Source organism: Collinsella aerofaciens (genome assembly GCF_005844325.1).
Taxonomy (GTDB): Bacteria; Actinomycetota; Coriobacteriia; order Coriobacteriales; family Coriobacteriaceae; genus Collinsella; species Collinsella aerofaciens_G.
In genome coordinates, this window is sequence record NZ_SPFY01000015.1 from 1 (window position 1) to 52862 (window position 52862).

Genomic DNA, 52862 nt, shown 5'->3' on the forward strand with positions numbered 1-52862 from the left:
CGCGATTGGCGAAAATGCGTTGGTGGAAATGGTGAAAATTATATTGACGCTAACACGAGGTCCCTGAGCCCCTCGATCTCGGGGGACGGCACCCATACCGGGGAGATATCGTGCGACAGTATCGCCTTGGCCATCCTGGCCGCGTCGTTGCGGTCGTTCTTGGACGAGAGGTCTGCCGCCGACCTCGGGACCCTGGAGACGGCCGCGACGACGCAGTCGACGCCGAGCCCGGAGAGCTCCCTCTGCGGGGCGAAGCCGAGGTAGCCGCTCTCGTAGGCGGCGAGCGACGGGCCGGGGAAGCCCGACATCCACTCCGCGACCTCGCCCCAGGGGTTGCCGCGGAACCTCCTCGTCACGGCCTCGCCCGTCTCCGCGTCGAGCGCGCAGACGGTGGTGGACCTGAGGTGTACGTCCATTCCGAAGGCGGTAGAATATCTAGGCACGGGAGCCTCCCAACCTCGTTGCGGCGCGGCTGCGCCTCTGGCACTTCAACAACATTGTCGCAGCCCCGACCCGCGGTCACGAGCGGGGGCTCCTGTCGTTTCCGTGCCCCTGGATTGGGTCATAGTGTCTGACTCTGCCATAACATCGGCATTTCTTTGGTTGTCGATGTGGTCGTTGGGGACGTTCTTGTTCGACTGGTCGTTTAAGAACGTCCTCAATGACTACCTTGCATCAATCTAATAAGTTGCGGTGAGATAGTTCTTGAATTGGCCTTTTTTGAGGCTAAACAGGAACTATCTCACCGCAACTGCGTTGAGTGTTTTTTGGCAGCTGGTTTACTTGCTCGCGAACAGCCAGATCAGGACGATCACGAGGATTACGGCGACAATGCAGGCGATGGCTCCGGTGAATTTGACGCGTGAGTCGCGGGTTCGCTTGCGTACGTCGTCTTCGGCGGCCTCGAGTTGGGCAACTTCGCGCTCGGTCTCGGTATACTCGGCCTTGTCGCGTGCCAAGGACCCGGCGAGCGATTCGGTGATCTCGGGATGGTCGTGCACCTCGGTCGCCTGCTCGATAATCGACTGCGCATGCGCGGCATCTGCCCGGGCGTTTGCGATGGCCTGCTCTTGCTCGCGGCGTGCCTTGTCCTGTGTGGCGATCTTTTCGCGCAGCTCGCGCTGGCGCGTCGCGGCGGCAGTTTTTGCGGACTGCAACTCGTCGCGCGCGGCATCTGCCTCAGCCGTTACGGCCTGGTGCGCTCGTTTAGCGTCAGCGATGGGGGCCTGTGCCTGCTCGACGGCCTGCTCGGCGGCGGCGAGTGAATGCTCAAGATCGGCGGTCACGCGCGGAATATCTTCCTCGGCCTTGCGGAGGGTGTCGGCAGCGTCGGAGATTTGCATAGACAACTCGCTGGTGCGCACGGTGTAATTGGCGGGATTTGCCGAAGGGTTGCGCTGCAGCTCGGCATACTCGCGACGCAAGGTCTCGAGCTGCGCGCGCGTAGCATCGGCAGTTTGTCGTGCGGCGGCGACACCGGCATCGCGCTCAGCCTTCACTTTGTCGCGGATGCGCTTGGAATCCTCAAGGCGACGAACGAGGCGGTTGCCGGTCTCGCGCGAGCTCGCCTCGCGGGCTTCCACGGCGTCGAGTGCAGCCTTCAGGCGGAGCTCGGTCGCATCATCTTCTGCCTTCATTTGCTCGAGCTGGCCCTTGAGCTCAGTCGCTTTGGCGGCACGGGCATCACGGTTAATTTCAGCTGCCGCAGCGGTCTTTTGTGCCGCGGCAATCGCCTGGCGTTGATCGGCGATGATCTGATCGTAGCGGTCTGCGATGTCCTGGCGCGTCTCGAGCTCCTCTGCCTGGTCGGCGATGCGCTGCTCAAGCTCGGCTAAATGGGCGCGGGCATCGGCGAGTGCCTTCTTGGCGGCGTTCATCTCGCGCATGGCCGACGCGCCCTGGGCGATAAAAGTGCCCACGGCGTTAGCGGTGTTTGAGACGGCGCTCCCCAGGTCGCGGCTCGTGGCGGGAGCATGCGAGGTGGTTGGGTGTGCGGCCTTGGCGGCATTCGCATCGGCAGTCTGCGGCGCGGCGATATTGCCGGTGCCGCCTTCGATCACGGAAAAGCCCGCTGCGTGCGGGTCGACCGCGTCGGCGCCGATCGTGGGGTGCTCGAGTTGCAGGAACGAGGGCATGGTGCTGCCCTGGTCGGCAACCGGGGTCTCGCCGGGCACAAACGTCGAGGCGGCCTCGGCTGCTTCCTCTTCCTCGGCGTCGATATCGGCATCGGCGACAGCGTCCTTCATCGCTTTGACGGCATCCATCATGGAGTCCATGACGGCGTCGAGCTCTTCTTCCGAAGACACCTCGATGGGGCCTGCTACTTGCGGAGCGTTCTCGGCCTTGGGCTCAGTATCGCTCGGGTTCGGCTGCTCTAGCTGCTCTTCTTTGTCTTGCTCTGCGGCGACATTTGCGTCTGCGGCCTCGCCTGCGGCGGCAGGAGCCTCCTCGACGGCGGCATCAATGCTGCCATCGCTGCTGGTAGAAGTATCGCAGTCGTCAATGGTGTCTGCGGAATCATCAATATGCTGTTGAGTCTGGGGGTCCAGCTCGTCTGTCATAGGCATGTGCTCCTCATCGTTGTTTGTCACCCTATGATAAAGTCTCGCGCCGACATCCCGCGCCCCGCAGCAAAGTTTCAAAACGTGTTCGATGACTCGTCGCGTTAACAAAAACTCGGCCGCTCTATCCAATTTTTACTTGACATTCCCTTCGCCGAAAGACGTTGCGCCGTTCGCCCGCCATGGGCTTTATTTTTCACTTGAAGAAGCTAAAGTTGCATTTCAGCTTTTGGCGCGTTTATTTTGGATGCGCGCAGTCGGCGGGCGTGCCCGTCGCGATTTTGAAAGGACTTCGTATGGGACTTTTCACTGGTAAGACCGTGATCGTCACCGGCGGCGGCAAGGCCACGCTCAAGGACGGCTCCGCTGGCTCCATCGGCTACGGCATCGATATCGCTTTTGCCAAGGAGGGCGCGAACCTCGTCATCACCGGCCGCAACGTCGCCAAGCTCGAGGCCGCCAAGGAGTCTCTCGAGGCTGAGTACGGCGTCAAGGTTCTGCCTGTTCAGGCCGATGTTTCTGCCGGTCAGGACAACGAGGCCGTCGTACAGAACGTTATCGACAAGGCGATTGAGGAGTTCGGCCGCATCGACGCCGTCGTCAACAACGCCCAGGCCAGCGCCTCGGGCGTGACCATCGCCGACCACACTATGGACCAGTTTAACCTGGCCATTTACTCTGGCCTGTATGCCACCTACCTGTACATGCAGAAGGCCTATCCGCACCTGAAGGAGACCAAGGGCTCCGTGGTCAACTTTGCTTCGGGCGCCGGCCTGTTTGGCAACTACGGCCAGTGCAGCTACGCCGCCGCCAAGGAAGGCATCCGCGGCTTGACCCGCGTCGCCGCCAACGAGTGGGGCAAGGACGGCATCAACGTCAACATCGTGTGCCCGCTTGCCTGGACTGCTGCGCTCGAGAACTTCCAGGATGCCTATCCCGAGGCGTTCAAGGCCAACGTTCACATGCCGCCGGCGGGCCACTACGGCGACGTCGAGAAGGAGATCGGCCGCGTGGTCGTTCAGCTTTGCGGCCCCGACTTTAAGTATATGAACGGCGAGACCGTCACCCTCGAGGGTGGCATGGGCCAGCGTCCGTAGGGGTTACGCGGTTTTACCAAACCGCGTAACGGCTCGACGCTGCGCGGTCACCAGAGCGACAACTTGTCATTCAAAGAGGGCGGCATGACCAGAAGGTCTATGCCGCCCTCTTTTCATGCCAATTTGTTCGCTCTGGCGACCGCTCGCTGACGTTGCCAGGGCATCGGCGTTTGCGTTGCTGACGAAAAGTAGTCGTTGGGGACGTTCTTAAATGACTAGTCGAAGGGGACAGTCTTGTCGGCACTTGGGGACGGTCCCTAAGTGCCGGCAGATTGGGACACTCCTTTGCAAGATGGCGCTGAAGGCTGTCCCCAACAACTAGTCGTTTAAGAACGTCCCCAACGGCTAGTTGTTTAATGCGCCAGTTTCTGTCGAGTCGGTGCTCCTTGCGGGTTGCCCGTATAATGGTTTGCGTATGAGCCGCAACCAAGGAGTTCCAGTTTATGGACCAGAACCTTTTTAAATTCGACCTGATCGCCGAGGACCCGACGACGCACGCGCGTGCCGGCGTGCTGCACACCCCGCATGGCGACATCGAGACGCCGATCTTTATGCCCGTGGGCACCAAGGCAAACGTCAAGGGCATCCCCACCGAGACCGTCAAGCAGCTCGGTGCGCAGATCGTGCTCGCCAACACCTACCACCTGTCCATGCGTCCCGGCGAGGACACCATCGCTGAGCTGGGCGGACTGCACAAATTTATGAACTGGCATGGCCCCATTCTTACCGACTCGGGCGGCTTCCAGGTGTTCAGCCACAACGACGCCGTCAAGCTCACCGACGAGGGCGTACGCTTTATCGTCAACGACTACGACGGTCGCCACGTGTTCTGGACGCCCGAGGACAACATGGAAATCGCCATGAAGCTCGGCTCCGACATCTGCATGCAGCTGGACCAGTGCCCGGGCTATCCCGCCACGCGCGCCTACGTTGAGCGCGCCGTTGAGCTGTCGAGTATGTGGGCCGAGCGCTGCTACAAGGCTCACACCCGCGATGACCAGGCACTTTTCGGCATCGTTCAGGGTGGCATGCATCTGGACTTGCGCCTGCGCTCGCTGCGCCATCTGGAGGAGTGCGGTGACTTCCCCGGCTACGGCATCGGCGGCTACTCGGTGGGCGAGGACCACGAGACCATGTTCGAGACCCTGGCGCCGCTGGCTTCCGAGTACATGCCCAAGCACAAGCCGCGCTACCTGATGGGCGTCGGCAACCCCACCACCCTCGTGCGCGGTGTGGGCGTGGGCATCGACATGTTCGACTGCGTGCTGCCGACGCGCACCGGCCGCATGGGCACGGCGTTCTCCAGCGAGGGTCGCCTTAACTTCCGCAACGCGCGTTTTGCGCACGACGACGGTCCCATCGATCCCACCTGCACCTGCCCGGTGTGCACGGGCGGCTACAGCCGCGCGCTCATCCGTCACATGGTCACGCAGAAGGAGATGCTCGGCGGTATTCTGCTGTCGATGCACAACATCTACTACCTGCTCAACCTTATGCAGCGTGCCCGTCAGGCCATTATCGAGGGCCGCTACGGTGCGTTCGTGAGCGACTGGATGAACAGCCCCGCGGCGGTGGATTACTAAGGACGGCGCGGACGCTTGCGGAGCGCGGGCAACGGCAAAGGCCAAGCGGCGATCGGTCGTCGCGTTCGCTAACATGGTCTGCAAGACCGCTGACCGATGTCTTGCAAGCGCTTGATGCATCGTGGGTACCATACCGAATGGTTGATGTTCGGGCGGGTGTTTGACGCATGGCGTCGACCCCGCCCGTTTCTGTTTTCGATAGGAGTACCCATGATTAAGAATGGGAACGTCGAGGGCGAGCCCGCCTACGACGAGACGTACCGCCGCGGCCCCGTGGTCATGCGCGGCCCCATGATTCCTAAGGACAACACCTACGCCAATCTGCTGGCGCCCGAGGACTCGACCGACTGGCTGCATGCCGATCCCTGGCGCGTGCTGCGCATTCAGGCCGAGTTTGTCGATGGCTTCGGCGCGCTTGCCGAGCTCGGGCCCGCGGTGACCATCTTCGGTAGTGCCCGCACGCCCAAGACCGATCCGCTCTACAAGGCGGCGCGCACGGTCGGCCGCAAAATCGCCCAGCGCGGCGTCGCGGTTATCACCGGCGGCGGCCCTGGCATCATGGAGGCGGCCAACAGGGGAGCGGCGAGCGCCAACGGCAAGTCGGTCGGTTTGGGTATCGAACTACCGCACGAGCAGGGGCTCAACAAATACGTGAACCTGGGTATGGACTTCCGCTACTTCTTTGTGCGCAAGACCATGTTCGTCAAATACAGCTCGGGCGCCATCGTGTTTCCCGGAGGTTTTGGTACGCTCGACGAGATGTTCGAGGTGCTCACGCTGGTGCAGACGCACAAGGTCAAGCGCATGCCGCTCGTGCTGGTAGGCAGCGAGTACTGGCAGGGCCTGTTCGACTGGCTCAACGGCCCGGTGATGGATGCCGGTATGATCAGCCCGCTCGATCCCGAGCTCGTACACATCACCGACGACCTCAACGAAGCCGTCGACATTGCCCTGAGTGGGCTGATGTAGGGCAATCGTGCCCACCGCGATATGAATATATATAGCAATCTGATGCTATCTAACGTCAGTTTGCCATTTATATTGGGTATACTGATGCAAAAGACGAGGGCGAGGAGGTCGCGTATGTCTACTGCAACGGTTAAGCCTACGACGGTTCGCATCGAAGAGGGGCTCAAGGAGCAGGCGACTGAGTTCTTGGATTCGGTCGGCCTCAGCCTCAATTCCTATCTGAATCTTGCCGTTCGGCAGCTTGTAAATCAGCGAAAGATTCCTTTTGAGATCGTAGGAAGGGCGGAAGTGCCCAACGAAGCGACGAGGCGTGCCATGGTAATCGCCGAGGCTCATGAGTTGGGGATTTTGCCGGACGATAGCCCGTCATTCAACGACGCTGATGAGCTTATGTCGTTCCTCGATGAGGACTAGCGATGTTTGAGATTAAAGTCGAGGCTCAGTTTAAGGCGGATTACAAACGGACGATGCGCATCCATCCGCAGCTAAAGAGTGAGTTTAAAGCGGCGGTTGCAGAGCTTGTGGCCCATGGGTCGCTTCCAGCGGAGTACGGCGCCCACGAGCTCTCAAACCCGGGCGGAAACTACAACGGCCACATCGATTTCCACCTATCCGATGGCTTGGTCGATGTGGTCGTTCTTTATCTTCCCCATAAGACTAACCCAGTGATTAGGCTGGTGAGAATGGGCACTCATCAGGAGCTGTTTCAGGGCCCGCTGGGCTGATCGCCGATTTCTAGGTTGCGGTGGAATAGGGATTGATTTGCGGCTGATAAGCCAAAAATAGTCCCTATTCCACCGCAAGCGGTAAAGGTGCCCCTAGTGGATGGGCTGGTAGCGGGGGCAGTAGCTGATGGCGATGGCGTCGACGCCTACATGGGTGGCGATGGTGCAGCCGATGGGGCCGGTGCCGGCGTCTACATAGTCTTGGCCTGCGAGCGCTTGGCTGACGAGCTCCTGCTCCTCGGCGGCGCCGGTCGTGAGCACGCGCACGCTGGAGCCCGGATGCTCAGCCAAAAATGCGAGGCAATCGGCCATGGTGTTGGTAACGATGCGCTTGGCACCGCGGCCCTTTTTTATGGCCTTGATCTCGCCCGATTTCCACTCCGGCGAAACGGCCAGGCGAATGTTGAGCATTTGCGTGAGCTGGCCGGCGAGCTTGGGCGCACGGCCGTTCTTGACCAGGTTCTCGAGTGTGCGCGGAATCAGCAGCAGGTGGGCGTCGGGCAGCGTCGCGCGGATCTGAGCCTCGGCCTCGTCCAGGCTGCGGCCGTCCTCGCGCATGGCGAGCGCGTACTCCACCAGCAGGCCCTCGGCGCCCGAGCCGGTGCGCGAATCGATGCAGCGCACGTCGAGCTCGTGGGTATCGGCCACCTGGCACGCGTTGGCGTAGCAGGCGGACCACTCGCTGCACAGCGAGATAAAGATGGCGCTGTCGTGGCCGTCGGCGCGCACGCGGTCAAAGAGTGCCTTGAACTCGCCGGCGCTCGGCTGCGAGGTGTGCGGCAGCTGCTCGGAGCCAGCCATGCGCGCGACGTACTCCTGGGCGGTAATCTGCACCTGGTCGAGCAGGTCCTCGCCCTCGATAATCACATGCAGCGGAATCACGTAAATGCCGAGCTCTTGAGCACGGGCGGGGGAGATGTCCGACGTGGAGTCGGTTATGATGGCAAAAGACATAATTGCACCTTTCGTTGGGGCGCGACGGCGCCGCCTTCTGAGAGCAAAGTGCGACAAGTATAGTGGAGTCGTTCCACATTTCTAGGTTCAATTGTTGAATAGTCAACAGTTTGAAGTGTCGGTGTGGAAATCGTCAACTGGGGAAGAGGGATGCCGATGGAGGCACTGGAGATATGCAGGCGGCCGGTCGTGCTGTTTGATTTCGATGGCACGGTGGCCGATACGGGTCGGGCGGTGATGACCTCGACGCGCAAGACGCTGGCTACGCGCGGGTTTTCGGAGGCGCAGATGGGTGATCTGCGCCGCATGATCGGGCCGCCCCTGTGGAAGAGCTTTCACGACTTTTACGGCTTTTCCCGCGAGGAGTCGCTTGTGGTGGCCGATGAGTATCGCGTCTTTTTTGATGAGCTGGGACCGGAGGAGTATCCCGTGTTTGACGGGATCCCCGAGCTGCTGGATGGGTTAGCCGCCCGGGGCAAGCGTATGGCCGTGGCGACGTCGCGCATGGAGGCAAAGTGCATCGACATGGTGCGTGAGCTCGGGCTTTCTCAGTTTGAGGCGGTGGTTGGCATGAATCCGCCGCAGGGTCGCGAGACCAAGGCCGATTCGGTCCGCGATGCTCTGGCGGCGCTCGGCGCGACGGCCGACGTTGCCGTGATGATCGGCGATCGCTTTAACGATGTGGAGGGCGCGCACGCGATGGGCGTGCCGTGCATTGGCATCTATTCGGGCGCGGCGGCGCCGGGCGAGCACGAGGCGGCGGGTGCCGATGCAGTGGTGCACTCGGTGGCCGAGCTTGCTAAACTTTTCGCTATATAAGTACTTGATGTGAGGGGCGGGCGTACCCGTCGCTCATTGGTAAGGAGGCAGTCCATGAATCAGGTGGAGCAGAGCGTCGCTGAGTATGTCGACGAGGTCTGGGAAGATGTCGTCGCCGATATCGAACAACTGGTGAGCTATCCGTCCGTGGCCGTTGCTGCCGATGCGGAGCCTAGCGCGCCGTTTGGCCGCCCGGTTCGTGATGCGCTCGATTGCGCGCTCGGCATTGCGCAAAAGCTCGGCTACCAGACGAGCGACGACGAGGGCTATGTGGGCATTGCCGATATCCCGGGTCGCGGCGACAAGCAGCTCGCGACCATCTGCCACGTGGACGTGGTGCCCGCCGGCCCCGGCTGGAACACCGACCCGTTTGCGATGGAGCGTCGCGAGGGATGGCTGCTCGGCCGTGGCGTGATTGATGACAAGGGTCCGGCGGTGTTGTCGCTCTACGCCGGTGCCTACCTGCTCAAGCACGGCATTGTGCCGCGCTATACCTTCCGCGCGCTGCTGGGCTGCGATGAGGAAGTGGGCATGTCCGACGTTCACCATTATCTGGAGAACCACGCAGACCCCGACTTTTTGTTTACGCCCGATGCCGAGTTCCCGGTCTGCAATGCCGAGAAGGGCCAGTTTGGGGCGACGTTTGTGAGCCCCAAGATCGATGGAGGGCGCATCGTATCGTGGAGCGGTGCCGAGGCGAGCAACGCCATTCCGTCGCAGTCTATCTGCGAGCTTGCGATTGCCGCCGATGAACTGCCGGCGCCCATTGAGAACGCCGACCGCCTGGAGATCACGGCGCTCGAGAACGGCCATGCCCAGATTTTCGCGCACGGTATCGGTGGCCATGCTTCGATGCCCGAGGGGACGATCAACGCCGTCGGCCTGATCGTGACGTACCTGCGCGAGGCCGAGGACGCGTTTGGTGCCCGTGACGAGCGCCTGCTGACGCCTGCCGAGCACGAGTTCGTCAAGTTCCTGGCCTTTGTACATGCAGACGCCTATGGCCGCGGCTTGGGTATCGATGCGACGAGCTCGGCGTTTGGCCCGCTTACCTGCAACGCTGGCGTCATCCGCGTGGCGGATGGCCATATTGAGCAGGTCATCGACGTGCGCTTCCCCGACAGCACGAGTGCCGATACCATCCGCGAGCAGCTCGACCCGCTCGTGGGCCGTTTTGGCGTGACGTGCCAGCTGGGTCGCGCGAAGGTGCCGTTCTCGGTCTCTGCCGACGATCCGGCCGTGAAAGCGCTGATTGATACCTATAACGAGTTTACGGGTAAGCATGCCGAGCCCTTTGCCATGGGCGGCGGCACGTACGCGCGCAACTTTGCCCGCGCCGTGTCATTTGGCCCCGAGGAGACCGGCCTGGAGTTGCCCGCATGGGGCGGCCAGATGCATGGCCCCAACGAGTGCGCCAACGAGGAACAGCTCAAGCAAGCGCTCAAGATCTATATTGTTGCGATCTTAAGGCTCAACGAGCTCGAGCTTTAAGGTTGCGGCGTTTTGCCAATCTAAGTTGCGGTGGAATAGTTCCTAGAATCGGCTGCCTAACAGCCAAACAGGAACTATTTCACCGCAACTTTGCTTTTATTGGTGTAAAAGGTGCGCCATATTTGGCGCTGGATTGTTATTCGTTTGTAAAGCCCTGCCGCGCTTGCGGTAAGGGTTTATCAAATGCCCGTAAGAAACCGCAGTTGGCGCGGGTGCTGCCCGGTCGGGGTCGTATCTTTCCAAACAGCAAAGCGGGCAGGGTGCCCGCGATTCGCATGTACGAAAGGAAGATCATGCTCGATCAGGCTTATTCTCGTCGTCAGTTCCTCGGCCTCGCTGGTGGTCTTGCCAGCATCGTCGGTCTCGGTCTCGTTGGCTGCGGCGGCGCAGGCGCATCCGACGCCGCCGACAAGGGTAGCGCCGCTGCTGCCGAGTCCGTCTCCGGCGAGGTGACCTACGACGGTGCCTCCTCGTTCCAGGCTCTCGTCGAGGCCGCTGCCGAGAAGTTCATGGATGCCAACCCCGACGTCTCCGTCTCCGGCTCGGGCAACGGTTCGGGCAAAGGTCTGACCGCTGTTGCCGCCGGCACCGTCACCATCGGTAACTCCGACGTCTTCGCCGAGACCAAGCTCGAGGCCGACCAGGTCAAGAACCTCGTCGACCACGAGGTCGCCGTCGTGGGCATGGGTCCCGTCGTCTCTAAGAACGTGAAGGTCGACGACCTGTCCCTCGAGCAGCTCAAGGGCATCTTCTCCGGCCAGATCACCAACTGGAAGGAGGTCGGCGGCGACGACGCCAAGATCGTCGTTCTCAACCGCAAGGCCGGTTCCGGTACCCGCGCCACCTTCGAGGCTGCCGTCTTTGGCGACGAGGCAGTCGACTTTAAGGGCGACGCCGAGCTCGACAAGTCCGGCGACGTCCAGACTCAGATGGGCAGTACCGACAACGCCATCTCCTACCTCGACTTCTCGCACTTCGATGACTCCAAGTTCAACGCCATCAAGGTCGAGGGCGTCGAGCCCAAGAGCGCAAACGTCACCGACGACTCCTTCAAGATCTGGGCTACCGAGCACATGTACTGCTCCAAGGACGCCGACGAGGCCACCACGGCCTTCCTGGAGTTCATGCTTTCCGACGACGTCCAGGGCAAGCTCGTCGAGGAGCAGGGCTTTATCCCCGTCTCTGCCATGAAGGTCGTCAAGGACGCCAGCGGCAAGGTCTCTGCTAAATAAGTAATCGCCCCCGGAAAGGTTTGCAATGGCAAAACAGCTGCCAAAGCGCGACCTTGAGAACGTGGGCCTGAGCGTCACGGGCGCGTGCGTAGCGCTCGTGACGCTTGTCGTTGCCGCGCTCATCTTTATGGTCGCCCAAAAGGGCCTCTCGGCTTTTATCAAGGACGGCGTCTCGGTCGTCGAGTTCTTTACCGGCACCAAGTGGGACCTGGCCAACACGGCCGAAAACGGCCTGCCTTATACCGGCGCCCTGCCCCTGATCGTCACCTCGTTTGCAGTCATGGTGCTCTCCACGCTCATCGCGCTGCCCATCGCCATCGGCTCTGCCATCTTTGCGGTCGAGATCCAGCCTAAGTTTGGTTCCAAGATCTTTCAGCCGCTTATTGAGCTTTTGACCGGCATTCCCTCGGTCGTCTTTGGCTTGATCGGCTTTCACGTGGTTGTCGGCCTTATGAAGAGTGTTTTCCATGTGAGCACGGGCCTGGGCATCTTGCCCGGCGCCATCGTGCTGGCGGTCATGATTCTGCCGACGATGACCACGCTTTCGGTCGATGGCCTGCGCGCCGTGCCCGACGGCTACCGACAGGGCTCGCTCGCGCTGGGCTACACCCGCTGGCAGACCATCTGGCACGTGGTGCTCAAGTCCGCCATGCCGTCGCTCATGACCGCGGTTATCTTGGGCATGACCCGCGCCTTTGGCGAGACGCTCGCCGTGCGCATGGTCATCGGCGGCATCGAGGCCATGCCGACGTCGCTGCTGTCGCCGGCTTCGACCATCACCACCACGCTCACCACGTCCATGGCGGTCTACGCCGAGGGCTCGGCCCAGGACGACGTCCTGTGGGCACTCGGTCTGCTGCTGATGGGCATGAGCCTCATCTTCATCCTGATCATCCATCTCATTGGCCGCAAGGGGGCGAAGGCTCGTGGCTAGCACGCGCATCCACATCGACGAGGCGAGGCTCGGGCGTGTCCAAAAGCAGGATCGCATCGCCACGGGCGTGCTGACGGCGATCGTCGCCATCGTCATGCTCATCGTCATCTCCATGGTGGCCTATATCCTGTTTGAGGGCATCTCGACGCTGTTCCAGCCGGGCTTTCTCACAGAGCCGTCGCGCGCCAACGGAACGCAGGGCGGCGTGCTCTACCAGCTGTTCGACTCGTTCTACCTGCTGCTGATCACTCTGATCATCTCGGTGCCCATCAGCCTAGGCGGAGCGGTCTTCCTGGTTGAGTACGCGCCGAACGGCCCTATCCGCGACATCGCCTCTACCGCCATCGAGACGCTGTCCTCGCTGCCTTCCATCGTCGTCGGCATGTTTGGCTTCCTGGTGTTCTCGGTGCAGCTGGGCTGGAAGTACTCCATCATCTCCGGCGCCGTCGCGCTCACCATGTTCAATATCCCCATTCTGGTGCGCGTGATTCAGCAGGCGCTCGAGGACGTGCCACAGGCCCAGCGCGATGCATGCCTGGCCATGGGCCTTACCCGCTGGGAGGCCACGCTGCACATCCTGATTCCCGAGGCCATGCCCGCCATCGTGACCGGCATCGTGCTTTCGGCCGGCCGCGTCTTTGGCGAGGCCGCGGCGCTGCTCTTTACCTCGGGCATGAGCTCGCCGGTGCGTCTGAACTTCTTGAGCTTTAACCTGTCGAGCCCCACCTGCGCCTGGAACGTGTTCCGCCCCGGTGAGTCGCTCGCCGTGCACATCTACAAGATCTATGGCGAGGGCAGCCCCGAGGCCCAGCAGATCGTTTGGGGCACCGCGGCGCTGCTGATGATTTGCGTGCTGCTGTTTAACGTAGTCGCCCGTATCGTGGGCAAACAACTGGCAAGGAAGATGACGGCCGAATGAGCGAGATAAATGCAACGCCCGCAACTGAGGCGGCATCGTCCGAGACCCAGGACTTTTTGTCGAGCGTGGGGGAGAGCGAGAAGCGCGTGCGCGCGAGCGGCAAGGCCGTGAGCGACGAGGTCGTGCTCTCCACCAAGGACGTCAACGTGTACTATGGCGACCACCATGCACTGCACAATACGTCGCTCGACTTTCACAAGGGCGAGATCACGGCGCTCATCGGGCCTTCGGGCTGCGGTAAGTCGACCTTCTTGCGTAGCCTCAACCTCATGAATCGCGAGATTCGCGGCTGCCGCGTGGAGGGCGAGATCAACTATCGCGGGCGCAACGTGAACACCAAGACCGAAAACACCTACGAGCTGCGCCGTTCCATTGGCATGGTGTTCCAGCAGCCCAACCCGTTCCGCAAGTCCATTCGCGACAACATCACGTTTGCGCCTAAGCGCCACGGCATCACCGACCGCGACGAGCTCGACCGCATGGTCGAGGAAAGCCTGCGCGGCGCGGCGCTTTGGGACGAGGTCAAAGACAAGCTCGACAAGAGCGCCTACGCGCTTTCGGGCGGCCAGCAGCAGCGTCTGTGCATCGCGCGCACGCTGGCGCTCAACCCCGACGTGATTCTGTTCGACGAGCCCTGCTCGGCGCTCGACCCCATCTCGACGCTGGCGATCGAGGACCTCATGTCATCGATCGTGGCCGACCGCGCCATCGTTATCGTGACGCACAACATGGAGCAGGCGTCGCGCGTGTCCAACCGCACGGCGTTCTTCTACATGGGCGATATGGTCGAGTACGACGAGACTGACGAGATTTTCCAACGGCCCAAGGATAAGCGGCTGAATGATTACCTCACCGGCATGTTCTCCTAGTCCGGGACATGCTTGAGGCCCGCGGCGGCCACGGTTGCCACGGGACTGATTGGAGAGGCGGGTCATCTCTTTTGGGAGATGGCCCGCCTTTTTGTGTCGTGTGCGGCCCGCCTTTTCGCTGCTATTATGGACAACGTTGAATTTCTACGAAGGAGCAGGGCATATGGCGATTCTTTTGGGATGCGATTCCGTCAGCCTAGAGTTTCCCACCAAGCATATTTTCGATAGCGTGACGCTCGGCGTGGGCGAGGGCGACCGTATTGGTATTGTCGGTAAAAACGGCGACGGCAAGTCGACGCTGCTGAGCGTGCTCGCCGGCACGCTGGAGCCCGACGACGGCCGCGTGACGCATCGTCGCGGCACCACGATCGGCCTGCTCGGCCAAAAGGACCAGCTTGTCGACACCGACACCGTGCACCATGCCGTCGTGGGCGACACGCCCGAGTATGAGTGGGCGTCGAGCCCCCGCACGCGCCAGATCCTCGCCGGTCTCATTAGCGATGTGCCCTGGGAGGGCACGGTGGGCGAGCTTTCGGGTGGCCAGCGCCGCCGCGTGGACCTCGCGCGCCTGTTGATCGGCGACTACGACGTGCTCATGCTCGACGAGCCCACTAACCATCTGGACATGCGCACCATCAACTGGCTTGCACGCCATCTTAAGGCTCGCTGGCAGCGCGGTCAGGGCGCCATGCTCGTGGTCACGCACGATCGCTGGTTCTTGGACGAGGTCTGCACCAGCATGTGGGAGGTCCACGACGGCCAGGTCGATCCCTTCGAGGGCGGCTACTCCGCATATATCCTGCAGCGCGTGGAGCGCGACCGCATGGCCGCGGTTACCGAGGAACGCCGTCGCAACATGGCGCGCAAGGAGCTCGCGTGGCTGAGCCGCGGCGCCCAGGCGCGTTCCACCAAGCCCAAGTTTCGCGTTGATGCCGCTCGCGAGCTGATCGCCGACGTGCCGCCCGTGCGTGACGAGCTGGAGCTCAAGCGCCTCGCCGTGAGCCGCCTGGGCAAGCAGGTTATCGATGTGGTCGACGTGGACGCCGGCTATGCGGATACCGATGGCGCGCCCAAGCAGGTGCTCTCTGACGTGACCTGGCTCATTGGTGCGGGCGACCGCTATGGCCTTTTGGGCGAGAACGGTGCCGGCAAGTCGACGCTGCTCGACGTGATCCAGGGCAAGATTGAACCCACGCGCGGCCGCGTGAAGATTGGCCAGACAGTGCGCTTTGGCGTGCTGTCGCAGCAGCTCGAGGAGCTCGAACCCTACATGGGCGACACGATCCGCGAGGTGCTCGGCAACTATAAGAAGTACTACGTCATCGACGGCAAGGAGACTTCGCCCGAGAAGCTCTGCGAGCGTCTGGGCTTTACGACGCAGCAGCTCTGGAGCCGCATCGGCGATCTTTCGGGCGGCCAGCGCCGTCGCCTGTCGCTGTTGCTGACGATTCTGGACGAGCCCAACGTGCTCATCCTGGACGAGCCGGGCAACGACCTGGATACCGACATGCTCGCGATTGTCGAGGACCTGCTGGACGGCTGGCCCGGCACGCTGATCCTGGTGACACACGATCGCTTTTTGATGGAGCGCGTGACCGACCAACAGTGGGCACTGCTCGATGGCCATCTGACGCATATGCCCGGCGGCGTGGACCAGTACCTGCGCCTGTGCAACGCTACCGCCGAGGGCGAGCCCGTGGGCGCGCCGAGCGCTAAGACCGGCACGTTCGACACCGGTGCGGCGGCTGCTGCCGACAAGCCCAAGTCGAGCGGTCAGCCCAACGGCCTTTCCAACGCCGAGCGTCAGAAGCTCCGCCGCGAGGTGAGCTCGCTCGAGCGCAAGATGGAGACGCAGCGCGCCCGCGTGGAGGAGGCCGAGGCCGCCATGGCCCAGGTCGATCCCACCAACTACACGGCGCTCGGCGAGCAGCAGGCAAAGATCGACGAGGCTCACGCCGCCATGGACGAGCTGGAGATGGCGTGGCTCGAGGCGAGCGAAAAGCTCGAGGGCGAGGAGTAGGCGAGAATGATCAAAGCCGCGTTTTTCGATATCGACGGCACGCTGCTGAGCTTTAAGACCCACCGGATTCCGGCGTCGGCGCAGCAGGTGCTCGACAGCTTTCGCGAGCAGGGGATTGCGTGCGTGATCGCCACGGGCCGTCCGACCTACCAGATGCCGGACTGGCTGTTCGACCTGGGCTGGGATGCGTACATTACGCTTTCGGGCCAGCACTGTTTTGATGCCAAGGGCGTCTACCGCAGCTGCCCGATCGATCCGGACGACGTTGCGGTGATTGTGGACCAGGTGGCGCAGGGGCGCTACGACTCACTGTGCATGCAGGGCGAGAACTCGTTTGTGAACCGCCTGTCCGAGCGCGTGGTGACGGCTGGCAGCAACGCGGGAATCGTCTACCACGAGGAGCCGTTTGAGCATGCCTTTGACGCGCCGGTCTATCAGTTCTGTGCCTTTGTTGACCCAGTTGACGAGCATATCGTGACCGATGCCGTGTCGCATTCGCTCACCACGCGCTGGTGCGACCTGTTCTGCGACATTATTCCGGCCAACGGCGGCAAGGACCTGGGTGTGGCGGCGACGCTGGAGCGCCTGGGCATCGACGCGAGTGAAGCGATTGCCTTTGGCGACGGCGAGAACGACCTGTCGATGTTCTCGGCCGTGGGCACAAGTGTGGCCATGGGCAACGCGCAGGACACGGTGAAAGCTGCGGCGACCTACGTGACGACCGCCGTGGACGACGATGGGATCTACAACGCCGCGAAGTACTTTGGACTGCTATAGCTGCGGCTCGGCACTTGGGGACACTCCTTGCGGGGCGTGTTCCCATTTTGTTTTCGTCCCGCTCGTTTTGTGAAACACGGCTAACTTTTAGGCAAAGTAGTAAGACATGGGCAACTTTTGCGGTAAAGTAAGCCGTGGAAAGTATCCAAAGGCTAACTAGCAATCATCGCGAAAGGCGGCCCATGGCCCTACGTGAATCCGGAGAAGACTATCTCGAATCGATCTACGTTCTGTCGGAACGCCAGGGCATCGTGCGCTCGATCGACGTTGCGGAGTACCTCGGCGTAACCAAGGCGAGCGTTTCCAAGGCCATGGCGACGCTGGAAAGCAACGGCTATGTCGAAATGGGCAAGCGCGACGTTCATCTGACGGAGCGTGGTCTGGAGGTCGCTCGCCAAATGTGGGAGCGTCACTGCTTTTTCGTGGGGCTGCTGGAGGATGCGGGTGTTTCGGCTGAGGTCGCGTCGCAAGAGGGCTGCCACATGGAGCACTGCCTGAGCGAGGAAAGCTTCGAGAAACTGAGGGCGATGCTGAACCGGGGCGAGGCGACGGGCCAAGCGGCGGAATCCTAACGAACCCCCAGTAGCGCGGAGTTCGCGCAAAGCGCGAACCAGCGACCGGGACCAGCGGTCCTTTCGGCCAAGTCCATTTCAGCAAAGGAACCCCGCCAGCAAGCGATGCCCAAGAACTGCCACCTACGTCACCGCAGGCCGGGGCCGGGTTTGGTTTTGAAAACACTCCACAGCGCGAGGCCCGCCTTTCCGTTGCTCCGCAGGAGCAGGAAAGACGGGCCTCATGCGCGAGGACGTTTTCAAAACCAAGCCCGGTCCCGGCCGGACAGCCCACGAACGCTACAGGTTCTTGACACCCATCGCGCGCATGGCATTCAGGATGGCGATAATCGCCACGCCCACGTCGCCGAACACAGCAAGCCACATGTTGGCGATGCCCAGTGCCGCAAGCACCAGAATCAGCAACTTAATGCCCAGCGCAAAGATGATGTTCTGCCAAACAATCGACATGGTCTTGCGCGCCACGCGGATCGCGCGGGAGATGTTGGACGGCTTGTCATCCATGAGCACGACGTCCGCCGCCTCAATTGCGGCGTCCGAGCCCATAGCGCCCATGGCGATGCCAACGTCTGCGCGGGTAAGCACGGGTGCGTCGTTGATACCGTCGCCTACAAAGGCGAGCTTGCCCTTGCCCGATTCTGCTGCAAGCAGCGCCTCGACACGCTCGACCTTATCACCCGGTAACAGCTGCGCGTGGAACTCGTCGAGCCCCAGCCGCTTGGCCACCGCAGCAGCCACTTCCTCGCGGTCGCCCGTGAGCATGACGGTGCGCTTGACGCCGGCGGCGTGCAGGTCGCGGATCGTCTGCTCGGCATCGGCCTTTATGGTGTCGGCAATTACAATGTGGCCGGCATAGATGCCATCGACTAGCACGTGGAGGATGGTGCCGACGACCTCGCAATCGGGCGCTTCGACTCCGGCCGCGGCGAGCATCTTTGCGTTGCCAACGACGACGTGCTTGCCGTCGATGGTTGCCGTCACGCCATGGCCCGCGTCGTTGGTGGAGTCGCTTACGCGCTTGGGGTCGACCTCGCCCTGGTAGGCGACACGTACGGACTGCGCGATGGGGTGATCGGAGAACGACTCAGCAAGGGCTGCGACTTCGAGCAACGACTGCTCGGTATAGCCGGCCTCGGGGTGTACCGCGACCACCGAGAACGTGCCGTTGGTGAGGGTGCCCGTCTTGTCAAAGACGACGGTGTCCACGTCGGCGAGCGTCTCGAGGTAGTTAGAACCCTTGATGAGAACGCCCAGCTTGGACGCGCCGCCGATGCCGCCAAAGAAGCTCAGCGGCACGCTGATCACGAGCGCGCACGGGCAGCTGACGACCAGGAAGGTCAGGCCGCGCAGGATCCAGTCGGACCAGGCGCCGGTGACCAAGCCGCCGCCGAGCGCGAGTACCGCGGCAGCGCCGGTGACGGCGGGCGTGTAGATGCGGGCAAAGCGCGTGATGAAGTTCTCGGTGCGCGCCTTCTTTTCGCTGGCGTTTTCTACGAGCTCCAGGACGCGCGCGACGGTGGACTCGCCAAAGGGCTTGGTGGTGCGCACGTGGATGAGCCCCGTCATGTTGATGCAGCCGCTGATGATATCGTCGCCGGACTTGGCGGGGCGGGGGACTGACTCGCCCGTGAGCGCGGCGGTATCGAGCTGTGTCTCGCCCTCGACGATGACGCCGTCGATAGGCACGCGCTCGCCGGGCTTGACGACGATGACGGTGCCCACGGCGATGTCATCGGGGAAGACCTGCTCGAGTGTGCCGTCGGGTTGCTCGACGTTGGCGTAGTCGGGTGCGATGTCCATCATGGCGCTGATCGATTTACGGCTCTTGCCCACGGCGTATGCCTGGAACAGCTCGCCGACCTGGTAGAACAGCATGACGGCGGCGCCTTCGGCCATGTGCGGATCGGTGTCGGGGAAGAGCACCATGGCAAACGCGCCGATGGTCGCGACGGCCATGAGGAAGCTCTCGTCGAACGCCTTGCCGCGGCGGATGTTGTTGTATGCCTTTTGGAGCACGTCGTAGCCGGCAATCAAAAAAGGCACGAGGAACAGTGCGAAGCTGGCGTAGATGTCGCCCGGGGTGCCGAATGCGGCAGTGAGGGTGCCGAGCTCATCGAGGGCGTACACCACGGCAAAAATGCCCAGCGCTACCAGGATGCGGTTGTGCTTATGCTCGAGTGACTCTTTTTTCTTGCGCTTCTTCTTTTTCTTCTTGGGGTCGGCGGTGGCCATGACTCGTATCCTCCCATTTGAATGTATGAACACTCGCTCATATAATTTCGCGAGCAAAGGCCGCGGCAAGCGCGGCCTTGCGGGTTGGCGTAAACCTTGGCTAGAGAATGATCTCGCAGTCCGGCTCGGCGTCGGCGGTGAACTCCACAACGCGGTCGAGGACCTCGTCGAACTCGGCTTCATCGGCCTCGAGCGTCAGCTTCTGGGTCATAAAGTTGACCGAAACGGACTTGACGCCATCGAGCTTGGCCAGCTCGTCCTGAAGCTTACGCGCGCAGTTGGCGCAGTCGATCTCGTCGAGCTTGAACTGCTTTTTCATGGTGGATTCCTTTCCCCGTATTTGCGGCTTGGGTGCAGGCCGCGCTGGTACCGTGGTTGGTCGCTATTCGCAGATGTGGCTCATGCCCTGGTTGAGCATGGTGTAGACGTGGTCGTCGGCGAGCGAGTATAGGATATTGCGCCCGTCGCGCCGGAATTTAACCAGGTGCGACTGCTTGAGTGTGCGCAGCTGGTGCGACACCGCGGACTGCGAGGTTTCGGTCGCTTCGGCGATGTCTGCTACGCAGAGCTCGCGGCCCATGAGGGCATAGAGGATCTTGATGCGCGTGGTGTCGCTGAAGACCTTGAACAGGTCGGCGAGGTCGTAGAGAAGCTCCTCGTCGGGAAGGTCCTCGGGCGAGCAGGTGGTGGGGATCGCGGGCTCGGTGGCCTCGATGTCGGGCTTCGTTTCATCAACGCGGATGCTCATTGCAATATCCCTTCATATGAACATGCGCTCATATAACTTGCTTCCGATTATATGAGTGTATGTTCATATGTCAATACAATTTGCGTTAATTTCGATGACTGCTTGCCGCTTCTGCGATTTTCTGTGGGTTGGGAGACATCGACGCAATGCTCGCCAACATATTTCGAGATGTTCGGCTAGCATGCTAAGAAAGCCACCTTGAGAAGCATTAGAACTGTTCATATTTGTACTTTATCGTGTCAAATACCGCGAGAATCAGTTCTTCCTCTACGGGAGTTTCTGCAGAATCAGTTTTATCTAAAGTTATATTGAGCATTGCTGCAGCCAATCTGGCACATCGGTGGCCGAATAAGTCGAAAAATGTAGGTGGACATCCGCAGAGATCGCCTTTAGAAGAGCGAATTCTCAATTAGATCAATAATCGTGTCGTCGTCCGTGCGGTTTTCATCGATTTTTGCGAACATGTCGCATTCCCAAGCCCCATTGATTTCCTCAGCAAGGGCCCCGACGTGTTGCATGTCGTCGGGTTCGGGCACATCGTTGATGCTCGGGTCATCAGCTTGCGGATATTGGCTTGCAATTTCGCGCTTGGCGGCCTCTTCTTCTTTGAGTGTCTCCAGGACGCGGCGACCGTATTCGAAGTAGCGCCGCAAGACAAATTGACGAAGAGTTTCTTGCAGGATGGCGAAGTTATCCGGGAGTCGACCGGGCCATATCTTCTCGCGAATGCGAATCGCTTCCATGACCCGTTTAAAAGCGGACTGCTTGAAAAACGAATGACGATTAACCGTGATAACGGCATATCCCATGTTTCGCAGCGTGTTTCGGCGCTCCTCGTCAATTGATTGCTGCTCGGGTTCGTCGTGGTAAAAGCCGTTGTATTCGATATCGGTCATCGAATTTTCGAGCAGCGCGTCGAGGTAGAAAACCGTCCGTCGCGTTAGGGCGGCGTATCTTTTGGGGACTGGGATCGGATAATCCGTTTTGATAGCGCGTATGGCTAAGCCACCCATTGACTTGGGCATTGTCAGCATCATGACAAACGCCGTTTCGAGTGGGGAGCGACAGCCTTCGTGTACATAAGAAAGTGCCTTAAGTGCTTTATTAGATCCACGATACCCCGGTGCCTCTGAAAAGAAGGCTCTGAGCTCTTCAACGCTGGTTAGGGCTGGGCGCTCGCGATATTGAGTTTCGTCGGACGTTCCAAGCGCGTAGGAGCCGCAGATTTCAAAGTAATACTCAACGAGCTCCGAAAGGTTGAGGTCGGCTGTTGCTTCTAACGCGCACAGCTTGATATCGACGATGTAGACGTTCGGCTCGAGTTCTAGGTAGCTTTCTGCATCAAACGTATAGCGCGTGCAGTGGCAGATGCAGCCCTTGCGGTGCCTTTTGGCATTATTGGAAAACGTCAGCACATGGATACGTTCAGAATCGACATTCTTTCTGTTGAGCCATGCTCGTGCCGCTTCCAGGTCGGACGTGGTCGGCGCAGACACCCTGATCTTTTCCATAGGTATGGGACCGGTCGCGTAGCTTGCGAGCGAGTTGGCTGTTTGGTATACAGCGCGTGCCGTGGTATGTGACAGAATGATTCCCATACGCGCATGATGGCATAGCGGACGCCGCATACGCCCGAAACTTCGGGCAACGGTATTGGGGCGCGGCTTATCTTCTGCGAACGGTGGGTTTTTGAGCTGTCGTATTGAGGGAGCAGCTTTGGCTGGGGAGGTTTCTGCCGGCTGCCCCTTTTTGATGAACTTTAGTTGCGGATTCGTAGCTTCTAAGCGTTTTTGCCGACCGCTCAGATGCCTCACCAACATAATTTGAGTTATTCGGCCTTATCCTATACAAATGGTGCGATCGCAACGTCCTATTCGAATTGATTCAGGTAGATTTATGGGGCTTGGTTGCGAAATTAAGGCGATTTTAGCTTCGATTGCGGTTCAAGGGGCCTTGACTAGTGGTTCAGCTGGCCGAACAACTCGAAAAATGTAGGTGGGCCAACCTGCCGACTATGTGAAGCACGCGTATTTGCTCGTTTTGATGAAAACTAGGGTGCAGCCATAAGGCTGCGCCCTAGTTTACTGCGTGTCGGTGTGCCCAGACGGATTGCGCTGTGCCTGGCAGGCGCTCCCGCAGATGGATCGGTTATTTCGCGAATAGGTTCTTGAGGTTGAACTCGGCCTGAACCGTGCGGAGCATGAGGTCGGTGTCGTCGAGGCCCAGGTGCTGCTCGTTGGCGTCGGCGGCGAGGGTTCCACGGCGGCGCGCCCAGTTCTCGAGTGCGGCGGGCGCGGATTCGCGGGGGAGCGAGCGGACGTCGGCATCCAGGCTGCGGCAGATCTGGCGCGAGTCGATGACGATGATCTTGCCGGCGCGGCGTGCCTCGGCGTAACCGTCCAGGTGGATCTTGAACCAACTGTCCTCAAAGGCGGCGTTGTGCGCCATGTAAGGGTACTTCTTCATAAGCTTGAGCAGCTGCTTCTGCAGTTCCTTGTTCTCGCGGAATGGCTTTTTGCCGTCGATGTCGTCCCAGGTGATGTGGTGGATATTCGACAACGGCACATCCTCGCCGCGGTAGATGTCGGGCAAACCGCAGTAGTGCGCCTCGGCGTCGTGCGGGACGGCGTCGCTGGTGAGCTCCATGATTTCCCAACCCACATTGATGATATAACCGCGCTCGGGTGCACGGCCGGTGGTCTCGATGTCGATACCGAGCACGGTGCCCTGGATGGGCTTGCGGGCGTAGGCCACGCCGAGCGCGTCGCGGTCGCCGCGGATCTCGCGCATGACCGACGCGGCGGTGCGCTTTTGCATCTTGCCGATGGCGGCGCAGGTGTCGGCATCGGACAGGCCGCGCGAAAGCGTCGCGGGCGTCACGTTGCGCAGGCGCGCCTCGCCAATCTGGTCGCACAGGTCGCGGTTGCGGTCAGCCAGGTCGCGCACGGTGGCAAAGTCGAAGCTGGGGTCGCCCTCGGCGGTAAAGTACTCGGTTTCGAGCACCTTAAGGGCCTCCTCGCCCTTCTGGCGCTCGGACTCCATGGCGCCGTGATCGCCATAGATAAACATGGGAATAAACGGCTGGCGCTCGTATTCGAGTGCTTGTGAAACGTTCATATAACTGCTCCTTGGACGGGCCGTGTCGCGCGGCTCGGTGGCATTGAGTTATGGCGAGATGATAGTTTACCATGGGCAACTATTGGCATCGCGCCTAGGACAACTACAATACCCTAGTTGACCGCTAGGACTTTTACAATGCTGCCGAAAGACATGAAAGGTTCCATCCGTCATGGATTTGCTGATTGATATTCTGCTCGACGCCGGCAAGGACACGCTCTCGCTGGCGCCGTTTTTGTTGGTGACGTATCTTGCTCTCGAGACACTTGAGCACGTTGCGGGCGACCGCGTCAACGGCGCTATCAAGCGCGCCGGCGCTGCGGGTCCCGTGGCTGGCTCGCTGCTGGGCATTGTGCCGCAGTGCGGATTTTCGGCCATGGCAGCAACGCTGTACGCCGGCCGTGTCGTGACGCTGGGCACGCTGGTCGCCGTGTTCCTCTCGACCTCCGATGAGATGCTGCCGCTGTTGCTCGCCGAGCAGGTGCCCGTGCAGACCATGGCGATGCTTTTGGCTTCGAAGGCACTGATCGCGCTGGTCACGGGCTTTATCGTGGACGCGGCTATCCGCGGCCTTCGTCGTAATTCCCGCGCGCATGCGGCGATTCGCCGTACCGTGCTGGGGACCGCTGCCAATCCGGCTCATGTGAACTGCGCGCACGACGACCATACCGGGGGCGACATCATTGATGAAGTGGCCGAGGCGGGCGTGAGCGCCGACCACATCCACGAGTTGTGCGAGCGCGACCATTGCGGTTGCGATGATGATGAAGATGAACACGAGCGCGACCACGGACACAGCCATGACCACGGTCACGCAGGCGAGCATGAGCACCACCACGGCCATGGGCACGACCACGGTCACTCCCACGAAGGTGCGCCCGTCCTGTCGATTATCCGCAGCGCGATCTCGCACACCGTGCAGGTTTCGGTTTTTATTTTCCTGGTGACGCTGATTCTAGTTGCCGTGCTCGAGACCTTCGGAGAGTTCGCGATCGAGCAGTTCCTGCGTGGCAACGAGACGCTCGCCGTCTTGGGCTCGGCACTCGTCGGCCTGATCCCCAACTGCTCGGCCAGCGTGGTCATTACGCAGCTGTACCTGGAGGGCGCGCTACAGCTGGCGCCGATGCTCGCCGGCACGCTCATTTCCGCCGGCGTGGGCTATCTTGTCCTGTTCCGCACCAACCGCAGCGCTCGTGAAAACGCCGTGTTCCTGGTCATGATGTACGTCATCGGCGCCGGCTGGGGCCTTATCCTATCCGCCTTCGGCCTCTAAGTAGGCCTAAAAAATGGGCTTCAAATAGCCATGCTCGGCGCCTGCGCAATGCGGCGACGCATGGCATTTTGAAGCCCGTTTTTTGTTGAGCCATGGATTCCGAGCGCTCACACCGCGCAAAACAAAAAGGTAGATTTCCGGGCATGTCCCGAAAATCTACCTTGGTTAGCGCAGCAGCTCGGTGAGGCTGCGCTTAAAGCGGGCCCGGTCTTCGCTGGTAAATGCCGCCGGACCGCGAGTGCGACCGCCGGCGCGGCGCACCTTCTTTTCCTCGTGGCGAATAAACAGTTGCATGTCGATGGTCGCCTTATCGTAGACGCGCCCGCGCACGCCGATGGCGGCGGCATCGCGCCCGAGCACCATGCTCGCCAAGCCAATGTCCTGCGTCACGACTACGTCGCCCGCCTGCAGGCGTTCGACAATGGCAAAGTCGGCGCTGTCGGCGCCCACGCTCACATCGAGCGTCGTGACCCAAAATCCGCGTCGCGCATGCTCGACGTCGCGCGGATCGTCGCGGCGAATGTGGCGTTCCAGGTTCTGTGTGCTGTTGCCGGCGATAACGACGGCGACGCCCGCCCGCCGCGCGCAGTCAATCGACTCGCGCGTGACCGGGCAGGCGTCTGCATCAATAAAGAGCGTTCGCGGCATCTAGTGCACCAGTTTGCCAAATTGAATAGCGCGAACAATCAGCGTTACGCCAAACACCAGCAGTGCGGTGCCGCTAAAGATGACGAGCATCTTGGCCGACCACAGCGGATAGATAAACACGAACATGCCGGCGATGATGGAGAGCGCGCCGCTCAGGATGGCGAGGGCACGGTTGGACGAAAGCTCGGACTCCAGAATGGACATGACACCTTCGACGATCCAGCCAAAGCCGGCCACGATAACCACCATCGTGGTGAGCGTCGCGGTCGAGAAGGCCTGGTTGCGCAGGATTATGACGCCGCCCAAGATAATGAGTAGGTTGGAGATGATGCTCGTCACGCGCCAGCCGGTGGGCAGCAGTGGCTCGAAAACAGCGGTAAACAGCCTGATCGCGGCCGTGATCACAAAGTAGAAGCCCAAGACGGTCGTTAGGAAGACGAGGGACTTGGCGGGCGCAAACAGCAGTGCGATGCCGGCGACGAGCGCCAAGACGCCCGTGATGGCGTAAATCCAGCGCACGGCCTTGACGGCTTTGCCCGCCATGCTTTTCTCGTCAAATCCAAACTGGCTCGATTTTTGGTCATCGTTCTTAAAGATGCCCATAATGTCTCCTTTCCGTGCGGTGCACGTCGCGTTCATTGCTCTCCGTGCGGCGTACGCCAAAAGTGCTGCAACAAGTATCGCCCAAGGGCGCCGATGCATGGGGCGGGAAGGACGAATTGCCGCCCCACATTCCCGAATTGTTACTTTTGTTCCCGCTCCAGTGAGGATTAATCAACAATTGTAGAACATTACGCCGCTGTATGTAATTGCCAAGGTTTTAGGTTAGATTCTCCTAAGAACAATTGCCCGAAATTGGGGGTCCCTATGAACGAAACAGTTCCCGCGGCGCCGTCGAGCGCGGAGTCGATGGCAAAGCAGGGTTGCGAAAAGCTCGGCTTGGACGCGTTTGATGCGTTGGTTCGCTGCGCCCGCACGTGCCGTCGCTTTGACGAGTCCATGCGCGTGCCGCGTGAGCTTTTGCTTGAGCTGGCGGAGCTGGCGCACCTGACTCCCTGTGGTGCCAATGCTCAGCGTCTGCGTTTTCATGTGGTAAGCGGTGCAGAGGACTGCGCGCGTGTATTTGACGAGCTTGCATGGGCCGGTGCGCTCAAGGATTGGCCGGGTCCCGATGAGGGCGAGCGCCCGACCGGCTACATCGCGATTCTTGCCGAGCGCGCCGTTCCGGGTAAGCCCGCCGCTCCTATTACTGAGGTCGACACGGGCATTGCCGCGCAGACGATGATGCTCGCCGCCCGCAGCGCCACGCCCGAGGTGGCTGCCTGCATGTTCAAGGCCTTTACGCCCCACGCGATCGATGCCATGGGGCTCGATAGCGATAAGTATGAGCTCAAGCTGATCATGGCGTTTGGCGTTCCGGCCGAGACGCAGGTGATCGATGCGATCGATTCCAACCCCGACGGCTCAATTAATTACTGGCGCGACGAGGCGCAGGTGCACCACGTACCTAAGCGCCCGCTTGCCGACGTACTGGTGTAGCTGAGCGTCACCGCGGTGTGATCCGGCGGTAAACCACCACAAAGGTACCTGTCCCCTTTGCGGTGGTGCGAGGGGAGGACGTGTGGCAGATTTGTATTTGGTGCGGCATGGGCAGACTGAGCTCAATGTGCAGAACATTTTGCAGGGTGGGCACGATTCGCCGCTTACGGCGCGCGGGCGCGAGCAGGCGCTGGCGACGCGCGCGGCGTTTGAGGCGCGTGGCGTGACCTTTGACCGTGTGTATTCCTCGCCGTTGGGCCGGGCGCGGCATACGGCTGAGCTAATTGCTGGTGAGGGCCGCTCGATAGAGCTGGTCGATGACCTGCGCGAGTGGCATTTGGGCTCGCTGGAGGGTACATCAAATCGCGAGATGCCGCCGCAGCCCTGGGGTGATTATCCGGTGGCCTTTGGTGGCGAGTCTGAAGGCGAGCTCCAGTCGCGCATGGTCGCGGCGCTGTCCCACATCATGGCCAGGCCGCAGCACGACTGTGTGCTGGCAGTCTCCCACGGCTCTTCCTGCCAGGAGTTTCTTGAGTATGTGACTGGCAGGGGAGAGCTACCCGACAACGGTGCCGTGCTTCATTTTGGCTATTGCGACGGTGCGTTTTCGCTCCTTGATTGGTAACGAACGAAAGGACCCCTATGAATAAAGACCTGTATCTGGTTCGTCATGGGCAGACAATATTCAACCTTAAGCGCATTATTCAGGGTTGGAGTGACTCGCCGCTCACGCAGCTGGGATGCGACCAGGCGGCGCGTGCCGGCATGTTCTTACGTGCGCGCGGCATTGAACCCGATCATGCCTACACCTCCACACTTCATCGCACCGAGCAGACTATCGCCAACCTGTGGCCGGGCTTGGCGTACGAGCGCCTGGACGGTCTGCGTGAGTGGTTCTTTGGCGACTTTGAGGCCGAGCGCGTGATGCTTATGCCCGAGCGCCCGTGGCGAGATTTCTATCGTCAGTTTGGCGGCGAGGGCCAGATGCAGGTGCGCGAGCGCATGGCGGCGACGATAACCGATCTTATGCGACGTCCGGACCACGAGTGTGTGCTCGCGGTGAGCCACGGTTCGGCTATCAAGGAGTTTTTGGACCACGTGCGGGGCGCGGCGGCCGACGAGCGCGAACGCGTGCCGGGCAACTGCTCAGTGCTGCATTTTGCGTTTGACGATGCGGCCGATACGTTTGAACTGGTCGAAGTCTTTACGCAGGAAGACTACGCGCGCGAGCTGGGGCTTGAACCGCTCGTGGCTACTGCGGGTCCGCAGCGCGGATAACGCGAGCGCGGCGGCACGGGTCGTCGGCATAACTTCTCGACGCAAAAGGGGCGGAGATGCATGTACCTGCTGCATCTCCGCCCCCTGTTTGTTGGGCTGCCGATTTTTGTGCTGGACGGTCTGGTCTTGCTAGAACCGCGCGACCTGGTGCGTGAGCAGACCCGTCGGAACCTGCGCCGCGCCGCCGCTGACCTGCGCGGCGGGGAAGAGCGCAGCTACGGCAAAGTTGAACGGCTCTTTGCCCGTGTAGGTGCCGGCGGCACGTGCACCGTCGGCCAGGAGCTGTGATGCCTCGACTAGTGCGACAGCGTAGGCAGGGTCGTCGGCCAGTGCCGGCTCCGGCGCCTGGTCGAGCATGGCGCGGATGGCCCCGACGGCGTCCTCGCGCTTGACCTCCCACACGCGGTGCGTAATGCCGGCGGGGTCGGTGACGGCATAGAGTGAAGCGCCCTCTTTTGCGGCGCCGAGGATGATATCCATGACGGGAGAGGCTTCGTAGACAAGCGTTACGGGACGGGGCTGTACCTTGAGGTCGGCGATTGCGCGCGCAGCGGCGGTCGTATCGGCGGCAACCGCGTCGCCGCCCGCCAGCGCACCAACCGGGCAGATCGCCACGACACCTGTTACGCGCCCCGGCTCGCCCGAGCATTCGTACACGTAATACGCCGCGCCCGGGTCCTTGAGCATCAGGCCATCGGCAATGGCTCCGCGCAGAGCATCGTTGCCGCTCAGGATGCTGCCCATTGCAGGCAGCGCCTCGAGCACGCGGTCCTGAGCCGGGCGGATGCAGGGAAACGGAAGTGCTTTCATGGGCGGTCCTAACGCACGAGTCGGTTTGTTCGCGGCTTATTATGCCCCAACTTGGCCGCTCGCGTCCCAGAGCACGTTATCGGCGAGCGCGATCAGCACCTGCTGACAACGAACGATATCGGCATGGGGCACATATTCGTTGGGCTTGTGCGCGAGCGCGAGCGACCCGGGACCGTAGCTCATGCAATTGCGGTTACCTGTCTTGCCGGCAATGACAGCGGTGTCGGTGTAGCCGGTAAAGAAGCCGACGGTCGTGTCCGCCCCCGTCACGTCATCGGCGGCACGCTTGAGCGCGGCTAGAAGAGGAGAGCTTGGATCGCGCTCGATAGCGGGGCGGTCGCCTGTCACGGTGTAGCTTCCATGGCAGCCGGGGACCGCGGCTTCGGCAACGGCGATGGCCTGCTCTACCATGCGCGTCGCGGCGGCCGTATCGGTCGGCGGGGTCAGGCGCATGTCGACCCAGACTTTGGCGCGGTCGGGCACGACATAGGGGCGATATCCGCCCTCGATTTGGCCAAACGTGATGGTCGAAGGCCCCAGCTCATCGTGCGCGGGCAGCGCCACAAACGCGCGACGGAGCGAACACACGACCTCGGCCATGGCGGCGACGGCATCCGCGCCCTTCCACGGCTGGCTCGCATGCGCCGTTACGCCAGCCATTTCAATCTCGAGCCACGTGCGCCCCTTGTGCGCCACCTGGATCTGTCCGTCGGTGGGTTCGGTGTCCAGCACCCATTCGCGCGAGCCGACCCAGCCGGCATCGATCGCGGCCTCTGAGCCGCGCATAAAGTCCTCCTCGTCGACCGAGCAAATGAGTGAGAAGCCACGGCGGGGCAGCTCGCCTTCTGCCGCCACGCGCTCGAGCGTATGGACCAGTGCGGCAATGGCGCAGGCCAGACCACCCTTCATATCGCAGGCACCGCGGCCATAGAGTTTATCGTTGCGCACGATCGCTCCGAGCGGCGGAATGTCCGCGTCCCAGCCATCGCCCAGCGTAACGGTATCCATATGGCAGATATAGACGAGCCGTGGCTCGTCGCTCAGTCCCGGCACGGTGACCATAAGGTTGCGGCGCCCGGGCAGCACCTCGAGTTCCTCAACCTGCACGGCATGGAGCACCGGATGGCTCAGCTGTGCCACCCGTTCCTCAACCAACGCTTTGATATAGCGCTCAATCTCGTCCTCATACGCACCCGGGTCTGAGCTGTCGATCCGCACGAGTCCTTGCGTAAGCCGCCAAGCAAAATCTGTATCAACCATAGGCACCTCACAGATAGTTAGGTCAACATACAGATTGTATGTCAAGAAGCGGCTCGGTGTATTTAATGGAGTGCTCACAAAAACGGGGGCGCCTCTCGTGCGAAAGGCGTCCCCGCGGGCATTCAATGTCAGTGACGGGCAGGCCACATGGGGAACTGCCCGTCAGATCAGCCGGCGCTATTTGATTACGCGCACGCGATACATCGACGGAATCTGCTTGAGTGCCTCGATGGTGCTGCTGTCCAGGTGCTCGTCGGTGTCGAACATGGTGTAGGCGTTCTCGCCGGCGGACTCGTTGGTCATACGCTGCACGTTGGCGTTGTCCTTGGCCAGGATGGCCGTGATCTGGCCGATCATGTTGGGCACGTTGGCGTGCAGGCAGGCGATGCGGCTCGCGGCGCGCGCCTTGCCCATGCTGCAGGCGGGGTAGTTGACGCTGTGCGCGATGTTGCCGTTCTCCAGGTAATCCTTGAGCTCGCTGATGGCCATGTCGGCGCAGTTGGCCTCGGCCTCGCCAGTGCCGGCGCCCGAGTGCGTGGTGATAAACGTGTTGGGCATCTTGACGGTCTTGGGCGTGGCGAAGTCGCAGCTAAACCAGCTCAGCTTGCCCTCGCGCAGGGCAGCGTCGACGGCGTCCTCGTCAATGATGGTTTCGCGCGCGTAGTTGATGAGCACGGCGCCCGGGGCCAGCAGGTTGATCTGCTCGGTGCTGATCATACCGATGGTGTCGGCCTTGCTGGGCACGTGCACGGTGAGATAGTCGCAGCCGCGGCAGAGGTCCTCGAGCGTGCCCACGCGCTGCACCTCGCGGCTCAGCACCCATGCGTGCTCGACGGAAATGAACGGATCGTAGCCGTAGACGTCCATGCCCAGATCGACGCAGGCGTTGGCGACCTTGGATCCCACGTTGCCCAGACCGATGACGCCGATGCGCTTGCCCTTGAGCTCGCGGCCCACAAAGGCCTTCTTGGCTTTTTCGGCATCGACCTGGATCTCGGGGTCGTCGGCGTTGTCGCGCACCCAGTTCATCGATTGCACCACGCCGCGGCTCGAGAGCACCAGCATGCCTAGGACGAGCTCCTTAACGGCGTTGCTGTTGGCACCGGGGGAGTTAAAGACGACGACGCCCTTCTTGGCGTACTCCTCGACGGGGATGTTGTTGACGCCGGCGCCGCAGCGGGCGATGGCGCGGATGCCCTCGGGCAGCTCGTAGCCGTGCAGGTCAGTCGAGCGCATCAGGATGGCGTCGGCCTCCTCGGCGGTGCTCACAAATTCGTAGCCCTCGCCAAACTCGACTTTGCCGTCCTTGGTGATGTCGTCGATGGTCTTAATCTTGCGCATGAAAAACTCCTTAGCAGGTTTGGTTTAAACAGGTGGTTTGAAGTGGCTGGTCGGCCCGCGCGTTGCGGGCTAGTTAGATCGCGGGCTCAAACTACGCTGCGTTTCGAAGTCCTTCATGTACGAGGCCAGTGCCTGCACGTCTTCCATGGTTACGGCGTTGTAGACGCTGGCGCGCATGCCGCCCACCAGGCGATGGCCCTTGACGTTTTGAATCTGGTGCTCGGCCGCGCCTGCGACAAAGGCCGCGTCGAGTTCGGCGTCGCCGGTGCGGAAGGTGACATTGGCGATGGAGCGGCTGTCGGCCTGCGTGGTGCCATGGAACAGCTCGCTGTGCTCGAGCAGGTCGTAGAGCAGGTTGGCCTTGGCCCAGTTGCGCTCGGCCATGGCGGCAAGTCCGCCGGTCTCCTCGACCCAATGGAACACCTTGCCGCACACGTAGATGCCAAAGGTGTTGGGCGTGTTGAGCATGGAGCCCTTGGCGGCCTGGGCCTTAAGGTCCATGTACTGCGGTGTCTGCGCAAAGGCGGGGCCGTCGGCGATGAGGTCGTCGCGCACGATAACCACGGTCACGCCCGCGGCGCCGGCGTTTTTCTGAGCGCCGGCGTAGATGAGCCCGTAGCGCTCGACGTCGAGCGGCTGCGACAGAAAGCAGCTCGAGACATCTGCGACCAGCGGTACGTCGCCGCAAGCGGGCAGCTCGTGGTACATGGTGCCAAAGATGGTGTTGTTCTGGCAGATGTAAACGTAGTCGAGCCCGTCGCCCGCGGCCTCGGCGGCAATGCGCGCGTTGATGTCGGCCATGTCGGGGATGCGGTCGAAGTTGGTGTCCTCGGAACTCGCGAGCAGCACGGCCTCGCCGTACTTGTCGGCTTCTTTGTATGCCTTGTTGGCAAAGTTGCCGGTCACGACGTAGCCGGCGCGGCCGCGGCGCATGAGGTTCATCGGGATGCCCGCAAACTGTAGCGTGGCGCCGCCCTGCAAAAATAGGACGTGGTAGTTGTTCGGGATGCTCAGCAGGCGACGCAGGGTTGCCTCGGCGTCGTCGATGATCTGCTGGTACATGCTAGATCGATGGCTCATCTCGAGCACGGACATGCCGCAACCGCGGTAGTCCATCATCTCGTCGGCGATCTCGGCGAGCACGCTTGTGGGCAGTGCGGCCGGGCCAGCTGAGAAGTTGTGCACACGTGCCATCTTCTAGTCTCCCTCGTAGTCGTTTGAACGTTCGGGATACTTTAGCACAGTGGAGCGCCAGGCGCGACCGCATCACGGTAAAACTCGACTGCGCCGCTATGATTTACAGTATGGTTACATGGGAGAGGGGCGACCTTACTCCTCAGGCAAATCCAAATCTGCGAGCGAAGACATGAGGTTCTCTAGGCGCTTGATCTCTTCGTCCTAAATTAGCTACCTCCTAGTTAGTACGATGCTAGCGTGGCGATGACGACTTCGTCGCCGGCGTATATTAGGGTGTTGCCGTCGGGGATGATCGTTTGGCCTTCGCGCTTGAGCATCACCACAATAAACGGATGCTTGCCTTGTGGCACATCGCGCAGGCGCTGGCCGGCCAGGCGACCGTGGGGCGTCACGGTGACCTCGCGCAGCGTAACCTCGGCACGCTCTTCGAACGTTGGGGCGGCCATCACCAGCAGATCGCCTTCCTGGATCACGGTATCGCCGTTGGGCAGCACCGGATGGGCGCCGTCACGCAGCACCAAGACCACCAGCATGTCCGTTGCGCTGCCAATGTCGGCGAGCGAGCGTCCGGCAAACGGATGTCCAGCGCCTACTTTGAGCTTGACGAACGACATGCCGTCTTCGTCGCGGTAGTCGTTAAAGGTGCGACGCACGTCGCCGGTCGCATCGATCATATCGAGCTTCTTCGCCACCGCCGGCAGCAGCGAGCCCTGCACCACAATGCTCGACACGGCAATCGCAAACACCAGGTCAAATAGGTCGTGTCCGCCGGGAACGCCGGCCACTACGGCAAAGAGACTAAAGACGACCGAAGCTGCTCCGCGTAGGCCCGCCCAGCTTACGAGCGCGACCTGGCGGGGATTCGTCTTAAAGGGCGCTAGGAGCACGCCGACGGCGATGGGGCGGCTCACGAAGAGCATGAACGCCATGAGTGCCAGGCCCGGCAGCAGCATCTGCGGCAGGCGTGCGGGCGTTACGAGCAGGCCGAGCAAGAAGAAGATCGTCATCTCGGCCATCTCGGTGAGGGTGTCAAAGAAGTGCGCCATCTCGACTTTGCCGGTGATGTCGCTGGCGCCCAGCACAATGCCGGCCAGGTACACGGCTAAAAAGCCGTTGCCGCCCAGGTAGCTCGGCAGCGCGTAGGCGACGATGGCCACGGCGAACAAAAAGATGGTCTGCGCGCCCTCGGCCGTTGCGTGCGCGCGTTCAATCAGGCGGCCCGCCGCCCAGCCGATGGCAAGACCCAAACCCGCGCCCAGGATGATCTGCTTGGCCAGCAGTGCGGGAATGTTGATGTCGCCGCCGGCCGCGAGTGTGGCGAGCACGGCGGTGAGCAGGTAGGCGACGGGGTCGTTGGAGCCCGATTCGACCTCGAGCAGCGAGTCTGTGCCGCCCCTCAGCGAAAGGTTGTGCTCGCGCAGCACGCTAAAGACGCTTGCCGCGTCGGTCGACGCCACGACCGATCCCAGCAGCAGGCCGCCGATCCAGTCGAAGCCCAGCACAGAGTGGGCGAACACGCCGGTGATGCCGGCAGTGATGACGACGCCGAGCGTGCTCAGCAGCACCGCCGGCGCAGCGACGGGCTTGGCGCGGTCGATATTGGTGTTAAAGCCGCCGTAGAACATGATGAACAGCAGCGCCGTGCTGCAGACGGTTTCGGTAAGCGCGTAGTCGCTAAAGTCGATATCCGCCGGGCCGTTGACGCCCAACAGCATGCCGAGCGCGATAAAGATAAGCAGGGTGGGGAAGGGGAGCTTTTTGCCGACGGGTTTGATGGTCAGGCACAAAATGATGACGAGGCCGATAAAAAGAAGGATCTGGTTCATAGATGGTGTCCGCTCCTGGGTGGTTGGCGTGGCACGGTCAGTTGCCTGCGGTTATTTGTACCCAAAGATGGTGGGTTTATGGGGTTGGATTGCGGGCGTGCGCGATATCGTCATAGACGACTGCCGTCTTTGCCTCTGCTCGGAAACCCTTTCCAGCTTTATTGCAACGGAGTACAATGGGTAACGTTTAAGTTCAACTTGAAGTTTTAGTTGCGGAGCCGGGCTTCGGCCGCAATGCAAGGAGAGGCGTACCATGGCGATCTATGTGACATCTGATGCTCACGGGCACGTGCGTGCGCTTGACGAGGCCCTGTCTAAGATCTCGTTGACGTCCGACGACACGCTGTACGTGCTGGGCGACATGATCGATCGCGGGCCCGATCCGGTCGGCGTTATTAAGCTCGTGCGCTCGCTGCCCAACGCCCGCGTGCTCAAGGGTAATCACGAGCAGATCATGCTCGATGCCATCATTGGTCAGGATCCGCTCGATGCCGAGACCTGGGATATCAACGGTGGCTGGACGACGCGCGAGCAGCTCAACGACATGGAATTTGAGGCATACGAGGAGCTCGTGCGATGGATGGCCGCGCTGCCGCTCTACGCGGTGGTCGAGACCGAGGAGCGCCCGTATCTGCTGGTGCATGCTGGAATCGAGATGAAGGCGGCGCGCGCGTTTTTGCTTGAGCATGGCGTCGATTGTGCCGATGGCGTTGGAGCGGTGGGTGCCGATCGCGAGCTGCTGCAGCAGATGCTCGCGGTACAGTCGTCCGATGACCTGCTGTGGATTCGTCACGGCTATTGGGATGTGCCGACCGGGCTGCTTTCTACCGAGGGTAAGGGCCCGGTCGTTGTGAGCGGTCACACGCCGACGGTGTCGCTCGGGCGTTATTGCGAGGTCGGTGGTCTTGCGGGGCTCGACGAGGAGTCGGGCCGCGGGCAGATCGTGCGCCTGGGCGGCGAGGATGCCGCCGGTGTGCCCGATCGCATCGACATCGACTGCGCTGCCGCCACCGGCTCCGAGTTCGGTCGCGTGGGCATCCTGCGGCTCGATGATGGGGCGGAGTTCTACGCGAACATCAACCCGGGCGAATAATCGGTGCAAGGGGTAGCTAATATGGGAAGGGTTTTTTGACTACTTTTGCCCTTCTGCCCGCAAATTGATTTCTCTGGGACGGGATTAAATAATCATTTGGCTGCCCGCCGGCTAAGTGAGTAGACTTTTTTGGAAATGCCGAGCACCCAACATATTTGCCTCAATAAAACCGCAGGTCACAGACTTGTGCTCTGTCGGTGTGGTCGGGGATTCGGTAAAAATCTACTCACTTAGTTTTACGTGTCCGCAACGAGACTCCAGCCGGGGTGATTCCACCGCAAATTAGCTTCTCCCATCGCCGCAATTAGGCGCCGTACGGATTCCGGTCCCTCTCTATGCGTTGGCGGATGTGGGCGTACTCGATAATCAACAGTACCAGCAGTAGGGCCATGATGGTCAGGTAGCTCACGACGGCGCCCATCAGGCCGAGCAGATTGATCAGAATCACCGGGAGCACCACGCTCACGGCAAAGCAGATCAGGTAGATCTTGGTGACGTCGCCGGCATGGCGCAGCACCGTGATGATGGCGTAGATAAAGTCGATGGCCGCGGTGACGCCGCCGGCGACGACCATCAGCAGCGCCAATGTGCGGTAGCGCTCAAAGTTGAGGCCGTACATATAGCTCATGAGGGGAATACCGGGACCGGCCATAAATGCGGCGCACACGCCGGTGATGACCACGATCAGCGCCATAACGGCAACAATAATCAGGTCAAAGCGACGACGCTTGCGAGGATTAGCCCAAATGCTCGACAAGCGCAGGAGCTGCGGTTTATAGACAAATCCAATGCTCAACAGAATAGCCTGAGCTGGAAAAAACAGGGCATTAAAGTACAACTGGTATTTGTAGGCCAGTGTTCCTTCCATCACAAACTTGGGCATGCTCTCGATAAGATTGAACAGGAATAGCGCGCCAAAGAGTGGGGCGCACTGGACAAACAGGTGGCCGACCTCGCGCAGGCTTACGCGGCGCGATTTTTCGGTCTCGAGCAGGGCGAGCGGCGCGGTGACCAGCACGAGCGAGGCGATCGCGGCGATGCCCATGGCCATGGCCGCGATGGGCATGCTACGCGTGAAGAACAGCGCCACGCTGAAGACCGCGATGACGCCGACGGAGCGTAGCGTTTGACTCATTCCAGCCAAGTAGAGCTTGTCGGCCTGCTGCAGGCGGCCTTCGTACACGTCGGCGACGCCGTCGATGACCTTATACAGGTAGACGCCCAGGCCGATCGTCGCCATCTGCGCGTCATAGCCGCGGGCGCTGCTATACATGAGGCCGCAGCCTAGGGCGAGCGCTCCGCAGATCCAACGATTGAGCTGGTAGGAGGCGAAGGACGTCTTTTCGTCGATGTCCGAGACCTGGAAATTGCGCACGCCGTAGTTGCATGCGATCATGATGAGCGTGCCGGTGACAAAGGCGATGGAGAACTTGCCGGCTTCTTCGGCGCCCACGAGCTGTGTGGACACGATGGTGAGCAGCGGAAACGCCAAGCCCCACACGGCGGTGCCGAGAGCGTTCCAAAGGTAATCGCGGCGGGTGGCGTGCTCCTCGTATTCCGCTTCCTGCATGGAGAAGCCGCCGCCGTAGACGGCACCGAGCAGACGGTTCCACCAAGCGTTGACCATGCGGCGGACGGGGCCGGGCTTGCGATCGCGTTCGCGCCGGCGACGTGTGGCTTGGCTGCTATCGGGCCCGCCGGCGTTGCGCTGACTCAGCTCTTGGATGCGTGCGAGTTCCTCGGCAGTGTGCGAGGCAGGGAAGAGGCCGTTCTCGATGCGGCCGCCCTGGGCCTTCGCGGCGCCGTCTCTCGATGCAGCGGGGTTGGAGACGCCGTTGCGGCGGGCGATGGCGCGGCGAATGCTATCGAGGGGCGTGATGCTCAAAGCGGAGTCCTTTCTATTGCTGCGCTTTAGTATAGACGCGACGGTGTTCGTTCGTGTTTTTGAACGGATTGTTCAATAATTTCGGCGGGCGGCTGTAATTTGTCGGTAAACGTGCGGTATCCTGTTGAAGTTTTGTGACACCCCCCGATGCCGCCCACGCGGTACCAAGGAGCTTCTACCTATGGACGTCGCCGCATTCTTACTGGCTCTTGTGCCGATTATTTGGCTGGTCGTGATGCTGCTGTGCTTTAAATGGCCAGCTTGGAAGGCCGCTATCGGATCGTTTGTCCTTTCGTGCTTGCTTGCCTTCGCATGGTGGCACCTGCCGGCAGCGCAGATCGCGACCGCCTCGCTCGAAGGTTTTTTGATGGCTCTGTGGCCCATCGTCCTGGTGATCATCGCCGCGGTGTTCACGTATAACCTGTGCGTTCGTACGGGCGCCATGGACGTGATCGGCAGCATGATCACCTCCATCAGCAGCGACCGCCGTCTGCTGGCGCTGCTCGTGGCTTGGTGCTTCGGTGGCTTTATGGAGGGCATGGCCGGCTTCGGTACCGCTGTCGCCATTCCCGCCGGCATGCTCGCGGGCCTGGGCTTTGAGGCCGTGCCTGCCGTGCTCATCTGTCTGCTGGCCAACGGCGTGCCCACGCCCTACGGCTCCATCGGCATCCCCACGGTGTCCGTTGCCGACCTGGTGGGTTTGGATTCCCTTCACCTAGCGACCGTTCAGCTGGTGCAGCTCGCACCGTTCTTTGTGGTGATGCCGCTATTTATTGTGCTGGTTGCGGGCCGTGTTGCCGATGACCAGGGCAATGCCGCGAGTGTGGGCGAGCGTCTGCACGGTGTTGCCGGCGTGGCGTTGCTCTCCGGCGTGTCGTTTGTCGGCGCGGCTCTGGTCGTTGCCATGTTTGTGGGCCCCGAGCTGGCCGTGGTCGTAGGATCCATCGTTTCGCTCGCGCTGACAGCTGCGCTTGCCATGCGCGCCGAGAAATCCGGTCACCTGGACGCTCGCTTCCATATGAATATCGAGGCCGGGGAGAAGCTCACCGTTAAGTCGGCGCTTTCGGCCTGGTCGTGCTTCATCCTGATCTTTGTGTTGCTGCTGGGCACGTCTAATCTGGTGCCCGCTGTACATGCTGCGCTCGCGCCGTTTGCGAGCCATGTGCAGGTGTATTGCGGTGAGAATCCCGGTACGCTTACGTTTTCATGGATCAATACGCCGGGCGTCTGGATTTTCCTGGCGGCGTTTGTCGGCGGTGCCATTCAGGGCGCTTCGCCGCGCATGATGGGCGAGGTGCTGGCCGCGGCTGTGAAGCAGATGACGCCGACGGTGATCACCATGCTTTCGGTGCTGGGCTGCGCCAAGGTGATGGGCTATGCCGGCATGATTTCGTCGATCAGCGCGTTTTGCATTGCGGTCGCCGGCGGTCTGTACCCGATTCTGGCTCCGTGGATCGGTGCGGTCGGTGCGTTCGTGACCGGTTCGGGCACGTCTTCGGGCATGCTGTTTGGCCCCATTCAGAGCCAGGCTGCCACTGCGCTGGGTGTGAGCGACTACTGGATGGTCGCGTTGAATGCCTTGGGCGTCGCCGCCGGTAAGATGATCTCGCCGCAGACCTTCGCCATTGGTCTTGCCGCCGTGCACGTGCGCGGTAAGGATGCCGAGCTCCTGGGCGCGGTGCTGCCCTACGCTGCCGGCATGCTGGTCCTGATGAGCGCCATAGCCATGCTCGGCCAAGGCCTGCCACTGTAGTCGGCACTTAGGGACGTTCCTTATGTGCCGGCACTTTGGGAACGTCCCTAAGTGCCGGCATCCGAGGACACTCCTTGAATATTGCCTGTTCAAGAGTGTCCCCAATGACTAGTCGTTTAAAAACGTCCCCAATGACTAGGCCGCTTGCCTGCGATTTTTGACCGTTGGGCGGGCTTGCCGCCCTTGCCGCAAAAACGTTTTTGCATATCGGGTACAACGGGCTTTACGTGAGTAAAGTGCGCGTCGCGTCCACGTGTCGCGTTTTTAAAGGAGGCCCCATGCCTGGTGTTACCCCTGCAGAAGTTTTGTCCAACTTTGGTATTACGCTCGTTGAAGATCCCGCCGAGAATCAGCCCCGTCTGCTGGTCGACCTGCCGGCAGCCGAGCTCGTCGAACACGCTATCCGCCGCGAAGAAGGCCGCATGGCATCCAATGGCGCGCTGGTGATCGAGACAGGGGAGCACACTGGCCGTTCGCCCAACGACCGCTTTATCGTCGACACGCCCGACGTGCACGACAAAATCGCCTGGGGCGCGGTCAACCGCCCGCTGTCCGTCGAGAGCTATGAGGCCATCAAGGCCGGCATCGTCGACTATCTCAACGAGCGCGACGTGTTCGTCACCCGCGGCATGGCGGGCGCCGACCGCAACCACACGCGTCGCCTGCTCGTTGCCTGCGAGCGTGCCAGCCAGGCACTCTTTATTAAGCAGATGCTCGCCCGCCCGCTTGCCCGCGAAATCGCGCGCACCGGCGAACCCGACTTCTGCGTGCTCGCAGCGCCCGGTTACCAGTGCGACCCCGCCATCAAGGGCCTCAACTCCAGCGCCGCCGTGGTCATCAACTTCCAGGAGCGCGTGATTTTGGTCGCGGGTACCGGCTACTCCGGCGAAATCAAAAAGTCCATCTTCAGTGTCATGAACTATCTGCTGCCCGTCGAGGATGACGTGCTGCCCATGCACTGCTCGGCCAGCATGGATCCCGTCACGCACGAGACTGCCGTGTTCTTTGGCCTGTCCGGCACGGGCAAGACCACGCTTTCTGCCAACCCCACGCGCCTGCTGATCGGCGACGACGAGCACGGCTGGTCCGACATGGGCATCTTCAACATCGAGGGTGGCTGCTACGCAAAATGCGAGGGCCTGGACGCCTTCCACGAGCCCGAGATCTTCAACGCCGTCCGTTTTGGCGCCATTTGCGAAAACGTGGTGCTCGACGAGAACCGCAAGCCCAACTACGACGACATCTCGATCACGCACAACACGCGCGTGGCCTATCCCGTGGAGCACATTCCTAACGCGTGGACTAAGGGCATGGGCACCACTCCGAGTGTCGTGCTGTTCCTGACTTGCGACGCTTTTGGCGTGCTGCCGCCCATCTCGCGCCTGACGGCCGACGCCGCCATGTACCACTTTGTGACGGGCTTTACGGCTAAGATTCCCGGCACCGAGGTCGGCGTCACCGAGCCCACGCCCACGTTCTCTTCGCTGTTCGGCGAGCCGTTTATGCCGCTCGACCCCATGGTTTACGCCAAGATGCTTGGCGAGCGCATTGCCGACGGCCGCACGCGCGTGTACCTGGTCAACACCGGCTGGATCGGCGGCGGCTACGGCGTGGGCCATCGCATCGAGCTTGCCTACACGCGCTCGCTGGTCGCGCGCGCCCTCGACGGCACCATCGAGGACAGCGAGTTCGTGCACGACGACATCTTTAACGTCGACATTCCCACGACGTGCCACGGCGTGCCCGATGGCATCCTGGTGCCGCGCCAATATTGGCAGAGCACCGCGCGCTACGACGAGGCCGCGCACAACCTGGCGGTGATGTTCGAGGAGAACTTCGAGAAGAAGTACTCTCACCTGCCCGAGTCCGTCAAAGCCGCCGGCCCGCACGCCCAGGTGTCCGCCGAGGCCCGTCATCGCGGCCGCGGCCTGCTGGGGCTCCGCCGCTAGCGTCGCCTCAGACTCAAAACCATCATAAAGGGGGCACCTTTGTGGTGGTTTTGCTCGTGTGGATGACTCGGGTTACAATACGTCTGACATATCGTCCCCTTCTCCGGATGGGGACAGCGCAAGCGTTCTTGTGACGGCACCGTAGGACTTTGAAGGTGGCCGTTGTAAGGGCGCTTTTTGTTTAGGCGCCCTCACTCGGGCGCGCACAATGAAGGGAGAGCGTATGAAGAGCTTTATTGCCGAGGATTCATTCTGGGAGCTGTTTCCGCAGGCAGCGGTCGGTGTTGTGGTCGTGGAGGGCATGAAGCCCACGGCTCAGATTCCTCAAGAGGACGTGGATGCGATTGCGGCGTTGCTCGACCGCGCCAATATCGATGCGGAGCGTCATCTGACCAGCGATACTATCAGCGAGAACGCACCGGTCAAGGCATGGCGCGAGGCCTATCGTCTGTTCAAGACCAAAAAGGGCGCGCGTTGCTCAATCGAGAACCTGCTCAAACGCGTGCTCAAAGGCAAGCCGGTGGGCCACATTACGCCCGCGGTGGACATCTACAACACGGTGTCGTTGACCTACGCGCTGCCCGTCGGAGGCGAGGACCTACATGCGATCGAGGGAGACCTTCGCCTGAAGGTGACCGACGGTGGCGATGCATTCTTGCCGCTTGGCGAGGAGGCGGACGATCCGACGCTGCCCGGCGAGCTCGCCTACATCGATGATGCGGGCGCCGTGTGCCGCTGCTGGAACTGGCGCGACGGCGTTCGCACGGCGCTGTCCGACGATTCGGCCGATGCATTCTTGGCGATTGAGTGCGTGGAGCCCGAGCGGATGGGGGATTGCCAGGCCGCGATCGATCGCCTAGCCGAGCTGCTCGAGCGCTATCTGGGAGCGACGGTTGTCATTAAGACGCTTGTGACCCGCGACAATCCTTGCGTGGAGCTGTAGCGGCGCCTAGAACCTATTGATGCCCCAAACCACCACAAAGGTGCCTGTCCCCTTTGTGGTGGTTTTTATGTTGATGGGTTAACAAATGGGGTATTTGGGTACGAGTGTCGCCTTATGCGACTAAGATGTTTACCCGTTAGCATTATGCAAGCGAAAGGCGGTCGTCTCCCATGCAGCAGAACGACGAGACACGTTTTGAGGATTTTGTCGGACTGATCAGCGGGCTCTACAAGGAGATTCAGCGCATCAAGACGTCCGAAGGCGCAAGGCTCGGCCTTAAGGGCTCCGACGTCATGTGCCTGTACTATCTTGAGCGCAGCAAGGACGGCCTGACCGGCGCCGACCTCGCCCGCATGGCCGGCGTTACCCGTGCCGCCGTTTCGCGCACGCTGGCACATCTGGAGGAGGGCGGCTACGTCGAGGTCGATGATTCGGGTGATGCGGCCGTCAAGTACCGTGCCCCGGTGCGCCTGACTGCCCTGGGCGGCGAGAGCATGAGCGAGGCCGATCGCATCATTCGCGAAGTGCTCGACACCACCGGTAAGGCCATGGGCGTGGAGCAACGCGAGCAGATGTACGCGTCGCTGCGTACGATTCTCAACACCCTGCGCGAGATCTAAGGCCGCCAAGGCATTTGCTTCCAATTAACAACTGCATCGTCCCGTTTGAGCGCGCACGCCGTGTCGGGACATTGTTGTCAAAATTCCCTGCGCGAGATCTGCGCAAGAAAGGATTCGCTATGTCCGTCCGCATTATTACCGATTCCGCCAGCGATATGTCTCCGGCGGAGCACCCCGCTCTACGTGTTCTGCCGCTGTCCGTCACCTTTGGCTCCGACGTGTATATGGATGGCGTCGACATCGATCACCAGCGCTTTTACGAGATGCTCGTGGAGCGCGATGAGCTGCCCAAGACCGGTCAGGTCAACCCGTATGCCTTTTCACAGGCAATTGCCGAAGCGCGTGAGGCCGGCGACGAGGCCGTGATTATTACCGTGGGCGCCAAGCTTTCGGGCACCAATCAGAGCGCCCGTACCGCACTTGCCGAGGCGCCGGGCGGCGACGTGTTCGTTGTGGACAGCAATAACGTGACCTTGGGCGAGCGCGTGCTGGTTGAGTATGCGCTGCGCCTGGTGGACGAGGGCCGTAGTGCGGCCCAGATTGCGGCGGCCGTCGAGGCCGTTCGTGACCGCGTGGTCGTCATCGGCCTGCTCGAGACGCTGGAATACCTGGTGCGCGGCGGCCGCCTGTCTGCTGCGGCGGGCGCTGTGGGTACGCTGCTCAACGTGAAGCCGGTCGTGGCCGCCGAGGACGGCCTCATCGTGCAGTTGGGCAAGGCGCGCGGTTCCAAGAACGGTCGAAACCTGTTGAACCAGAAGGTTGAGCAGGCTGGCGGCGTCGACTTCTCCATGCCGCTGGCGCTTGGTTATACGGGTCTTTCGGACGCGGTGCTCAAGAAGTATATCGAGGACAGCGCCGCGCTGTGGGCCGGCCATGCCGAGAACGAGCTGCCCATCCACACCATTGGCGCCACCATCGGCACCCACGTGGGTCCCGGCGCCGTAGCCGTAGCCTTCTTCCGCCCCGCCAACTAACTATCCGGTCAAAACCACCACAAAGGGGACAGGCACCTTTGTGGTGGTTTATGCTGGTTCCGGTTGAAAGGAGCGCATGTTGGCGTCTGAGGGCTTTTTTGAGCGTGTGTACGAGGTGGTCGAGCAGATTCCCGAGGGGATGGTCGCCACGTATGGTCAGGTGGCGCTGCTTGCCGGTCGTCCACGAAGTGCGCGGTACGTGGGGTATGCCCTGCATAGCAATCCGCGCCCTGGTCAGATTCCCTGCCATCGTGTGGTGTTTGCCGATGGTCGCATTTGCGAGGGCTTTGCGTTTGGCGGCCCCGATGCCCAGCGTGAGCTCTTAATGGGGGAGGGCGTGACGTTTACCGATCCCATGCACGTCGACTTGGCCGCCTGTCGCTGGCCAGTAGGGCTCTAGCGGCTCTACCGTGGCCAAAACCACCACAAAGGTGCCTGTCCCCTTTGTGGTGGTTTTCCGTTGCAGGTTTACCGGGGTTAACTTATGGAGAAGCTATGGCGGTGCATATTGACGCTAGAAAGTAAACCATGGTGAACTATATTGGTTTCAGCAACGGAGCAGGCAATAGGCGATGAAAAAGCCTGCCCTGTTGAGTTTGATTCGCATTCCTCCCCTCTGTGCGATTCAACGGTGTACTTCGGGAACAGGCCCGCTGGCAACTAACTGCCAGCGGGCCTGTTCCTGTTTCGGGGAGAAATCTAATCTCACCGTCTATGTTGTGCGAAAGCGCTTTGCCTAGTACACCATGCCCATGGCGTCCTGAACCTCGGCCAGGGTCTGATCGGCGATCTCGTTGGCGCGACGGTTGCCCTCGTGCAGGACGTCCTTTACATAGTCCAGATCGTTCTCGTAGCGCTGACGGCGCTCGCGGATCGGCGCGAAGTACTCGTTGACGGCCTCGGTCACGTACTTCTTGAGCTGGCCGGAGCCGCCCATGCCGATCTCCTCGGCAATCTCGACCTCGGAGCGACCGGTGCAGATGGCGGCGGTCGAAAGCAGGCCGGACACGCCGGGGCGGTTCTCGGGATCGAACGTGATCATGCGCTCGGAGTCGGTCTGGCTCTTCTTGATGCGTTTGGCCGTCTCCTCGGCGGTCATCGAAATATTGATGGCGTTGCCGTAGCTCTTGCTCATCTTGCGGCCGTCCAGGCCGGGCAGCAGCGGGGTCTCGGACAGCAGCGCCTCGACCTCGGGGAACACCTTGCCGTAGCGGTTGTTAAAGCGGCGGGCGATGGTGCGGGTGAGCTCGATGTGCGGCAGCTGGTCGCGACCGACCGGCACCACGTTGCCCTTGCAGAACAGGATGTCGCAGGCCTGGTGCACCGGGTAGGTGAGCAGGAGGCCGGTAAGCTCGTGGCCCGAGGCCTCCATCTCGGCCTTGACCGTGGGGTTGCGCGCCAGCTCGGCCTCGGACACCAGCGACAGGAACGGCAGCATGAGCTGGTTGGCGGCGGGCACGGCGGAGTGCGCGTAGATCATGGTCTTGTCGGGGTCGATGCCGCAGGCAAGGTAGTCCATGACCATGTTGTACACGTTGTCCTGGATGTGCTCGGTGGTGTCGCGGTCAGTGATGACCTGGTAGTCGGCGATGAGCACGTTGGTCTTGGCGCCCATGTCCTGCAGCTCAACACGGCCCTTGAGGGTACCGAAGTAGTGGCCCAGGTGCAGACGGCCGGTGGGGCGATCACCGGTGAGCATGGTGAACTTCTCGGGCGTATTGGCCAGGCCCTCGCGAATGGCGTTGCTCTTTTGCAGCGCGACTTCGTAGCTGTTCTCGTTTGGCATGATTGCTCCTAACGTATGTTCATGGGTCAAGATGATAACGCGTTTATTGGAGGGGCGGGACGTAAGTAGGCGAGGGGCGGGAGAGGGGTGGCTTGTGCGGTGGGTGCGGCGCGGCCGCGCTTGGCCAACGGTGCCTTGGCACATCCTCGGCAGCTTGCCCTAGAGCTTGTGGTGGCGCTCTTCTTTGCGCTCCTCGGCTGCCTGCTCCTCCTGCTTAAAAGCGGGGTCGTCGGGGGTGACGAGCTCGTCCTCGTGCGTGCGCTTGTTGTAATGGTGGCGCAGCACGGGCTCCAACAGATGCAGATGCTTGGCAAAGGCCGCCGAGCCAATGGCGAGCACGGTAAAGATGAGCACACGCATGGGCACCTCGACCTGGTTAATCGCGGCGGCGCCGGCCGAAAGCATGATGCACCAGGCATAGATGAGCAGCACGGCCTGTTTTTGGTTGTAGCCTTCTTGGATCAGGCGGTGGTGGATGTGGCCCTTGTCGGCCTGCCCGATGCTAATGTGGGCGCGCTTGCGGCGCACAATGGCGCTAAACGTGTCGATGATGGGCACGCCGGCAACGATGAGCGGGATGATAAGCGAGGTGAGTGCGGCGGTGCGGCTCACGTTGAGCAGCGAGATGGAGCCCAGCGCAAAGCCCAGAAGCAGCGACCCCGAGTCGCCCAAGAAGATGCTTGCGGGGTTGAAGTTGTAACGCAAAAAGGCCAGACAGGCGCCAAAGAGCGCAATGGAGAGCGCGGCGGCGTCGATGCGGCCCGAGAGAACGGCCATCGAAAACATGGTGAACGACGCGATGCCGCAGATGCCCGTGGCCAAGCCGTCGAGGCCGTCGATGAGGTTAATGATGTTGGTGAATGCCACCAGATAGATTACGGTGATGGGGTAGGCGAGCCATCCGAGCATGATCTCGCCGGGGGCAAACGGGTTGACGATGACGCCGATTTTTAGGCCGCCGATACAGGCGATAAGCGCGGCGAGGACTTGTCCGGCCAGCTTTTGCTTGGGCGTGAGCTGGAAGACGTCGTCGATAGCGCCGGTCGCAAAGATGACGGTAAAGGAGAGCGCCAGCATGGGGTAGCTGATGTGCAGACGGGGGTGGGGCACCAAAACGGGCGGCCAACCCAGGTACCAGGTGCCTAGGATTTGCACAGTGCAGGCGACGACCAGGCCCAAAAACACCGCCGTTCCGCCCAAACGCGGGATGGGCTTGGTGTTGATGCGGCGCTTAGAAGGATAGTCGACGGCATCGAGCTTAATTGCCAAGCGCTTGACCAGGGGCACCGCGAGGAAGGTCGTGATAAAGGCCGCCGCTGCCACGCATAGGTACGGTATGTAGCTCGGGGATGAAGCCATGAATCTAAAAACCGCCAAGCGTCGAAGGAAAAGGTCAGAAGAACGCCATGCGCAAAGGGCATAGCCGAACCATAATACTCGACCAAGGGGGGTACATGGAATTGCACGCAGCGATAATCACGCGCTTACCAGATATTGGGATGTTGTCGATGGCTTGTCGGGATGCCGGCGGGGATCCATATGGACTGTAATGGTGATTTTCGGCAAAAGAAAACCACCCCCCACGTTACGAAAATGAACCCACCTAAAACAGGTGGGTGCCCTCATCGACTGTTCCAGCGTCCTTAACAACGAAGGATACCTGTACTAGGTACGACTGTGTGGGCTCCCTAAATAAACGCGACGGTTCACCCAGTTGCTCCGCGGGGGGCGGAATACCTACATCATAAAGCGGCACTTTATCGATTCCAGTCTTGACATTACAAAAATCGTGTCGGACGATTACGGCGCCTTGGGCTCGAGCCGTCTGTGGGGTTGATCCCTTTACGTTTGAGCTGCTGAATCGTTGTTTTGGAGCATGGTTTTATGCCGACGTCGTTGACCGAACTTTTTTCGCCCGCCTGCCATTTGTGTCCGCGCCGTTGCGGTGCGGCGCGCGATGAGGGCGCGCACGGCGTCTGCGGTGCTAACGACACGCTCAAGGTGGCCCGCGCCGCGCTTCATATGTGGGAGGAGCCGCCTATCTCGGGCGAGGCCGGTTCGGGCACGATCTTCTTTAGCGGCTGCTCGCTCAAATGTATCTACTGCCAGAACCACGAGATCTCGACCGGCAATTTTGGCCTTGAGATTTCGCCTGAGCGCCTGGTCGAGATTATGCTGGAACTGCAGGACCAGGGTGCCAACAACATCAATTTGGTGACGGCGACGCACTATGCGCACCTGTTGCCTGCCGCGATTGCCGCGGCACGGGCGCGCGGACTGGTTATCCCAATCGTCTACAACACGAGTGGTTACGAGCGCGCGAGTGCCGTGGCGGCGCTGGGCGACCTGGTCGATGTGTGGCTCACCGACTTTAAATATGCCGATGCGGCGCTTGCGCAGTCGCTCTCCCATATAAAGGATTACCCGCGTGTGGCCGTGTCGGGTCTGGCCCAGATGGCGCGCGAGATCGATCGCCGCGGGGGAGAGCTGGTGGATGACGACGGGCTCATGAAGCGCGGCATCATCGTACGCCACCTGGTGCTGCCGGGGCATGCGGATGACTCGTGCCGCGTGTTAGACCTGGTGTGGCAGACGGTGGGCGACGTGCCGATCTCGGTCATGAACCAGTACACGCCCAATGCGCTCATGCGCGAGCAGGGCGGCGAGTTGGCGCGCGCCGTGACGCGCGAGGAGTACGAGCAGGTGCTCGACCATGCCGACGACCTGGGCTTTACGACAATGTTCTGGCAAGAGGGCGGCGCGGTAGACGAGAGCTTCACCCCCGCCTTCGACACCACCGGCGTCCTCACCAGCGCAAAGTAGAGCGCACGCTGATGATTTTTCTGGGACGGGGATTAAAAAATCATCGAGAGGATCGCCTGTTCGAAAAGTTGTCAAAATAGCCGCGTCCCAAAAAGACTGGTTATTGGGCGTTGACAGTTGGCGAGCCGTAGGTAAAATATCGACTTGTCCTGGGGACGTAGCTCAGTTGGGAGAGCGCTGCCGTCGCATGGCAGAGGCCGAGGGTTCGACTCCCTTCGTCTCCACCCATGGATTTGATAAGCCGCTGACATTGTGTCGGCGGCTTTTTTTAAAAGAAAGGGCTATACCATGGCCGAGCTTGAGTCCCAACCATTGTCCGACGAGGAGCGCGCCGAGTTGGAAGAGCTCCGCGCTGAGAAGGCCCGCCGCGAGGCTTGGGAAGAGGCCCGTCGCGAGCGTGAGGAGCTGGCTGCCCTGCGTGCCGAGCGTGCGAAGGCCGAGGAGGCCGCCGCGAACGCCGCATCCGCATCGGCGCCCGCGCCCGCACCCAAGCCCGCTGCTGCGAAGCCTGCACCTGCCGCGCCCAAACCTCAGCCTAAAAAGGCCGCCCGTCCCAAGTCCGTCGAGCCCAAGCCGAGCCGTGACGAGATGACCTTTGCCCAGCGCATGGTTACCTCCAAGGAGCCTATGGGCGAGAACGAGATCCCTGGCATGGCGCCGGCTCAAAAAATCATCATTGTCCTTGCCCTCATCGCGTTTGTCATCTTTATGGGCTACACGATCCTGACCAGCATGGGCCTGCTCTAACCGACTCGCATCGGGCGTCATGTCCGCATGCTCTGCTCTCGTCCAACCCTCAAATTCTGCACCACACATCCGAAAGGTCGCCCCATGGCTTTGACCGACATCTCGCATCCCACCGACATTGCAATGCTCACCGATCTTTACGAGCTCACTATGGCCCAGGGCCTGTGGGAGAGCGGCAAGGCCAATGAGCAGGGTTGTTTTACCGCGTTTTACCGCGACCATCCCTTTGGCAGCGCCTATGCCGTCATGTGCGGCACCGCCGAGCTGCCCGAGCTCGTCGAGAACCTGCGCTTTACGCCCGAGGATATCGACTACCTCGCCTCGCTTGAGGCCCCTGCCGGCGGCGCGATGTTCAAGTCCGCATTCCTCGACTACCTGCGCGATTTTCGTGCGCATGTAAATATCGACGCCGTCCCCGAGGGCGAGCTCGTCTTTCCGCGCGAGCCCATGGTGCGCGTCACCGGTCCTGCGCTCGAGTGCCAGCTGCTTGAGACGGCGCTGCTCAACATCGTCGGGTTCCAGACGCTTGTCGCCACCAAGACGGCGCGCGTGGTGCTCGCCGCCGACGGTCGCCCCGTGGCGGAGTTTGGCCTGCGCCGCGCCCAGGGTCCCGATGGCGGCCTGGCCGTTGCGCGCGCGAGCTACGTTGCCGGCTGCTCCTCTACGTCCAATGTGCTCGCCGGCCGCCGCTATGGTATTCCCGTCTTTGGCACGCATGCGCACAGCTGGGTGATGAGCTTCGATTCCGAGCTCGAGGCCTTCCGCGCCTTTGCCAAGTCGAGCCCCAAGAACTGTACGCTGCTCATCGACACCTATGACGTGCGCGAGGGCTGCGAGCATGCCATTACGGTTGCCAAGGAGATGGAGGCGGTGGGCGAGCGTCTGTCGGCTATTCGCATCGACTCCGGCGACCTCGCCAAGCTCTCCAAGTATGTTCGCGGCCGTTTTGATGCCGAGGGCCTGCCCTATGTGGGGATCTCGGTTTCCAACGATCTTGACGAGTACACGATTCAGTCGCTGCTGGACCAGGGCGCGCCCATCGATAGCTTTGGCGTGGGTACCAAGCTCGCGACCTGCTATGACCAGCCGGCGCTGGGTGGCGTGTACAAGCTTTCCGCCCGCCGTGCGAGCGAGGCAGATCCATGGACGCCGGTGGTCAAGCTCTCCGAGCAGCCCTACAAGCGCACGATCCCGGGCGTACAGCGCGTGCGCCGTTATTACGACGGCTTTGGCGGCCCGGTCTGCGACATGATCTACGACGAGGACCATCTGGCGGGGGAGGGCGCCGCGCGCGGCAATACCCTCGTGGCCGTGAATGATGCCGCCCTGGTGACCGACGTGTCCGAACTTGAGTATCGTGAGCTGTTGGTGCCGATCGTGCGCGACGGCAGTGCGGTGGCTCCGCGTGAGAGCATCCAGGACGCGCGCGAGCGCTGTGTTTGGGCGCTCGATCATCTGGATGCGGCTTTCAAGCGCTTCCTGTATCCGCAGACCTACGTGGTGGGTATGGAACAGGGCCTGGCCCAGGTGCGCGACGAGCTCGTGCGCAAGAATATGGCCGCGGCCTCGGCTTTCCCCTGGGCAAAATGATTCCTTGGGCGGTAGGGGCGAGTCACGCTCCCTTGGCCGCCAGCTCGGCCGTTCGCTGAACAGTTGATTGGTTTGACGTATGACGACTTCTTATAAAACGATGGTGGTAAAGATCGGTTCGTCCACGGTGGTGGGCGCCGATGGCAAGGTCAACCGCGCCTTTATCGGCGGACTTGCCGATCAAGCCGCAGCGCTGCGCAAGCTCGGCTGGCGTCTGGTCGTGGTGAGCTCGGGCGCTATTGCCTGTGGCTATCCCGTGTTGGGCTTCGACCGCAAGCCGGTCGGCGACCTTCCGAGCCTGCAGGCCTGCGCCTCGGCTGGTCAGTGCATCATCTCGTCGGCCTACGACGAGGAGTTCCATGCGCGCGACCTGCTCACCTCGCTCGTGCTGCTCACGCGTCACGACACGGCGCGTCGCACGTCCTACCTGCACGCGCGCGACGCCCTGCTGCGTCTGGTGGAGCTGGGCGTGGTGCCGGTCGTCAACGAGAACGACACCGTTACCGTCGACGAGATCAAGTTTGGCGACAACGACACACTGGCGGCGCTCGTGAGCTGCCTGGTATCTGCCGATCTGTGCGTGACGCTCTCGGACATCGATGGTCTCTATACTGCCAATCCGCATGAGGACCCCACGGCCGAGTTTGTTCCTGTCGTGCATAAGATCGATGCCAAGATTATTGCCTCGGCGGGCGATTCTTCCACATCGGTGGGCACGGGCGGCATGATTACCAAGATCCGCGCGAGTCGCATCCTGATGACGGCGGGCATTCAGAGCGTGATTTGCTCGGGCGAGGAGCCCGATGCGCTCGTGCGCCTCGCCCGCGGCGAGAGCGTGGGCACGCTGTTCGATCCGCCGGCGGAGCGTCTGGACATCGCGCCCCGCAAGCTGTGGATCGCGCTGGGCGACAAGGCACATGGGTCGGTGACGGTTGATGATGGTGCTGCGAAGGCGCTGGTTAGCCGTGGCTCTTCCTTGCTTGCGGTGGGTATTCGCGAGGTCGATGGCCAGTTTGCCGAGGGCGATGTGCTCGATGTGTGCGATCCGAGCGGTATGGTCGTCGCCCGCGGTATCGCCGAGGCCGATTCGGACGTGCTGGAACTTGCTGCCGGTCGCCGCCAGGACCAGATCGCCAGCAACCGCCTGCTCGCTAACCTGGCCGAGAAGCCGGCGATACACAGGGATAACTTGATCGTATTTGCATAAAGAAAGACAGCACTGCGGATCGTTTCCCGCAGCGCTGTCTTTCTCGTGCCGGCACTTGGGGACGTTCCTTTTAATATGAGCAGGACATTGTCAAGAGGCAAAATCGGGCCTGGCCCCAACGATATGGGGTCAGGCCCTCTCCCTATATCAACCCGTCCGCGGCGACCTCGGCGTGTCTTCCCGACGCTCGTCTTTGCAGTTTAATATCCGCCCGTGGCGATCTCTCGCTGGGCAATCCGTTGCTACGGCTGAGGCTTCTTCGTCGAACCGACAGTCTGTGCACGCGTGTGGCGCCCTGGGCGCTCGCAGAAAAGGGACCTGAGGTTCGCCTCAACGGCTTCGGATCCAACCGCTTCCGGGGTGATCGGCTTATGTGCGGGGGAGCCTCCCCCTACGCCTCCTCGGCCATGAGACCGACCGCCCACACCCAGCAGGCGAGCTCGCGCGCCGTGGCGACGTTCGCCTTGTTGTTGTGGACCCCGCGCGCGAGCAGGGCCCCGCGCCTCTCGACCAGCCTCCGCACGCCCTTGGCGGCATGCCTGCGGGCGCCCGGGTCCGGGGCCTGGCCCCTGGCGGGCTCCTTCGGCCGCGCGGAGCACGTCAGGTAGTGCCACGCGGCCTCGACCAGCGCCTTCCTCAGGTGCTGTTAGCGCTACTGTAAAAACAACCAATTTCGCCATCGCACTTTAGCCGATTCCGCC

The 52862-nt window shown here is 61.4% G+C and carries 47 protein-coding genes and 1 tRNA gene; 30 read left to right on the forward strand and 18 right to left on the reverse strand.

From position 1 onward, the window contains the following. Positions 1-38: 38 nt before the first annotated feature. Both FGQ61_RS05915 and FGQ61_RS05920 read right to left on the reverse strand, forming a co-directional pair. A complete protein-coding gene (locus FGQ61_RS05915; RefSeq protein ID WP_138374897.1) occupies positions 39-443 on the reverse strand; it encodes a transposase in 405 nt (134 codons plus the stop codon). Between the two features lie 336 nt (positions 444-779). Beyond that, the gene (locus FGQ61_RS05920) at positions 780-2561 is read right to left on the reverse strand and encodes a coiled-coil domain-containing protein (RefSeq protein ID WP_138374898.1); all 1782 of its coding nucleotides are present in this window, start codon (positions 2559-2561) and stop codon (positions 780-782) included. A 296-nt stretch (positions 2562-2857) separates the two neighbouring features. On the opposite strand from FGQ61_RS05920, the gene FGQ61_RS05925 reads away from it, so the two are divergent. The 5 genes from FGQ61_RS05925 to FGQ61_RS05945 all read left to right on the forward strand — a co-directional run bounded on the left by FGQ61_RS05925 (position 2858) and on the right by FGQ61_RS05945 (position 6935). Then, a complete protein-coding gene (locus FGQ61_RS05925) occupies positions 2858-3658 on the forward strand; it encodes an SDR family NAD(P)-dependent oxidoreductase (protein ID WP_006235414.1) in 801 nt (266 codons plus the stop codon). Between the two features lie 443 nt (positions 3659-4101). Then, positions 4102-5241: a tRNA guanosine(34) transglycosylase Tgt gene (gene tgt, locus FGQ61_RS05930; RefSeq protein ID WP_138374899.1), complete on the forward strand. Its 1140-nt coding sequence runs from the start codon at positions 4102-4104 to the stop codon at positions 5239-5241. Positions 5242-5451: 210 nt separating this feature from the next. Beyond that, positions 5452-6210: an LOG family protein gene (locus FGQ61_RS05935; RefSeq protein ID WP_138374900.1), complete on the forward strand. Its 759-nt coding sequence runs from the start codon at positions 5452-5454 to the stop codon at positions 6208-6210. A 114-nt stretch (positions 6211-6324) separates the two neighbouring features. Next, on the forward strand, positions 6325-6624 hold the full coding sequence (locus FGQ61_RS05940; protein WP_117747007.1) for a type II toxin-antitoxin system RelB/DinJ family antitoxin: 300 nt from the start codon (positions 6325-6327) through the stop codon (positions 6622-6624). Positions 6625-6626: 2 nt separating this feature from the next. Then, a complete protein-coding gene (locus tag FGQ61_RS05945; protein ID WP_138374901.1) occupies positions 6627-6935 on the forward strand; it encodes a type II toxin-antitoxin system RelE/ParE family toxin in 309 nt (102 codons plus the stop codon). A 93-nt stretch (positions 6936-7028) separates the two neighbouring features. On the opposite strand, the gene FGQ61_RS05950 is transcribed toward FGQ61_RS05945, so the two are convergent. Continuing rightward, the gene (locus FGQ61_RS05950; protein ID WP_138374902.1) at positions 7029-7889 is read right to left on the reverse strand and encodes a DegV family protein; all 861 of its coding nucleotides are present in this window, start codon (positions 7887-7889) and stop codon (positions 7029-7031) included. A gap of 156 nt (positions 7890-8045) precedes the next feature. Here FGQ61_RS05950 and FGQ61_RS05955 point away from each other — a divergent pair, with 156 nt between their 5' ends. The 9 genes from FGQ61_RS05955 to FGQ61_RS05995 all read left to right on the forward strand — a co-directional run bounded on the left by FGQ61_RS05955 (position 8046) and on the right by FGQ61_RS05995 (position 17522). Continuing rightward, positions 8046-8708 carry an HAD hydrolase-like protein gene (locus tag FGQ61_RS05955; protein WP_229025926.1) on the forward strand — a complete coding sequence of 221 codons (663 nt, stop codon included), beginning with the start codon at positions 8046-8048 and terminating at the stop codon, positions 8706-8708. A gap of 54 nt (positions 8709-8762) precedes the next feature. Beyond that, complete coding sequence (locus FGQ61_RS05960) at positions 8763-10199, forward strand: M20 family metallopeptidase (RefSeq protein WP_138374904.1); 1437 nt, start codon at positions 8763-8765, stop codon at positions 10197-10199. Between the two features lie 275 nt (positions 10200-10474). Beyond that, complete coding sequence (locus FGQ61_RS05965) at positions 10475-11431, forward strand: phosphate ABC transporter substrate-binding protein (protein ID WP_229030421.1); 957 nt, start codon at positions 10475-10477, stop codon at positions 11429-11431. A 25-nt stretch (positions 11432-11456) separates the two neighbouring features. Further along, positions 11457-12365 (forward strand): phosphate ABC transporter permease subunit PstC, encoded by a 909-nt coding sequence (gene pstC, locus FGQ61_RS05970; RefSeq protein ID WP_138374905.1) that lies wholly within the window; start codon positions 11457-11459, stop codon positions 12363-12365. Further along, positions 12358-13284 (forward strand): phosphate ABC transporter permease PstA, encoded by a 927-nt coding sequence (gene pstA / locus FGQ61_RS05975; protein WP_171021525.1) that lies wholly within the window; start codon positions 12358-12360, stop codon positions 13282-13284. Before pstC ends, pstA begins: the two co-directional genes overlap by 8 nt. Continuing rightward, positions 13281-14153, forward strand: coding sequence for a phosphate ABC transporter ATP-binding protein PstB (gene pstB, locus FGQ61_RS05980; protein ID WP_199409513.1), 873 nt, complete (start codon positions 13281-13283; stop codon positions 14151-14153). The genes pstA and pstB overlap by 4 nt, the downstream gene beginning before the upstream one ends. 163 nt (positions 14154-14316) lie before the next feature. Next, entirely contained in the window at positions 14317-16173 is a 1857-nt protein-coding gene (locus FGQ61_RS05985; RefSeq protein WP_138374907.1) for an ABC-F family ATP-binding cassette domain-containing protein, read from the forward strand. A gap of 6 nt (positions 16174-16179) precedes the next feature. Then, complete coding sequence (locus FGQ61_RS05990; protein WP_117747048.1) at positions 16180-16950, forward strand: Cof-type HAD-IIB family hydrolase; 771 nt, start codon at positions 16180-16182, stop codon at positions 16948-16950. A gap of 182 nt (positions 16951-17132) precedes the next feature. After that, a complete protein-coding gene (locus FGQ61_RS05995; RefSeq protein ID WP_006235431.1) occupies positions 17133-17522 on the forward strand; it encodes a metal-dependent transcriptional regulator in 390 nt (129 codons plus the stop codon). A gap of 279 nt (positions 17523-17801) precedes the next feature. Here the strand turns inward: FGQ61_RS05995 and FGQ61_RS06000 are convergent, their stop codons facing one another. From FGQ61_RS06000 to FGQ61_RS06020, 5 genes are all read right to left on the reverse strand, one after another. Beyond that, complete coding sequence (locus tag FGQ61_RS06000) at positions 17802-19754, reverse strand: heavy metal translocating P-type ATPase (protein WP_171021526.1); 1953 nt, start codon at positions 19752-19754, stop codon at positions 17802-17804. Positions 19755-19854: 100 nt separating this feature from the next. After that, positions 19855-20073, reverse strand: a complete 219-nt coding sequence (locus FGQ61_RS06005) for a cation transporter (RefSeq protein ID WP_138374908.1) — start codon at positions 20071-20073, stop codon at positions 19855-19857. A gap of 63 nt (positions 20074-20136) precedes the next feature. After that, a complete protein-coding gene (locus FGQ61_RS06010) occupies positions 20137-20502 on the reverse strand; it encodes an ArsR/SmtB family transcription factor (RefSeq protein ID WP_055285819.1) in 366 nt (121 codons plus the stop codon). Positions 20503-20891: 389 nt separating this feature from the next. Beyond that, positions 20892-22013, reverse strand: a complete 1122-nt coding sequence (locus FGQ61_RS06015) for a hypothetical protein (RefSeq protein ID WP_138374909.1) — start codon at positions 22011-22013, stop codon at positions 20892-20894. A 637-nt stretch (positions 22014-22650) separates the two neighbouring features. Continuing rightward, positions 22651-23619 (reverse strand): 3'-5' exonuclease, encoded by a 969-nt coding sequence (locus FGQ61_RS06020; RefSeq protein WP_006235437.1) that lies wholly within the window; start codon positions 23617-23619, stop codon positions 22651-22653. Between the two features lie 172 nt (positions 23620-23791). Here FGQ61_RS06020 and FGQ61_RS06025 point away from each other — a divergent pair, with 172 nt between their 5' ends. Then, positions 23792-24892 (forward strand): putative manganese transporter, encoded by a 1101-nt coding sequence (locus tag FGQ61_RS06025; RefSeq protein ID WP_138374910.1) that lies wholly within the window; start codon positions 23792-23794, stop codon positions 24890-24892. A 165-nt stretch (positions 24893-25057) separates the two neighbouring features. On the opposite strand, the gene FGQ61_RS06030 is transcribed toward FGQ61_RS06025, so the two are convergent. Both FGQ61_RS06030 and FGQ61_RS06035 read right to left on the reverse strand, forming a co-directional pair. Next, the gene (locus FGQ61_RS06030) at positions 25058-25540 is read right to left on the reverse strand and encodes a YaiI/YqxD family protein (protein WP_138374911.1); all 483 of its coding nucleotides are present in this window, start codon (positions 25538-25540) and stop codon (positions 25058-25060) included. Further along, the gene (locus tag FGQ61_RS06035; RefSeq protein ID WP_138374912.1) at positions 25541-26143 is read right to left on the reverse strand and encodes an HdeD family acid-resistance protein; all 603 of its coding nucleotides are present in this window, start codon (positions 26141-26143) and stop codon (positions 25541-25543) included. It abuts the gene before it with no gap. Between the two features lie 264 nt (positions 26144-26407). Between FGQ61_RS06035 and FGQ61_RS06040 the strand changes: the two genes are divergently transcribed. From FGQ61_RS06040 to FGQ61_RS06050, 3 genes are all read left to right on the forward strand, one after another. Then, entirely contained in the window at positions 26408-27079 is a 672-nt protein-coding gene (locus FGQ61_RS06040) for a nitroreductase family protein (protein ID WP_138374913.1), read from the forward strand. A gap of 82 nt (positions 27080-27161) precedes the next feature. Next, entirely contained in the window at positions 27162-27704 is a 543-nt protein-coding gene (locus FGQ61_RS06045) for a histidine phosphatase family protein (protein WP_022095009.1), read from the forward strand. Between the two features lie 17 nt (positions 27705-27721). Beyond that, complete coding sequence (locus FGQ61_RS06050; protein WP_138374914.1) at positions 27722-28357, forward strand: histidine phosphatase family protein; 636 nt, start codon at positions 27722-27724, stop codon at positions 28355-28357. A 129-nt stretch (positions 28358-28486) separates the two neighbouring features. On the opposite strand, the gene FGQ61_RS06055 is transcribed toward FGQ61_RS06050, so the two are convergent. The 5 genes from FGQ61_RS06055 to FGQ61_RS06075 form a co-directional block, all read right to left on the reverse strand. Then, positions 28487-29167 carry a DUF1015 family protein gene (locus tag FGQ61_RS06055; protein ID WP_138374915.1) on the reverse strand — a complete coding sequence of 227 codons (681 nt, stop codon included), beginning with the start codon at positions 29165-29167 and terminating at the stop codon, positions 28487-28489. A gap of 39 nt (positions 29168-29206) precedes the next feature. Next, positions 29207-30427: a M20 family metallopeptidase gene (locus FGQ61_RS06060; protein ID WP_138374916.1), complete on the reverse strand. Its 1221-nt coding sequence runs from the start codon at positions 30425-30427 to the stop codon at positions 29207-29209. Positions 30428-30604: 177 nt separating this feature from the next. Next, on the reverse strand, positions 30605-31768 hold the full coding sequence (locus FGQ61_RS06065; RefSeq protein WP_138374917.1) for a phosphoglycerate dehydrogenase: 1164 nt from the start codon (positions 31766-31768) through the stop codon (positions 30605-30607). 69 nt (positions 31769-31837) lie between these two features. After that, a complete protein-coding gene (serC, locus tag FGQ61_RS06070) occupies positions 31838-32962 on the reverse strand; it encodes a 3-phosphoserine/phosphohydroxythreonine transaminase (protein WP_138374918.1) in 1125 nt (374 codons plus the stop codon). A 224-nt stretch (positions 32963-33186) separates the two neighbouring features. Further along, on the reverse strand, positions 33187-34791 hold the full coding sequence (locus tag FGQ61_RS06075; protein ID WP_138374919.1) for a potassium/proton antiporter: 1605 nt from the start codon (positions 34789-34791) through the stop codon (positions 33187-33189). A 253-nt stretch (positions 34792-35044) separates the two neighbouring features. Between FGQ61_RS06075 and FGQ61_RS06080 the strand changes: the two genes are divergently transcribed. Continuing rightward, positions 35045-35884, forward strand: coding sequence for a metallophosphoesterase family protein (locus FGQ61_RS06080; RefSeq protein ID WP_138374920.1), 840 nt, complete (start codon positions 35045-35047; stop codon positions 35882-35884). A gap of 304 nt (positions 35885-36188) precedes the next feature. On the opposite strand, the gene FGQ61_RS06085 is transcribed toward FGQ61_RS06080, so the two are convergent. Beyond that, entirely contained in the window at positions 36189-37769 is a 1581-nt protein-coding gene (locus tag FGQ61_RS06085; RefSeq protein WP_324248783.1) for a lipopolysaccharide biosynthesis protein, read from the reverse strand. Positions 37770-37950: 181 nt separating this feature from the next. Here FGQ61_RS06085 and FGQ61_RS06090 point away from each other — a divergent pair, with 181 nt between their 5' ends. The 6 genes from FGQ61_RS06090 to FGQ61_RS06115 all read left to right on the forward strand — a co-directional run bounded on the left by FGQ61_RS06090 (position 37951) and on the right by FGQ61_RS06115 (position 44408). Further along, complete coding sequence (locus FGQ61_RS06090) at positions 37951-39522, forward strand: L-lactate permease (protein ID WP_138374921.1); 1572 nt, start codon at positions 37951-37953, stop codon at positions 39520-39522. Between the two features lie 278 nt (positions 39523-39800). Beyond that, positions 39801-41471 carry a phosphoenolpyruvate carboxykinase (ATP) gene (pckA, locus tag FGQ61_RS06095; RefSeq protein WP_171021527.1) on the forward strand — a complete coding sequence of 557 codons (1671 nt, stop codon included), beginning with the start codon at positions 39801-39803 and terminating at the stop codon, positions 41469-41471. A 223-nt stretch (positions 41472-41694) separates the two neighbouring features. Then, complete coding sequence (locus FGQ61_RS06100; RefSeq protein ID WP_138374922.1) at positions 41695-42414, forward strand: B3/B4 domain-containing protein; 720 nt, start codon at positions 41695-41697, stop codon at positions 42412-42414. A gap of 170 nt (positions 42415-42584) precedes the next feature. Further along, on the forward strand, positions 42585-43034 hold the full coding sequence (locus tag FGQ61_RS06105; RefSeq protein ID WP_022093866.1) for a MarR family winged helix-turn-helix transcriptional regulator: 450 nt from the start codon (positions 42585-42587) through the stop codon (positions 43032-43034). Positions 43035-43153: 119 nt separating this feature from the next. Further along, positions 43154-44008 carry a DegV family protein gene (locus FGQ61_RS06110; protein WP_138374923.1) on the forward strand — a complete coding sequence of 285 codons (855 nt, stop codon included), beginning with the start codon at positions 43154-43156 and terminating at the stop codon, positions 44006-44008. Between the two features lie 76 nt (positions 44009-44084). Then, positions 44085-44408, forward strand: a complete 324-nt coding sequence (locus FGQ61_RS06115; protein ID WP_171021528.1) for an MGMT family protein — start codon at positions 44085-44087, stop codon at positions 44406-44408. 336 nt (positions 44409-44744) lie between these two features. Here FGQ61_RS06115 and trpS read toward each other — a convergent pair whose 3' ends face one another. Beyond that, complete coding sequence (trpS, locus tag FGQ61_RS06120) at positions 44745-45794, reverse strand: tryptophan--tRNA ligase (protein WP_022094797.1); 1050 nt, start codon at positions 45792-45794, stop codon at positions 44745-44747. 159 nt (positions 45795-45953) lie between these two features. Continuing rightward, a complete protein-coding gene (locus tag FGQ61_RS06125; RefSeq protein WP_138374924.1) occupies positions 45954-47153 on the reverse strand; it encodes an MraY family glycosyltransferase in 1200 nt (399 codons plus the stop codon). 525 nt (positions 47154-47678) lie between these two features. On the opposite strand from FGQ61_RS06125, the gene FGQ61_RS06130 reads away from it, so the two are divergent. The 5 genes from FGQ61_RS06130 (at position 47679) to proB (ending at position 52161) form a co-directional block, all read left to right on the forward strand. Next, positions 47679-48617 (forward strand): radical SAM protein, encoded by a 939-nt coding sequence (locus tag FGQ61_RS06130; protein ID WP_138374925.1) that lies wholly within the window; start codon positions 47679-47681, stop codon positions 48615-48617. Between the two features lie 151 nt (positions 48618-48768). Further along, positions 48769-48841 (forward strand) — tRNA-Ala (locus tag FGQ61_RS06135). A gap of 64 nt (positions 48842-48905) precedes the next feature. Continuing rightward, on the forward strand, positions 48906-49364 hold the full coding sequence (locus FGQ61_RS06140) for a hypothetical protein (RefSeq protein ID WP_138374926.1): 459 nt from the start codon (positions 48906-48908) through the stop codon (positions 49362-49364). An 84-nt stretch (positions 49365-49448) separates the two neighbouring features. Next, positions 49449-50954, forward strand: coding sequence for a nicotinate phosphoribosyltransferase (locus tag FGQ61_RS06145; RefSeq protein WP_035137238.1), 1506 nt, complete (start codon positions 49449-49451; stop codon positions 50952-50954). A gap of 79 nt (positions 50955-51033) precedes the next feature. Then, entirely contained in the window at positions 51034-52161 is a 1128-nt protein-coding gene (gene proB, locus FGQ61_RS06150; RefSeq protein ID WP_035137237.1) for a glutamate 5-kinase, read from the forward strand. Positions 52162-52862: the final 701 nt, after the last annotated feature.

Bases quoted from the DNA above. Each gene is read 5' to 3' on its own strand.
- FGQ61_RS05920 (WP_138374898.1), bottom strand. From the start codon at position 2,561: ATGACAGACGAGCTGGACCCCCAGACTCAACAGCATATTGATGATTCC.
- FGQ61_RS05925 (WP_006235414.1), top strand. From the start codon at position 2,858: ATGGGACTTTTCACTGGTAAGACCGTGATCGTCACCGGCGGCGGCAAG.
- tgt (WP_138374899.1), top strand. From the start codon at position 4,102: ATGGACCAGAACCTTTTTAAATTCGACCTGATCGCCGAGGACCCGACG.
- FGQ61_RS05935 (WP_138374900.1), top strand. From the start codon at position 5,452: ATGATTAAGAATGGGAACGTCGAGGGCGAGCCCGCCTACGACGAGACG.
- FGQ61_RS05940 (WP_117747007.1), top strand. From the start codon at position 6,325: ATGTCTACTGCAACGGTTAAGCCTACGACGGTTCGCATCGAAGAGGGG.
- FGQ61_RS05945 (WP_138374901.1), top strand. From the start codon at position 6,627: ATGTTTGAGATTAAAGTCGAGGCTCAGTTTAAGGCGGATTACAAACGG.
- FGQ61_RS05950 (WP_138374902.1), bottom strand. From the start codon at position 7,889: ATGTCTTTTGCCATCATAACCGACTCCACGTCGGACATCTCCCCCGCC.
- FGQ61_RS05955 (WP_229025926.1), top strand. From the start codon at position 8,046: ATGGAGGCACTGGAGATATGCAGGCGGCCGGTCGTGCTGTTTGATTTC.
- FGQ61_RS05960 (WP_138374904.1), top strand. From the start codon at position 8,763: ATGAATCAGGTGGAGCAGAGCGTCGCTGAGTATGTCGACGAGGTCTGG.
- FGQ61_RS05965 (WP_229030421.1), top strand. From the start codon at position 10,475: ATGTACGAAAGGAAGATCATGCTCGATCAGGCTTATTCTCGTCGTCAG.
- pstC (WP_138374905.1), top strand. From the start codon at position 11,457: ATGGCAAAACAGCTGCCAAAGCGCGACCTTGAGAACGTGGGCCTGAGC.
- pstB (WP_199409513.1), top strand. From the start codon at position 13,281: ATGAGCGAGATAAATGCAACGCCCGCAACTGAGGCGGCATCGTCCGAG.
- FGQ61_RS05985 (WP_138374907.1), top strand. From the start codon at position 14,317: ATGGCGATTCTTTTGGGATGCGATTCCGTCAGCCTAGAGTTTCCCACC.
- FGQ61_RS05990 (WP_117747048.1), top strand. From the start codon at position 16,180: ATGATCAAAGCCGCGTTTTTCGATATCGACGGCACGCTGCTGAGCTTT.
- FGQ61_RS05995 (WP_006235431.1), top strand. From the start codon at position 17,133: ATGGCCCTACGTGAATCCGGAGAAGACTATCTCGAATCGATCTACGTT.
- FGQ61_RS06000 (WP_171021526.1), bottom strand. From the start codon at position 19,754: ATGGCCACCGCCGACCCCAAGAAGAAAAAGAAGAAGCGCAAGAAAAAA.
- FGQ61_RS06005 (WP_138374908.1), bottom strand. From the start codon at position 20,073: ATGAAAAAGCAGTTCAAGCTCGACGAGATCGACTGCGCCAACTGCGCG.
- FGQ61_RS06010 (WP_055285819.1), bottom strand. From the start codon at position 20,502: ATGAGCATCCGCGTTGATGAAACGAAGCCCGACATCGAGGCCACCGAG.
- FGQ61_RS06015 (WP_138374909.1), bottom strand. From the start codon at position 22,013: ATGGAAAAGATCAGGGTGTCTGCGCCGACCACGTCCGACCTGGAAGCG.
- FGQ61_RS06020 (WP_006235437.1), bottom strand. From the start codon at position 23,619: ATGAACGTTTCACAAGCACTCGAATACGAGCGCCAGCCGTTTATTCCC.
- FGQ61_RS06025 (WP_138374910.1), top strand. From the start codon at position 23,792: ATGGATTTGCTGATTGATATTCTGCTCGACGCCGGCAAGGACACGCTC.
- FGQ61_RS06030 (WP_138374911.1), bottom strand. From the start codon at position 25,540: ATGCCGCGAACGCTCTTTATTGATGCAGACGCCTGCCCGGTCACGCGC.
- FGQ61_RS06035 (WP_138374912.1), bottom strand. From the start codon at position 26,143: ATGGGCATCTTTAAGAACGATGACCAAAAATCGAGCCAGTTTGGATTT.
- FGQ61_RS06040 (WP_138374913.1), top strand. From the start codon at position 26,408: ATGAACGAAACAGTTCCCGCGGCGCCGTCGAGCGCGGAGTCGATGGCA.
- FGQ61_RS06050 (WP_138374914.1), top strand. From the start codon at position 27,722: ATGAATAAAGACCTGTATCTGGTTCGTCATGGGCAGACAATATTCAAC.
- FGQ61_RS06055 (WP_138374915.1), bottom strand. From the start codon at position 29,167: ATGAAAGCACTTCCGTTTCCCTGCATCCGCCCGGCTCAGGACCGCGTG.
- FGQ61_RS06060 (WP_138374916.1), bottom strand. From the start codon at position 30,427: ATGGTTGATACAGATTTTGCTTGGCGGCTTACGCAAGGACTCGTGCGG.
- FGQ61_RS06065 (WP_138374917.1), bottom strand. From the start codon at position 31,768: ATGCGCAAGATTAAGACCATCGACGACATCACCAAGGACGGCAAAGTC.
- serC (WP_138374918.1), bottom strand. From the start codon at position 32,962: ATGGCACGTGTGCACAACTTCTCAGCTGGCCCGGCCGCACTGCCCACA.
- FGQ61_RS06075 (WP_138374919.1), bottom strand. From the start codon at position 34,791: ATGAACCAGATCCTTCTTTTTATCGGCCTCGTCATCATTTTGTGCCTG.
- FGQ61_RS06080 (WP_138374920.1), top strand. From the start codon at position 35,045: ATGGCGATCTATGTGACATCTGATGCTCACGGGCACGTGCGTGCGCTT.
- FGQ61_RS06090 (WP_138374921.1), top strand. From the start codon at position 37,951: ATGGACGTCGCCGCATTCTTACTGGCTCTTGTGCCGATTATTTGGCTG.
- pckA (WP_171021527.1), top strand. From the start codon at position 39,801: ATGCCTGGTGTTACCCCTGCAGAAGTTTTGTCCAACTTTGGTATTACG.
- FGQ61_RS06100 (WP_138374922.1), top strand. From the start codon at position 41,695: ATGAAGAGCTTTATTGCCGAGGATTCATTCTGGGAGCTGTTTCCGCAG.
- FGQ61_RS06105 (WP_022093866.1), top strand. From the start codon at position 42,585: ATGCAGCAGAACGACGAGACACGTTTTGAGGATTTTGTCGGACTGATC.
- FGQ61_RS06110 (WP_138374923.1), top strand. From the start codon at position 43,154: ATGTCCGTCCGCATTATTACCGATTCCGCCAGCGATATGTCTCCGGCG.
- FGQ61_RS06115 (WP_171021528.1), top strand. From the start codon at position 44,085: ATGTTGGCGTCTGAGGGCTTTTTTGAGCGTGTGTACGAGGTGGTCGAG.
- trpS (WP_022094797.1), bottom strand. From the start codon at position 45,794: ATGCCAAACGAGAACAGCTACGAAGTCGCGCTGCAAAAGAGCAACGCC.
- FGQ61_RS06125 (WP_138374924.1), bottom strand. From the start codon at position 47,153: ATGGCTTCATCCCCGAGCTACATACCGTACCTATGCGTGGCAGCGGCG.
- FGQ61_RS06130 (WP_138374925.1), top strand. From the start codon at position 47,679: ATGCCGACGTCGTTGACCGAACTTTTTTCGCCCGCCTGCCATTTGTGT.
- FGQ61_RS06140 (WP_138374926.1), top strand. From the start codon at position 48,906: ATGGCCGAGCTTGAGTCCCAACCATTGTCCGACGAGGAGCGCGCCGAG.
- FGQ61_RS06145 (WP_035137238.1), top strand. From the start codon at position 49,449: ATGGCTTTGACCGACATCTCGCATCCCACCGACATTGCAATGCTCACC.
- proB (WP_035137237.1), top strand. From the start codon at position 51,034: ATGACGACTTCTTATAAAACGATGGTGGTAAAGATCGGTTCGTCCACG.